Annotated in this window: 40 protein-coding genes (1 of these 40 only partly in view); 26 read left to right on the top strand and 14 right to left on the bottom strand. The window is 69.1% G+C overall.

What is annotated here, in order from left to right:
- Both VFK57_02125 and VFK57_02120 read left to right on the top strand, forming a co-directional pair.
- Positions 1-1,857: hypothetical protein (locus tag VFK57_02125; GenBank protein HET7694479.1), on the top strand; the 1,857-nt coding region annotated here is incomplete at its 5' end.
- A 76-nt stretch (positions 1,858-1,933) separates the two neighbouring features.
- On the top strand, positions 1,934-4,960 hold the full coding sequence (locus VFK57_02120; GenBank protein HET7694478.1) for a hypothetical protein: 3,027 nt from the start codon (positions 1,934-1,936) through the stop codon (positions 4,958-4,960).
- Positions 4,961-5,100: 140 nt separating this feature from the next.
- On the opposite strand, the gene VFK57_02115 is transcribed toward VFK57_02120, so the two are convergent.
- On the bottom strand, positions 5,101-5,475 hold the full coding sequence (locus VFK57_02115; GenBank protein ID HET7694477.1) for a cytochrome c: 375 nt from the start codon (positions 5,473-5,475) through the stop codon (positions 5,101-5,103).
- Positions 5,476-5,509: 34 nt separating this feature from the next.
- Positions 5,510-5,848: a cytochrome c gene (locus VFK57_02110; GenBank protein ID HET7694476.1), complete on the bottom strand. Its 339-nt coding sequence runs from the start codon at positions 5,846-5,848 to the stop codon at positions 5,510-5,512.
- A 262-nt stretch (positions 5,849-6,110) separates the two neighbouring features.
- Between VFK57_02110 and VFK57_02105 the strand changes: the two genes are divergently transcribed.
- Genes VFK57_02105 through VFK57_02090 form a run of 4 tightly spaced genes read left to right on the top strand, consistent with a single transcriptional unit; the run spans position 6,111 to position 10,401 of the window.
- Positions 6,111-6,650, top strand: coding sequence for a cytochrome c3 family protein (locus VFK57_02105; GenBank protein ID HET7694475.1), 540 nt, complete (start codon positions 6,111-6,113; stop codon positions 6,648-6,650).
- Positions 6,651-6,668: 18 nt separating this feature from the next.
- Positions 6,669-7,433, top strand: a complete 765-nt coding sequence (locus tag VFK57_02100) for a 4Fe-4S dicluster domain-containing protein (protein HET7694474.1) — start codon at positions 6,669-6,671, stop codon at positions 7,431-7,433.
- A 9-nt stretch (positions 7,434-7,442) separates the two neighbouring features.
- Complete coding sequence (gene nrfD, locus VFK57_02095; protein HET7694473.1) at positions 7,443-8,618, top strand: NrfD/PsrC family molybdoenzyme membrane anchor subunit; 1,176 nt, start codon at positions 7,443-7,445, stop codon at positions 8,616-8,618.
- 49 nt (positions 8,619-8,667) lie between these two features.
- Positions 8,668-10,401: a hypothetical protein gene (locus VFK57_02090; protein HET7694472.1), complete on the top strand. Its 1,734-nt coding sequence runs from the start codon at positions 8,668-8,670 to the stop codon at positions 10,399-10,401.
- Here VFK57_02090 and VFK57_02085 read toward each other — a convergent pair.
- Entirely contained in the window at positions 10,393-11,361 is a 969-nt protein-coding gene (locus VFK57_02085; protein HET7694471.1) for a hypothetical protein, read from the bottom strand. The two genes, VFK57_02090 and VFK57_02085, sit on opposite strands and share 9 nt — an antisense overlap.
- 163 nt (positions 11,362-11,524) lie before the next feature.
- Between VFK57_02085 and VFK57_02080 the strand changes: the two genes are divergently transcribed.
- A complete protein-coding gene (locus VFK57_02080) occupies positions 11,525-11,905 on the top strand; it encodes an RNA-binding protein (protein ID HET7694470.1) in 381 nt (126 codons plus the stop codon).
- Between the two features lie 94 nt (positions 11,906-11,999).
- Positions 12,000-14,411, top strand: coding sequence for an ABC transporter permease (locus tag VFK57_02075; protein ID HET7694469.1), 2,412 nt, complete (start codon positions 12,000-12,002; stop codon positions 14,409-14,411).
- A 65-nt stretch (positions 14,412-14,476) separates the two neighbouring features.
- Here VFK57_02075 and VFK57_02070 read toward each other — a convergent pair whose 3' ends face one another.
- From VFK57_02070 to hydA, 3 genes are all read right to left on the bottom strand, one after another.
- Positions 14,477-15,670, bottom strand: coding sequence for a hypothetical protein (locus VFK57_02070; protein HET7694468.1), 1,194 nt, complete (start codon positions 15,668-15,670; stop codon positions 14,477-14,479).
- A 261-nt stretch (positions 15,671-15,931) separates the two neighbouring features.
- Entirely contained in the window at positions 15,932-17,422 is a 1,491-nt protein-coding gene (locus VFK57_02065; GenBank protein ID HET7694467.1) for an NCS1 family nucleobase:cation symporter-1, read from the bottom strand.
- Between the two features lie 223 nt (positions 17,423-17,645).
- Positions 17,646-19,052, bottom strand: a complete 1,407-nt coding sequence (gene hydA, locus VFK57_02060; GenBank protein HET7694466.1) for a dihydropyrimidinase — start codon at positions 19,050-19,052, stop codon at positions 17,646-17,648.
- Between the two features lie 124 nt (positions 19,053-19,176).
- On the opposite strand from hydA, the gene pheA reads away from it, so the two are divergent.
- The 4 genes from pheA to ilvC are packed head-to-tail and all read left to right on the top strand — an operon-like array spanning position 19,177 to position 23,390.
- A complete protein-coding gene (gene pheA / locus VFK57_02055) occupies positions 19,177-20,037 on the top strand; it encodes a prephenate dehydratase (GenBank protein HET7694465.1) in 861 nt (286 codons plus the stop codon).
- Between the two features lie 4 nt (positions 20,038-20,041).
- Positions 20,042-21,748, top strand: a complete 1,707-nt coding sequence (ilvB, locus tag VFK57_02050) for a biosynthetic-type acetolactate synthase large subunit (GenBank protein HET7694464.1) — start codon at positions 20,042-20,044, stop codon at positions 21,746-21,748.
- Positions 21,749-21,784: 36 nt separating this feature from the next.
- Entirely contained in the window at positions 21,785-22,354 is a 570-nt protein-coding gene (gene ilvN / locus VFK57_02045) for an acetolactate synthase small subunit (protein HET7694463.1), read from the top strand.
- Between the two features lie 13 nt (positions 22,355-22,367).
- The gene (ilvC, locus tag VFK57_02040; protein ID HET7694462.1) at positions 22,368-23,390 is read left to right on the top strand and encodes a ketol-acid reductoisomerase; all 1,023 of its coding nucleotides are present in this window, start codon (positions 22,368-22,370) and stop codon (positions 23,388-23,390) included.
- A 131-nt stretch (positions 23,391-23,521) separates the two neighbouring features.
- On the opposite strand, the gene VFK57_02035 is transcribed toward ilvC, so the two are convergent.
- Positions 23,522-24,391, bottom strand: coding sequence for a nitrilase-related carbon-nitrogen hydrolase (locus VFK57_02035; protein HET7694461.1), 870 nt, complete (start codon positions 24,389-24,391; stop codon positions 23,522-23,524).
- A gap of 64 nt (positions 24,392-24,455) precedes the next feature.
- On the opposite strand from VFK57_02035, the gene VFK57_02030 reads away from it, so the two are divergent.
- Positions 24,456-25,583: a hypothetical protein gene (locus VFK57_02030; protein ID HET7694460.1), complete on the top strand. Its 1,128-nt coding sequence runs from the start codon at positions 24,456-24,458 to the stop codon at positions 25,581-25,583.
- Here VFK57_02030 and VFK57_02025 read toward each other — a convergent pair.
- Positions 25,556-26,374: a glutamate--tRNA ligase family protein gene (locus tag VFK57_02025; GenBank protein ID HET7694459.1), complete on the bottom strand. Its 819-nt coding sequence runs from the start codon at positions 26,372-26,374 to the stop codon at positions 25,556-25,558. The two genes, VFK57_02030 and VFK57_02025, sit on opposite strands and share 28 nt — an antisense overlap.
- Before the next feature lie 21 nt (positions 26,375-26,395).
- Positions 26,396-29,968: a kelch repeat-containing protein gene (locus VFK57_02020; protein ID HET7694458.1), complete on the bottom strand. Its 3,573-nt coding sequence runs from the start codon at positions 29,966-29,968 to the stop codon at positions 26,396-26,398.
- A gap of 481 nt (positions 29,969-30,449) precedes the next feature.
- Between VFK57_02020 and VFK57_02015 the strand changes: the two genes are divergently transcribed.
- A complete protein-coding gene (locus VFK57_02015; protein ID HET7694457.1) occupies positions 30,450-31,370 on the top strand; it encodes a hypothetical protein in 921 nt (306 codons plus the stop codon).
- 18 nt (positions 31,371-31,388) lie between these two features.
- On the opposite strand, the gene VFK57_02010 is transcribed toward VFK57_02015, so the two are convergent.
- A complete protein-coding gene (locus tag VFK57_02010; GenBank protein HET7694456.1) occupies positions 31,389-31,865 on the bottom strand; it encodes a hypothetical protein in 477 nt (158 codons plus the stop codon).
- A 35-nt stretch (positions 31,866-31,900) separates the two neighbouring features.
- On the opposite strand from VFK57_02010, the gene VFK57_02005 reads away from it, so the two are divergent.
- From VFK57_02005 to VFK57_01985, 5 genes are all read left to right on the top strand, one after another.
- Positions 31,901-32,815 (top strand): dihydrodipicolinate synthase family protein, encoded by a 915-nt coding sequence (locus tag VFK57_02005; protein ID HET7694455.1) that lies wholly within the window; start codon positions 31,901-31,903, stop codon positions 32,813-32,815.
- Entirely contained in the window at positions 32,800-33,594 is a 795-nt protein-coding gene (locus VFK57_02000) for an SDR family oxidoreductase (protein HET7694454.1), read from the top strand. Before VFK57_02005 ends, VFK57_02000 begins: the two co-directional genes overlap by 16 nt.
- A 103-nt stretch (positions 33,595-33,697) precedes the next feature.
- Positions 33,698-34,624, top strand: coding sequence for a proline dehydrogenase family protein (locus tag VFK57_01995; GenBank protein ID HET7694453.1), 927 nt, complete (start codon positions 33,698-33,700; stop codon positions 34,622-34,624).
- The gene (locus tag VFK57_01990; protein ID HET7694452.1) at positions 34,625-35,575 is read left to right on the top strand and encodes a polysaccharide deacetylase family protein; all 951 of its coding nucleotides are present in this window, start codon (positions 34,625-34,627) and stop codon (positions 35,573-35,575) included. It abuts the gene before it with no gap.
- A gap of 1 nt (position 35,576) precedes the next feature.
- Positions 35,577-37,022 carry an amidohydrolase family protein gene (locus VFK57_01985; GenBank protein ID HET7694451.1) on the top strand — a complete coding sequence of 482 codons (1,446 nt, stop codon included), beginning with the start codon at positions 35,577-35,579 and terminating at the stop codon, positions 37,020-37,022.
- Positions 37,023-37,121: 99 nt separating this feature from the next.
- Here VFK57_01985 and VFK57_01980 read toward each other — a convergent pair whose 3' ends face one another.
- The 4 genes from VFK57_01980 to VFK57_01965 form a co-directional block, all read right to left on the bottom strand.
- Positions 37,122-38,621 carry a hypothetical protein gene (locus VFK57_01980; GenBank protein HET7694450.1) on the bottom strand — a complete coding sequence of 500 codons (1,500 nt, stop codon included), beginning with the start codon at positions 38,619-38,621 and terminating at the stop codon, positions 37,122-37,124.
- Positions 38,622-38,793: 172 nt separating this feature from the next.
- Positions 38,794-39,930, bottom strand: a complete 1,137-nt coding sequence (locus tag VFK57_01975) for a c-type cytochrome (GenBank protein ID HET7694449.1) — start codon at positions 39,928-39,930, stop codon at positions 38,794-38,796.
- A gap of 22 nt (positions 39,931-39,952) precedes the next feature.
- Complete coding sequence (locus tag VFK57_01970; protein HET7694448.1) at positions 39,953-41,422, bottom strand: alpha-amylase family glycosyl hydrolase; 1,470 nt, start codon at positions 41,420-41,422, stop codon at positions 39,953-39,955.
- 26 nt (positions 41,423-41,448) lie between these two features.
- Positions 41,449-42,759, bottom strand: a complete 1,311-nt coding sequence (locus VFK57_01965) for a multiheme c-type cytochrome (GenBank protein ID HET7694447.1) — start codon at positions 42,757-42,759, stop codon at positions 41,449-41,451.
- 49 nt (positions 42,760-42,808) lie between these two features.
- Here VFK57_01965 and VFK57_01960 point away from each other — a divergent pair, with 49 nt between their 5' ends.
- From VFK57_01960 to VFK57_01930, 7 genes are all read left to right on the top strand, one after another.
- Positions 42,809-44,515: an NAD(P)H-dependent oxidoreductase subunit E gene (locus VFK57_01960; GenBank protein ID HET7694446.1), complete on the top strand. Its 1,707-nt coding sequence runs from the start codon at positions 42,809-42,811 to the stop codon at positions 44,513-44,515.
- Positions 44,512-46,641 (top strand): cyclic nucleotide-binding domain-containing protein, encoded by a 2,130-nt coding sequence (locus VFK57_01955; protein HET7694445.1) that lies wholly within the window; start codon positions 44,512-44,514, stop codon positions 46,639-46,641. The genes VFK57_01960 and VFK57_01955 overlap by 4 nt, the downstream gene beginning before the upstream one ends.
- Positions 46,642-46,651: 10 nt before the next feature.
- Positions 46,652-47,578 carry a hypothetical protein gene (locus tag VFK57_01950; GenBank protein HET7694444.1) on the top strand — a complete coding sequence of 309 codons (927 nt, stop codon included), beginning with the start codon at positions 46,652-46,654 and terminating at the stop codon, positions 47,576-47,578.
- A gap of 9 nt (positions 47,579-47,587) precedes the next feature.
- Complete coding sequence (locus tag VFK57_01945; protein ID HET7694443.1) at positions 47,588-48,892, top strand: hypothetical protein; 1,305 nt, start codon at positions 47,588-47,590, stop codon at positions 48,890-48,892.
- Positions 48,893-48,899: 7 nt separating this feature from the next.
- Positions 48,900-49,979: a glucose 1-dehydrogenase gene (locus VFK57_01940; protein ID HET7694442.1), complete on the top strand. Its 1,080-nt coding sequence runs from the start codon at positions 48,900-48,902 to the stop codon at positions 49,977-49,979.
- Between the two features lie 259 nt (positions 49,980-50,238).
- A complete protein-coding gene (locus VFK57_01935) occupies positions 50,239-51,963 on the top strand; it encodes a S8 family peptidase (protein HET7694441.1) in 1,725 nt (574 codons plus the stop codon).
- A gap of 6 nt (positions 51,964-51,969) precedes the next feature.
- Positions 51,970-53,741, top strand: the 5' portion of a protein-coding gene (locus VFK57_01930) for an HD domain-containing phosphohydrolase (protein HET7694440.1). The gene runs 211 nt beyond the window's last position; 1,772 of the gene's 1,983 nt are visible here — the first part of the coding sequence; the start codon lies at positions 51,970-51,972; its stop codon lies off the right edge, out of view.

The following is a 53,741-nucleotide window of genomic DNA, read 5'->3' as shown; positions in this document are numbered from 1 at the left end:
GTGAAGGATCCCCGACAGCGGCTGCGCGACATTGGCGACGCGCGCATCGCGCTCGAACGGGTCGGGAGCGGCGCTGCCGATGAAAGCGCGCCCGCCGCATCGCCGGCGCAGGCGCGACGATCGCGCGGCGCACGGGCCACGGTGCTGGCGGCCGGCGGGCTCGCGATTGCGGCGCTCGCCGCCGCCGCGACGTGGGTGCTGTCGCGCCCGGCGCCGCCGCGGCCGCTCCCCGTCGGCCGCTTCGTCACGCCGCTGCCGAACGAGGCGATGCCGCTCCGCACCAATGGCGCCGGCATCGCATTCTCGCCGGACGGAAGGACGATCGTCTACGCGGCGCAACCGGCGCTGCTCACGGCCCCGGTGCTGTTCAAGCGCCGGCTCGATTCGCTCGACGTCGAGAAGATTCCCAACACGGAAGGGGCTTACGCGCCGTTCTTCTCGCCCGACGGCGAATGGATCGGCTATTTCACCGACACCGGCGTCATGAAGCTCGCCGTCGAGGGCGGGTCGCAGTCGAGGGTCTGCGGTCGCGGCCGCTTCTCCCGCGCGACATGGGCGCCGGACGGCACGATCGTCCTCGGCACGAGCATCGCGAACGCACCTGGCGCGCTCGCCAGGGTGTCGGCCTCCGGAGGCGAACCGATCGACCTCACGAAGCTTCAGGGCACGGAAACGCTCCATCAGCTGCCGCACATGCTGCCCGATGGACGTCACGTCGCGTTCGTGATCCGGACGCCGGGCCGCTCCGAGCTTGCCGTCGCGTCGCTGGACGACGGCACGCACACGCCACTCGCAGTCGAGGGCAGCGGTCCCATTTTCGTCGCACCGAATCGTCTGATCTTCGCGCGCGGTGAGACCATTTTCGCCGTCGAGTTCGATCCGGCGACCAACCGGGTGCGGGGTTCGCCGGTGCAGGTGCTGGAAGACGGCGGCGTATTCTCGACCACCGGACAGGTGCACCTGCCCCTCGTCGGCGTCGACGCGGCCGGCTCAATCGCCTACATCAACAGAGGAGGGTCGGCGACGCAGCTTCGGTGGATGACGCCCGGCGCCTCGCCGCTGCCGTTGCCGGACGCCGACTACCGCGCGCTGACCCTCTCACCTGACGGCCGCCGCGCGGTCGTCACGGTCGGAACGTCGCCGCCGGATGCGTGGACGATCGATCTCGAGCGCAGCACACGCCTGCGCCTGACGTTTTCCGGCGCGAGCTCGCCGATCTGGTCACGCGACGGCGCGCGGATCGCGTTCTGGAACCCGGCGGAGGGGCTCATGACCGTCGCCTCCGACGGCAGCGGCAAGCCGGCGCGGTTCGGATTGCGTCCTGACAACCTCGTAATGCTGCCCTCCGCCTGGTCCCTCGACGGCACCGCCATCATCGTCGTCGCCGAGGATCGGGGCTCCCAGCGAGGACTCAGGAACCGGGATCTTCTGCTCGTGCGCGACGGCGCCAGGCCGGAGCCGCTCCTGGCCACGCCTGCCGACGAGCGGGCGGCATCCGTGTCGCCGGACGGGCGCTGGTTCGCGTATGCGTCGAGCGTGTCCGGCCGCGAGGAAGTGTACGTGCGCTCGTTCGAGGGCGGCGGGACCATTCCCGTGTCGTCCGAGGGCGGCACGCTCCCGCGCTGGCCACGCGAGGACGCCATCTACTTCCTCAGCGCGAAGGGCATCATGCGCGCACCTGTCATGTTGAACCCGCTGCGCATCGGCGCGCCGACGCTCGCTACGGCGGTGCCGTCGAACCTGGGCGGCGCCGACGCGGCGGCTGACGGCCGCGTACTGATCATCCAGCAGAAGGACGAAGCGGCGTCGCGCAATCTGCTTTACGTCGTCCTCAACTGGGGAGCGTCTTTGAGGTAGCTTCGCCCGTCCTTGGGAGTTCTCGCGGTTGTGAACCCCGTTATAATCGCGCGCATCTCTGGCGAGGAGGGGATGGATGAACAGGCTACGCACGCTGGCAGTGGTCCTGCCGGCTTACGCAGTCATCGTGTCGTGGAGCCTGCTGGCGCAGGGCCAGCCAGGTAACCCGCAGGCGCCGCAGGCGCCCGCGACGTATTCCAGCGACCCGCTGATCCAGGCGCTCAAGTGGCGCAACATCGGCAACGCCAACCTGATCGGACGCATTTCCGCGATCGACGCGCTCGAGAACGACTTCGCGCACGTCGTCGTCGGCAGCGCGTCCGGCGGGGTGTTCAAGTCGACGAATGCCGGCGTCACCTGGACGCCGATCTTCGACAACTACGGCTCGGCGTCGATCGGCGACGTCAAGATCTTCCAGAAGGATCCCAACATCATCTGGGTCGGCACCGGCGAGGAGTGCGGGCGCAATTCCGCCGCCTGGGGCGACGGCGTCTACAAGTCGACGGACGGCGGTAAGACGTTCACGCACGCCGGGCTCGAGGACAGCTTCAACATCGGATCGATCACGCTCCATCCGACGGATCCCAACGTCGCCTACGTCGCGGCCGTCGGCAGCATCTACGGCCAGGTCGGACAGCGCGGGTTCTTCAAGACGGTCGACGGCGGCAAGACGTGGACGAAGCTGACCAACAACCTGCCGACGGACGCGTGGACCGGCGCAATCGAAGCGCGCATGGACCCGTCGAATCCGAACGTGCTGTACGTCGGGTTCTGGGAGCGCAAGCGCACGGCGTGGAGCCTGAACAGCGGCGGCATCCACGGCGGGATCTTCAAGACGACCGATGGCGGCAAGAGCTTCAAGAAGCTGACGAAAGGGCTGCCGACCGGCCGCACCGGGAAGATCGGCCTGGCGATCGCGCGCAGCAATCCGAAGGTCGTGATGGCGCACATCGAGGCGGAGTTCCAGCCCGAGCCGAACACGCCCGACTTCGCCGACATGACCAAGATCGGCGCCGGCATCTACCGCTCCGAAGACGGCGGCGAGACGTGGACGTTCATGAACCGCTACAACCGGCGGCCGTTCTACTACAACCACGTCGCCGTCAGCCCGTTCAACGACAAGGAAACCTACCACTACAACATCAGCTTCGATCGCTCGACCGACGGGGGCAGGACGCTCGTCGCGACGGGCCGCGGCGGCGGTGGCGGCGGTGGTGGTGGCGGCGGGAACCAGCCGTCGACCGCGCCGGCGGGCAGCGGCATGCACTGCTGGCATGCGATCTGGCTCGATCCCCACAACAAGAAGCGCTTCTGGATCGGCAGCGACGGCGGACTTGCGTTGACGCACGACGACGGCGAGACGTACCTGCGGTTCGAGAACCTGAACGTCACGCAGTACTACGACGTCGCCGCCGACATGAACGATCCGTACTGGGTCTGCGGCGGCCTGCAGGACGCCGGATCCTCGTGCGGTCCGTCGGCGACGCGCGCGACCGCGATCTACACCAGCGACTGGGTGAACACCAGCGGAGGCGACGGCTATCACGCCGCGATGGATCCGGACGACCACCGAACGGTCTATACCGAATCGCAGCCGGGCACGAGCGGCGGCAATCTCGTGCGTTTCGATCGCGCCACCGGCCGCAGCCAGTCGATCCGTCCGCGCAAGGGGGTGAACATCGTCAACTACGACGCCTACATCACGCCGGAGATCGAGAAGCGGCAGAAGGATCTCAACTGGGGCGAGGCGCCGCCCCCTCCGCCTCCCGGCCAGCGCGGCGCCGGCGGCGGACGCGGCGGCGGCGGCGGGCTCGGCGGCGGTGGAGGACGCGGCGCGACGATGGGCGCGTTCCGCTGGAACTGGAGCACGCCGTTCATCCTGTCGGAGTTCAACCCGAAGACGCTCTACCTCGGCGCCAACCACCTGTTCAAGAGCGCGGACCGCGGCGACAACTGGCGCATCGCCAGTCCGGACCTGACCAGGAACGATCCGGAGCGGACGCTGCGCAAGTCGGGCGGCCTGACGCCTGACGAGGATCCGGGCGGCGGCGCGGAGTTCTACGGCACGATCGTCACCGTCATGGAATCGCCGCTCAGCCAGGGGGAGATCTGGGTCGGCACCGACGACGGCAACGTGCAGGTGACGCGGAACGACGGCGCGACGTGGGAGGAGGTGGGCAAGAACATGCCCGGCCTGCCGTCGCACGATCTCTACATCAGCCGCGTCGAGCCGTCGCACCATGCGCGCGGCACGGCGTACGTCTCGGTCGACGGCCACGAGGCGGCGGTCTTCAAGCCGTTCATCTTCAAGACCACCGATTACGGCAAGACCTGGACGAACATCAGCGGCAGCCTGCCCGAGATGGGGCCGGTCTACGTGGTCCGCGAGGATCCGAAGAATGCGAACCTGCTGTTCGCCGGAACCGAGTTCGCGGTGTTCTACTCGGTCGACGGCGGCAGGAAGTGGGGCCGGTTGAACAACAACATGCCGACCGTCGCGGTCCACGATCTCGAGATCCATCCGCGTGACAACGATCTGATCGCCGCCACGCACGGGCGCGGCATCTGGATCCTCGACGACATCACGCCGCTGCAGCAGTTGTCCGAGAAGGTGGCGATCGCGGAGGCGCATCTCTTCGAGAACCGCACCGCGACCCAGTGGCTGCGCCTGCAGCCGCAGGGCACGGGCGGGACGCTCAGCTTCCGCGGCGAGAACCCGACCCGCAACGCTGTGATCAACTACTACCTGGGAACTGCGGCGGCGGGCCAGGTGCGGTTCGAGATCAGTGACGTGACGGGGGAGAACAAGCGCACGCTCACCGTCCCGGCGCGCGCCGGGATCAATCGCCTCGAGTGGCCGATGACGTTCGATCCGTCGCCCGAGGCGGTCGCGGCATTCCAGGCGCAGCAGCAGGCGGCGCAGCAGGCCGGCCGCCAGGGCGGCGGCGGTGGCGGCGGCGGCCGCGGACGCGGCGCCTTCGGTCCGCAGGGGGATCCGGCGGGTCCGGGCGTGTACCGCGTGTCGATGACGGTGAACGGGAAGACCTACAACACCCGCCTCACCGTCCGCGAGGATCCGCTGCTGACGAGCGCCAGCCGCTGACTCGGGGGTCAGGTCTGCGATCCGCCCGCCGGTGCCAGGTCTGCAAATCGCCCTAAGGGGTCAGGTCTGCAGGGTGCCGAGTTCGGCTGGTTTGCAGACCTGACCCCCGGGCGGCGGATCGGCGCGAAGACTGGCGCGGGCTACTTCTTCCTGGTCAGCGTCTGCAGGTACGCCACCAGCAAATCGATCTCTCCCGGCTCGATGCCCTTGGTCTTGAGGGCGTTCGACATGGCATCGGTACCCTTGGGCGGCTTCTTCAGGGTGGCCTCCATCTCGGCCGGACTGGTCAGCCACTTCTTGATCTCCGCGGCGGTGAGCTCCGCGCCCACACTGTCAAGCTCGCCGTTCGCCTTCTTGGTGCCGCGCCCGGCAATCGTGTGGCACTTGTCACACTTGTAGGTCACGTACAGCTTCCTGCCGGCGGCCGCCGCTTTCGGATCCGGCGACTGACCCGCCAGCGCGGTCCCCCCGGCCAACACCACGGCGACGGCGATTGCTCCGAGTGTTCGCGTCATTCCGGTTCTCCCTCCTCGTTCGCCATTGCTTCCGCTACTTCAGCGTCATCAAGTACGCGACCAGCGCCGACACTTCAGCCTCGGTCAATGTCATGTTCTTTCTCGACGACATCCTGACCTTCGGCTTCTTCTCCAGCTTCGCCTCCATCTCGCGCGGCGCCGTCAGCCACTTCCGCAGATCGTCCGCGCTGACCTTCGACGCCACGCCGTCAAGCTTGCCGTTCTTGTAGCCCTTGCCGGCCACCATGTGGCACCTTGCGCATTTCTTGCTCGAGTACACCGCCTTGCCCGCCTCGACGAGGCTGGCGTTCTGCGCGGACACCGGAAGCGCCATCAGCCCCACGAGTCCGAGCAGCGGCGCGAGATTCCGCATCATGACGGCGTTCTCCTTCCGGCGGCGTCAGGCAGACTCCGTGCCAGCGCCGGCCGGCCGCCGCGCCGAGGGTGCGCGTGATTCGGCGACCGCTGGCGGAGCGGAATTCTTCGCACGACTGCGGGATATTTCCGGTTCCCGGTGGGGGGGCCGGCGCGCCTGGCCGCGTGCGCGGCCGTCCGCACCGCCTGAGAGACGCTGGTTTGCCTCTTGCACGGCGGTGCGCAAACCGGAGACGTCCACCGACAGAGGAGTGACGCCCATGCGCGGTCGCTTTCGGCACGCGGGTCACGTCAAGCGCGTAGCCACCGTCTTCCTGGTGGGAATCGTGGCCTTCCTGATCGCGCGGCGGGAGCTCATTCCAGCGGACTTCGGCACCCTCGGGTTCTATCGGGCCGGGGCGATCGACGAGGCGAGGGCCCGTCCGATCGCCTACGCCGGCAACGCCTCCTGCGTCGACTGCCACCGCGGGAAGTACGAGAACGAATTCGCCGACCCCGCGGCGCCGCCGGCCGATCCGGTGAGTGACAACAGGCATTCCGTCCTGCGGTGCGAATCCTGCCACGGACCGCTGGCCCTCCACGCGATCAACCAGAAGAAGAGAGACGCGGGAGAAGACGCACCCGATACCCCGGTGCCCCTGGTCACCGCCGACAAGCTCTGTCTCGGCTGCCATCTCGAAATCACGGCGCGGCCCGCGTTCCAGCCCCAGGTGCGGGTGGGCGATCACGGGGACACCGACAAGTGCGCCAGCTGCCATCGGCCGCACCGGCCGCGGACCGACGAGGACGACGAAGGATAAGGCACGTCAGGAGGGTTCGTGGACCAGAACCGCCGCGCATTCTTGAAGCAGTCGACGCGGTACGTCCTGCTGACCGGCGCCGCCACGGTGGCCTGGGAGTACATCGTGGCCGGAGCCCCGGAGCAGGCGCCGAACTACCGGATCGCCGATCACTGGTGGGGCATGACCATCGACGTCGACGCGTGCATCGGCTCGGGAAACTGCGTGCGCGCGTGCAAGGAGGAGAACAACGTTCCGCTCGAAGACGGGTATTTCCGGACCTGGGTCGAGCGGTACCGCGTCGACCCCGCCGATCCCGAGCACCCGCTCGTCGACTCACCCAACGGCGGCTACGACGGATTTCCGCAGATCGACAACCCCGGGGGGCGATTCAAGACCTTCTTCGTCCCCAAGATGTGCAACCACTGCGCGGACTCGCCCTGCACGCAGGTCTGCCCGGTGGGTGCGACGTTCGACAGCCCCGACGGCGTGGTGCTCGTCGACAAGGAACGCTGCGTCGGATGCCGCTACTGCGTCCAGGCGTGTCCGTACGGCTGCCGGTTCATCGATCCGCGGACGCACACCGCCGACAAGTGCACGCTCTGCTATCACCGCATCACGCAGGGGCTGACGACCGCGTGCGCCGAAGTCTGTCCGACCGGGGCCCGGAAACTCGTCGACTTCAAGGACCCGAAGGATCCGGTGCACGAGTTCCTCCGCACGCACAGGATTCACGTGCTCAAGCCGGAACTGGCGACGGGTGCCAAGGTCTACTACAACGGCCTTGACGGCGCCGTCCGCTGAGGGGGAGACATGCCAGGCGTCGAAGGCTTCATCTATCCGAACGAGATCGAGCTCCAGTGGAGCGTGCTCATCGTCATCTACCCGTTCCTGACGGGACTCGTCGCCGGCGCCTTCATCCTGGCCTCGCTCGAGCGGGTGTTCAACGTGGCCGCCGTCCGTCCGACGTACCGCCTCGCCCTGCTGACCGCTCTGGCGTTCCTGATCGTCGCCCCGCTGCCGCTGCAGATGCACCTCGGACATCCCGAGCGGTCGTTCGAGATGATGATCACGCCCCACACCGATTCGGCGATGGCGATGTTCGGCTTCGTCTACCTCTGGTACCTGATGGGCGTGCTCGTGCTCGAGATCTGGTTCGACTATCGCCTCTACCTCGTACAGACGTGGAAGGCCAGCACCGGCGTCAGGCGGTGGTTCTACGGCGCGCTGACCCTGTGGTCGGACGACGTCAGCCCCGAGGCCCTCCGTCTGGACGACCGCCTCGGGCGAATCATCACCATCGTCGGCATCCCGTCGGCGTTCCTCCTGCACGGGTACGTCGGGTTCATCTTCGGGTCGGTCAAGGCCAACCCCTGGTGGTCCACGCCGCTCATGCCGGTGGTCTTCCTGTTCTCGGCGATCGTCTCCGGCATCGCCATCGTGATGCTGCTCTACATGGCGCTCTCGTGGCGCCGCGGCACGCGCATCGACATGGTGTGCCTCGACACGATCGCGCGCTACCTGTTCTATGCGTTCGTCATCGACTTCTCGCTCGAGACGCTCGACCTGATCCACCGGATCTACGAGGCCGGCGACTCCTTCGGCGCGCTCGACTTCATGGTGAAGACGCGGCTGTTCGTCTCGCACATCGTGGTGCAGATCTGCCTCGGCACGATCGCCCCGATCCTCATGCTGGCGGCCGTCCAGCTCGTACGGTTCAACGACGTGGCGCGGCGGCGCATCTACGCCGTCGCCGGCACGCTGACCCTGATCGGCATCTTCGCCATGCGGTGGAACGTCGTCATCGGCGGCCAGCTGTTCTCGAAGAGCCTGCTGGGATACACGACCTACAAGATGGGATTCGCGACGCGCGAGGGGCTCCTGCCCGCGATCGTCATCATGCTGCTGCCGTTCGCGATTCTGGCCGTGCTGCTGAAGGTGCTCCCCCCGTGGTCCGACAAGGAGCAGCTGTCCGGCCACGAGGCTTGAGGAAAGCCGCGGCTTCTCGTTGCCGGCCGGGCCGTTGTGAGGAGGCGCCATGTCAGTTCGGCTCTCCGAGATCGAACCGCTCGAGGTGAAGTGGGAGCTGGTCGATGGCCGCCTCACGGCGATCGAGCGGCGCCTCGATCGTCTCGAGGCCCGAGAGCCCGTCGCAGCCGGACGCGCCGCCGGCGCGCCGGACCAGGCCGTCCCGCGGGTCGCCGCCCATCCGCCCGGTGGGATGCCCGACGTCGGCTCTCTCGTCGCCCTGCTCGGCCGCACGCTTCTCGTGCTCGCAGGCGCGTTCCTGCTGCGTGCCCTGACCGAGTCGGGCCCGCTCGACGCAGGCCTCGGCGTCCTCCTCGGCCTGGCGTTTGCGGCGTCGTGGATCGCCATGGCCGACCGCGCGGGCGGCCATGCGCGCAGTGCGAGTGCCACGTTCCACGGCCTGGCGTTCGTCCTGATCGCGTTCCCGCTGCTCTTCGAGGCGACGACCCGTTACCACTTCCTCGGCGCCGCGCCCGCCGCGGTCGCCCTGAGTGCCTGCACCGCTCTGGCGCTGGCGGTCAGCTGGCGGCGGCGCCTGCACGGCCTCGCGTGGGTCGCGACGATGGGCGGAATGGCGACGGCCACGGCGCTTGTGGTGAGCACCGCGCAACTCGGCCCGTTCGCGCTGTTCCTGGTGCTCCTTGGGGTGGCGACGTTGTGGCTCGGGTACGTGCTCGACTGGACGCTGCTTCGCTGGCCGGCCGCGCTGCTGGCGGATCTGGCAATCCTCATCCTGTCGCTTCGCGCCGTCGCCGGCGCGGCCGACACGCCGGCCATCGGGTTCGGCGCTCAGATCCTGTTGCTCGTCGCATACCTCGGCAGCTTTGCCGCGCGCACGCTCGTGCTCAACCGCGACGTCATCCCGTTCGAAGTGGCGCAGTCGATCGGGGTGGCGGGCGCCGGGCTGGGCGGCGCGGTCTACCTGACGCGCATGGTCGGCAGCGGCGGGCTTCCGCTCGGCGCGGCGATCCTCCTTCTCGCCGCGAGCTGCTACGCCGCGGCGGCGGTCTTCGTCGAACGCCGGGAGAGCCGCCGCCGGAACTACCTGTTCTACACGTCCGCAGGGCTGGTGCTCGCCGTGGTGGGCGGCGCGATCGAGGTGTCCCCGGCCAGTGTCGGGCCGGTTTACGCCGTGTTCGGGGTGATTGCCGCGTGGGCCGGACGGCTGTCCAGACGCGTCACCTACCGCGCTCACGCGGCGGTCTACCTGACGGCTGCCGTCGTCACGACCGGCCTGCTCCCGCACGTGCTCTACGGTCTGGGGCTGCCATTCGTGCCGGAGGGCAGACCTTCCGTCGCGATGCTCGCCGTCCTCGTCCTCTGCGGTGCCGCCATGTGGGGGCTGGGCCTCGAGGCAGCCGCGAACGCGCATTCCGACGAGCGTCGCCTGCCGCGCCTGCTCGTGCTCGTGCTGTTGCTGGGCGGTGTGCTTGGCGTGACGGTCGGCTGGATCCTGCCTCCGTCGAGCCCCGGCGCGCCATCGCCGGGCCTCGTCGCGACGGTTCGGACGGCGCTGCTCGTCGCGGCGATCCTGACGCTGGCGTTGGCCGACCGCTTCTGGTCCGTCGTCGAGGGGGCGTGGCTGGTGTACCCGCTCCTCCTGCTGACCGGCCTGAAGTTCCTGCTCGAGGACTTCCGCGCGGGACAGCCGGCCACGCTGTTCGTTGGATTCGCGTTGTACGGGCTCGCCCTCATCGCCGGTCCGCGGCTGCGCCGCCGGCAGGGCAGCCGCTGGCTATCGTAGGTGACGCAGCGCCGTGCCGTCCGCATTGACCGTGCAGACGATCGCCGCGCTCCCGTTCATTCCGTCCGGCATGTGGACGAAGGCGATCCGTGATCCATCCGGAGACCAGCGCGGATCGATCGCGTCGCCGCGATCCATCGAGACCAGTGTCTTCTGATCGGATCCATCCGCGTTCATCGTGAAGATCTCGGTCTTCCCGTTCCGCCAGCTCATGAAGGCCAGGCGCTTGCCGTCCGGCGCCCACGACGGATACATCCCGTTGGCCGGATCGGTCGTCAGCCGGCGGAGCTCGCCGCCGGATGCCGGCCGCTCGACATGGCTCGGGAGACGCATGGTGTGGACGTCGCGGCCGACGTGAAACGCCAGCGTCGTTCCGTCCGGCGAGAAGACCGGGAACCATGCCGATCCGGTGCGCGTGACGCGCGTCGCGGCCGCGGATGGATCCGCCGCCGCGCGATAGAGGTCGAACCCGCCGTCTTCGCGATCCGACATGAACACGATCGACGTGCCGTCCGGCGTCCAGACCGCGGACACGTCGCGCGCGCCGTGCCGGGTGAGCGGGCGGACGTTGCTGCCGTCGGCATCCATGGCGAACACGTCGAAGTTGCCGTCGCGATCGGAATCGAACGAAATCGTCCGCCCGTCCGGGGACCACGCCGGATAGCCCTCGTCGGCGCGCGAGCGTGTGAGCCGGCGGACGCCGGTGCCGTCCGCGTTCATGAGGTAGATCTCGGCGTTGCCGTCGCGCTCGGAGTAGAACGCGATTCGCCTGCCGTCGGGCGACCAGGCCGGGGACCCGTCCTTCCAGTTCACCTGGGTGCGGACGAGCAGCCGGGACGCCGCCAGCGCGAGCGCGACGATCGCCAGCGCCGCCGCTGCGTACTTGCCCCATCCGCCGGCGCGCGATCCTGCCGTCTTTTCCCCCTGCCGCTCCTGTCGGGCCCTCCGCGCGCGTCCCATCGGAGGAGATTATGGCCGACTGTGCTAGGCTGGGCGCGTCAGGTTGGACGACAGCCCGCCTCCTTGTATAGAGCTCCGAGCCCCGCCCAGCAGGTTTCCCGCACAACGACCGGACGCTGACGATCCGGTCCATGGTCCCCTCACGGGGCAGGAGTAATCAGTCATGGGTCGGAGACTCTACGTCGGCAACCTTCCCTTCACGGCAGGCGAGGCGGAGCTGCAGGAGCTGTTCGCCGGCGCCGGCGCAGTCGAGTCGGTGAAGGTGATGCGCGACATGGCGACCGGCCGCGCCCGCGGCTTCGCCTTCGTCGAGATGGCGACCGACGAAGACGCGCAGCGCGCGATCGACACGCTGCACAACAAGGACTTCGGCGGACGCAATCTCACGGTCAACGAGGCGCGCCCGCGCGCCGAGCGCAGTGAAGGCGGCGGCGGCTACCGCGGCGGCGGCGGCTACGGCGGCGGCGGCGGCTACGGCGGCGGTGGCGGCTACGGCGGCGGTGGCGGCGGCGGGCGCGGCGGCCGTCGCGAGCCGCGCTGGTAGCCGGGAACCCGGCGACGGGTGACCGGGTCCTGCAACGGGATCACCGGTCACCGCGTCTGTCAACCCTGCGGGACGGGGGCGCATCTAAGCCCTCATGGATTTCCGCTACGCGCTGCGCTCGCTCGGCAAGCAGCCGCAGTTCACGTTCGTCGCCGTCCTGACGCTCGCGCTCGGCATCGGCGCGAACGCGGCGATCTTCAGTCTGGTCTATCGGGCGCTGCTGCGTCCGCTGCCGTACCGCGACGCCGGCCGGCTGGTGTTCATCTGGAACTCCGGCAAGGACGGCGGGCGCACCAACGTCGCGATCCCCGACTATCTCGATCGCCGCGCCGACGCGCCGGCCATCGAGGACGCGACGTTGTTCACGCCGCGCAATGCCACCCTCTCCGCGGCCGGGCGCCCCGAACAGCTCGTTGCGCTGGCGGTCACACCATCGTTCTTCTCGACGCTGGGACGCGGTCCGGCGCTCGGGCGCGCCTTCACCGCGGACGAAGCCGTTCCTGGCGCGAACCGTCGCGTGATCCTCACCGACGCGGCGTGGCGCGGACGGTTCGGCGGCGATCCCGGCATCATCGGCCGCTCCATACAGCTCGACGGCGAGCCGCATGAGATCGTCGGCGTGCTGCCGGCCGACCTCGATCTGCCGCTGCGCGACGTCGCGCTGCTGACGCCGTTCGCCTTCACGCCCGGGCAGATGTCCGACCAGGCCCGCGGCAACGAGTTCAGCTTCATGATCGCGCGGCTGCGCCCGGGGGCGACGATCGATCAGCTGAACGCGCAGATGCGGGCCATCGTCTCGCGGCTGATCGACCGCCTGCCGGCGCGCGCCGCATACATGCGCAACTCGGGGTTCACGGGCGTGGCCGTGCCGCTGCGCGAACAGCTCGTCGGCGAGGCGCGGACGCCGCTGCTGCTGCTGCAGGGCGGCGTGCTGCTGGTGCTGCTCATCGCCTGCGCCAACGTCGCCAGCCTGCTGCTGATGCGCGCGACCGGCCGCGGCAGCGAACTCGCCATCCGCAGCTCGCTCGGCGCGAGCCCGTGGCGGATCGTGCGGCAACTGCTGGTCGAAGGCACCGTGCTGTCCGCGCTCGGCGGCGCCGCCGGACTCGCCGTCGCCGTCTTCGCGGTGCGCGGGCTCGCGGCGATGGTCGCCGACCAGATCCCCTCCGCCTCGGGTGCGGCCGTCGATCCGGCGGCGCTCGCGTTCACCGCGGCCGTCGCCCTGTTGACCGGCGTCGTGTTCGGCGTGGTGCCGTCGCTGACGGTGCTCCGCGGCGCAACGGCAACGGCGTTGAAAGAGCATGCGGGCCGCGCCTCGCCCGGACGGCGAACCCGAACGGCACGGGCGGCGCTGATCGTCGCCGAGATCGCCGTCGCCGTGACGCTGGTCGCCGGCGCCGGGCTGCTGATGAAGAGCTTCGCGCGCGTCACCCGGGTGGATCCCGGCTTCGCGAGCGAGCGCGTATTGTCGGCGCAGCTTGCACTGCCGCGCGCGCGGTACCGCGACGCGGCGGCGATGCGCGCCTTCTGGTCCCGGCTGCTCGGCGAACTCCGCGGCATTCCCGGCGTCCGCGCGGCGGCGCTCACCGGCGCCGTCCCGTTCTCGGGACAGGACGGCTCGGGCACCTATCGCATCGTCGATCGTCCGATCGCGCCGACCGATCCGCCGCCGCACGCGTTCCTCAACACCGTCGGCGGCGACTTCTTCCGCGCGCTGGAGATCCCGCTGCGCGCCGGACGCGTGTTCAACGACGGCGACACGGCGTCCGCCTCGCGCGTGGTCGTGATCGACGAGCTGCTCGCGCGCCGCCACTTCGCCGGCGCCGATCCGATCGGTCGGCAGCTCAACTTCGACAGCCCGCGCAACTACACGATTGTCGGGGTCGTCGGCACGATCAACCAGGGAGATCTGGCGCGGCCGGTGCCCGAGGAGCGCATCTACTTCAACGTCGGCCAGGTGGCGCAATCGGTCATGGGCATCGTGGTCAAGACGTCGGTCGATCCCGCGTCGATCGCGCCGCAGCTGCGCGCGGCGGTTCAGACGGTCGATCCCGAGCAGGCCATCTCGCAGGTGCGGCCGCTGGACGAATGGCGCCGGCGGTCACTGCAGCCGCGGCGCACGCCGACCGTGCTGCTGGCGCTGTTTGGAGCGGCCGCGCTGGTGCTTTCGGCGATCGGCATCTACGGGGTGCTGTCGTCGGCGGTCGCGGAGCGCAGGCGCGAGCTCGCCATCCGGCAGGCGCTCGGCGCGGGTCCTGGATCGATTCTCACGCTGGTGCTCGGCGAGGGGCTGCGGACCACGGTGGCCGGCATCGCTCTCGGAATCGGCGGAGCCGCGCTGCTGACTCGCTACCTGCAATCGCTGCTGTTCGGCGTGACGCCGCGCGACGCGACGGTGTTCGCCGCCTCCGCCGGCGTGCTTGCGGCGGTCGCGCTGCTGGCGTGCTACGTTCCGGCGCGCCGCGCCACCCGGGTCGATCCGATCGCGGCGCTGCGCGACGTCTGACGTCGAGGCCCGCTCCTCGCTCGTCGATCCTCGCTCCTCGCTCCTCGCGCCTCGCTCCTCGCGCTTCACGGCCTGATTTTGATCTCGGCCGCGAACAGCATCGTTCGATCGTTATCCCGCGACGCCCACTTGCGCAGCGTATCGACGTTCTTGTCGACCCGTCCGTCGAACGCCACGCGTCCGTTGACGTTGACGACGACGTTCTGGGTGAAGTCGAACTGTTCCGGCGACAGCAGCAGGGTGAACTCCTTCACCCCGCGCGTCGACGCGTGGATCGTGTTCTTCGATCGCACGAGATCGACGCGGCCCGACCTGGCGTTTGTGAAGACGCGTTGCCCGCCGGCGACGTTGGGGTCGTCGAGCCTGGCGTCGGACGCCGAGCTGCCCAGCGCGTCGATCACGAGCCAGTGCGCGCGGTTGAGGGTCCGCGTGTCCGACACTTCCCACGTGAGCCGATCCGGCAGCGGCACGCGCGGCCGCGACGCGGCGAAGCGCTCGAAGTCGTCCTTCAGCGTCGGCCACCAGCTGGTGTCGTGGCCGGCGTCGCGCTGCGGGCGGTATTCGATCGGGACGCCGAGCTCGCGCATGTACGCGATCGACGGCTCGACCAGTTCGATCGGGTACAACGGGTCCTTGCCGCCGTTGACGACGTAGAGTGGCTTGTTTCGCAGGTTGTTGAGAAACAGACTGGTGCGGATCTCGAGCTGGGGATTCCGCAGCACGAGCACGTAGCCGTTCAGCGGAACGAACGCGGCATACGGCGTCGTGTCCCGCATGGCGACGTAGAACACGCCGGTGCCGCCGTCGGAGACGCCCGAGATCACGACCCGGTTCTCATCCACGTTGTAATCGCGCTTGACGTCCTCGAGGATCCCGCGCAACGCGGCGACCTGCGTGTCGCTCCACCACGGCGCCTCGCTCCAGCCCGCGGGCATGATGTAGATCTGCTCGGCTCCCGCGAGGCGGACGGTGCCGTCGCCGCGGAGCGACGGATCGTCGCGCATCACCCCGCCGTGCAGCTGGAACCGGACCGGATACTTCTTCGCGGGATCGTAGGACGGGGGGACGACGAGCCAGTATGCGTGGGCGCCGTGCTTGCGCTTCAGCGCTCCCGTCTTCACGTCGCGGGTGTAGGTGCGTCCCTGCGTCAGTCGGGCGTACTCGGCGTCGAACGTCGTGGGCGCCTGCGCGGCCGCGGCGGCGCCGTGCACCGCCAGCGCCGCCGCCAGTGCGGGGGCCAGGTCTACGAAACGGCGCATCGCGGTGCCATAGCGCAGATTCTGCCACGCAGCCTGTCAGCCCGGACGGCGGTTTACGCACGTGGGATCGCCGAGGCTGCCCGTCTGCTCACGTGCGGCCGCCGGTTTACAGACCTGGCACCCGGGAGCTGGCGCTCCATAGACCTGGCACCGGGGCCTGCCGCTCTACAGACCTGGCACCGGGACACTGTCGGTTCACAGACCTGGCACCGGGGGCTGCCGCTCTACAGACCTGGCACCGGGAGACGGGGAACTGCCGCTCTACAGACCTGGCACCCGGGACTGCCCGTTTGCAGACCTGGTCCCTTGCCGCACCAGCGCCAGGTAGACGACAGCCGCCACGGCGAAACCGATGAACCAGGCGTAGTCGTACACGGGACGCAGGGCCGGGATCACTACGCCCGACCAGGCCGCGGCGCAGCCGGCGGCCGTCGCCACCGCCCCGGGCACGTGCCATCCCGCGGTGTAGCGATACGCGCCGTCGGCCAGATACAAGTCCTCCAGCCGCAGCTCCGTCTTGCGCACGATCCAGTAGTCGGCGATGAGCACTCCCGCAATCGAGCCGAGCCCGCCCGAATAGCCGAGCAGCCAGGTGTAGATGTAGCCCGACGGATCGGCGAGGAGCCGCCACGGCTGGATCGCGATGCCGAGCACGCCGGTGATCAGCCCGCCGGTCTTGAACGAGATCGCCCGCGGAAACGCGTTGGCGAAGTCGTTCGCCGGCGACACCACGTTGGCGGCGATGTTCACCGCCAGCGTCGCGACCACGGCCGTGAACATCGAGATCGCAATCACGAACGGATCGCGGAAGCGTCCCACCAGCTTGATCGGATCCCAGATCAGTTCGCCGTAGATCACCGCCGTCGCGCTGGTGATCATCACTCCCATCGCCGCGAACACGAACATCGTCGTCGGCAGCGCCACCACCTGTCCGACGACCTGCTCGCGCTGGCTGCGCCCGAACCGCGTGAAGTCCGGCATGTTGAGCGACAGCGTCGCCCAGAAGCCGATCATCGCGGTGAGCGAGGGGACGAACACCTTGAAGAACTCGCCGGCGCTGGCGAACCGGCCCGGGTCGGCGAGCAGCGGCCCCAGCCCGTTGGCGCGCCAGATCGCCCACGCCAGCAGGCCGGCGGTCATGATCAGGACGAACGGCGCCGCCCAGTTCTCGACGCGGCGCAGCAGGTTCATGCCGCGATAGATGACGAAGATGTTCAGCCCCCAGAAGAGCAGAAAGGACAGCCACTCGGTCGCGGTGTGCCCGCCGAACCCGCCGCCGAGCAGCGTGGGCCATCCGGGGACGACGGTGGCGAAGAACGTGTTCAACGCTTCACCGCCGATCCACGCCTGAATGCCGAACCAGCCGCAGGCGACGAACGCGCGCATCAACGCCGGCAGGTTCGATCCGATCGTCCCGTAGGCGGCACGCGCGAAGACGGGGAAGGGAATGCCGTACTTCGTGCCCGGGTGCGAGTTCAGCAGGATCGGAATGAGGACGATGGTGTTGCCGAGCCCGACGGTGACGAGCGCCTGCCACCAGTTCATGCCCGACGCGATGAGCCCCGAGGCGAGCATGTAGGTCGGGATGCAGTGGGCCATCGAGATCCACAGCGCCGCGTAGTTGTAGGTGGTCCAGGTGCGCTCCCGGATCGGCACCGGCGCGAGATCGTCGTTGTACAGAGGACTGGCTTCGACGCGTGCGCGATCCGCCAGCTCGACGCGGCCGTCAGTGAGGGTGATTTGGGACGGCATCACTGACCTCTTAATCGAAGGAGTCGAAGGAAGACGAAGGTCGGCGAAGGAACTCGAAGGAGACCGGCTCTCTGGTCGAAGGCGGCGAAGGTCGAAGGGCGAAGAAGCGAACGACGAAGGATCGCAGCGCCCCTTCGACCTTCGCTTCCTTCGAACAGGAGAAGAGCCTCCTTCGACGCTCCTTCGCCTGCCTTCGCATCCTTCGACCCTTCGATTACAGACCTCAGAGGCCCGCCGGCGCGAGGCTCGGGCCTCGCTTGACGAACCGGCCCGCCCCCTTCGCGCCGACGAACCTGTCCCCCTCGACGATCACCTTGCCCTGCGAGATGACGACGCTCGGCGCGCCCTCCACCACGGTCCCTTCGTAGGGGTTGTAGTCGACGCGCATGTGCAGCGTCTTGACGCCGAGCCGCTGCGTCTTCTTCGGGTCGAAGATCACGATGTCGGCGTCGCTGCCGACGGCAATCGTCCCCTTGCGCGGAAACAGCCCGAACATCTTCGCCGGCGTCGTCGAGCACAGCTCGACGAACCGGTTCAGCCCGATGCGCCCCTGGCGCACGCCGCCGTTGTGCACCAGCGTGAGCCGGGTCTCGATCCCCGGCGCCCCGTTGGGGATCCTGCTGAAGTCGTCGACGCCGAGCTCCTTCTGGCCGGCCATGCAGAACGGGCAGTGGTCGGTGGAGATGACCTGCAGATCGTTCTGCCTCAGCCCCTTCCAGAGCACGTCCTGGTGCCACTTCTCGCGCAGCGGCGGCGACATGACGTATTTCGCGCCGTCGAAGCCGGGCTCCTCGTAGTTGTCGTACGAGAGAAAGAGGTACTGCGGACACGTCTCCGCATAGGCGGGCAGCCCCATGTCGCGCGCCTCGCGGACCTTCTGCAGCGCGTCGGCGGACGAGAGGTGGACGATGTAGATCGGCACCCCGGCCATTTCGGCGAGCGCGATCGCGCGGCCGGTCGCCTCCGCCTCGGCGCGCGGCGGCCGCGTCAGCGCGTGGTACTTCGGCGCCTTCTGTCCCTTGCGCAGCGCCTCCTGGACGAGGAGATCGATCACGCCGCCGTTCTCCGCGTGCATGCAGATGACGCCGCCGTTGTCGCCGGTGCGGCGCAGGGCGCGGAAGATCGTGGCGTCGTCGACCATGAAGACGCCGGGATAGGCCATGAACAGCTTGAAGCTGGTGATTCCCTCGTCGCGGACCATCGCGTCCATGTCGGCGAGGCCCGCGTCGGGCAGCTCGGTGACGATCATGTGGAACGAGTAGTCGATCACCGCCTTGCCGGCGGCCTTGCGCATCCACTCGTCGAGCGCATGACGCATGGTCTGCCCGCGATACTGAATCGCGAAGTCGACCAGGCTGGTCGTCCCGCCGAACGCGGCGGCGATGGTGCCGGTCTCGAAATCGTCGGCCGACGTGGTGCCGCCGAACGGCATGTCCAGGTGCGTGTGCACGTCGATGCCGCCGGGCAGCACGTACTGCCCGGCGGCGTCGATGACGCGGTCCGCCGGGAAGCGATGCGACGGCAGGTCGCGGCCGATCGCGGCGATGCGCCCGTGATCGTCGCAGAGGACATCGGCGGCATAATCGTCGGACGCGGTGACGATCCGGCCGTTGGTGATGAGCAGGCTCATTGGGTCACGCCCCCCCGGAAGGCGGAATACTCGCACGAAAGCCGCTTGATAATGTTCGCTTATCATGCTGTAAAAACTATTAGATTGACGCATAGATCGGAGGTCCAGCACAATGCCGGGAACCATGCGGATTGCCTTCCAGGGAGAGCCGGGGGCCTACAGCGAGGCCGCCTTGCTGGCGTTCGAGCCGGACGCCATTTCCGTGCCCTGCAAGAGCTTCGAGGAGGTCTTCCAGGCGGTGGCGGAGGGGCGTGCCGGGCGCGGCATCCTGCCGATGGAGAACTCCATCGGCGGCAGCATCCACCGCAACTACGACCTGCTGGTCGAGCACGAGCTGCCGATCGTCGGCGAGGTCGAGCTGAAGGTGGAGCACTGCCTGCTGGTCCTGCCCGGCGTGCGCATGGAGGACATCCAGGTGGTGCACTCGCACCCCCAGGCGCTGGCGCAGTGCGAGCGTTTCCTCAAGGGGCTGCCGAACGTCGAGATCGCGGCGGTCTACGACACCGCCGGCGGCGCCAAGCTGATTCGCGAGGGGGGGATGCACCATGCCGCGGCGATCGCCTCGCGCCGCGCCGCCGAAGTCTTCCAGCTCGAGATCCTGAAGGAAGGGCTGCAGGATTTCGACACCAACATCACGCGCTTCTTCGTCATCGCGCGCCAGGCGATGACCGAGGGGGCGGACAAGACGACGATTGCGTTCGCGCTGCCCAACGCGCCCGGGGCGCTGTTCCGCGCGCTGAGCGTGTTCGCGCTGCGCAACATCGATCTGACCAAGCTCGAGTCGCGCCCGCTGCGCGGCCGGCCGTGGGAGTACATGTTCTACGCCGACCTGGCGGTTTCGCGCGACGACCTGCAGTGCGCGCGGGCGCTGGTGAACCTCGCCGAGTTCGCGCGCTGGGTGCGCACGCTCGGCACCTACCGCGCATCCTCGGCGCCCTCGACGGTGCCCTCGCCCACGCGCGACGCGGTGACGGGAGCGCTGTGACGACATGAAGAAAACGGGTGCGCAGATTCTCTGGGAATGCCTCGTCCGCGAGGGGGTGACCGATATCTTCGGTTATCCCGGCGGCGCCATCCTGCCCGCCTACGACGCGATGCTGGATTATCCGATCCGCCACGTCCTCACGCGGCACGAGCAGGGGGCGACGCACATGGCGGACGGCTACGCGCGCGCCACCGGCAAGGTCGGCGTCGCCATCGCCACCTCGGGTCCCGGCGCGACCAACATGGTCACCGGCCTGGCGACGGCGATGATGGACTCGTCGCCGATCGTCTGCATCACCGGGCAGGTGGGCAGCCGTCTGATCGGCTCCGACGCCTTCCAGGAGACCGACATCACCGGCGTCACGCTGCCGGTCACCAAGCACAACTACCTCGTGACCCGCGCCTCGGACGTGGCGCCGGCGGTGCGCGAAGCGTTCTATCTCGCGCGCAACGGCCGTCCCGGCCCGGTGCTGATCGACGTCACCAAGGACGCGCAGCAGTCGACGGCGACCTTCGACTGGGAGGCCGCGGCGCCGCGGCCGCACGGCCGCCCGGCGCTGCCGCCGCAGGAGCGCGAGTACCGCGAGGCGCTGGCGCTGATCAACGCCGCCGAGCGGCCGGTGATTCTCGCCGGCCACGGCCTCATCCTGGGCAACGCGATGACCCAGGTCCGCGCCCTGGCCGAGCGCGGCCAGATTCCGGTCGCGATGACGCTGCTCGGCATCGGATCGTTCCCGGCGTCGCACGAGCTGAACCTCGGGATGATGGGGATGCACGGCGAGGCGTGGGTGAACACGGCGATCCAGCAGGCGGATCTGCTGATCGCGCTCGGCATGCGCTTCGACGACCGCGTCACCGGCACCCTCGCCAGCTACGCGCCGAACGCGAGGAAGATCCACGTCGAGATCGATCCCGCCGAGATCAACAAGAACGTCCGCGTCGACGTCGGCATCGTCGGCGACGTGCGCGCGGTGCTCGACCGCATGCTGCCGGAGGTGGCCGCCGGCAACCGTCAGCCGTGGCTGCGCGCGATCAGCGATCTGAAGGGCGGCGTCGCCGTCCTCGACATCAAGAACCTGCCCGACAGCGGGCATCTCTATGCCGCCCACGTCATCCACGATCTCTGGCGGGCGACCAACGGGAAGGCGCTGGTCGTCACCGACGTCGGCCAGCACCAGATGTGGGAAGCGCAGTACTACCACCATGACGTGCCGCGGTCGCTGATTACCTCGGGCGGCCTGGGGACGATGGGGTTTGCGCTGCCGGCGGCGATCGGCGCCAAGATCGCCCGCCCCAAGGCGGAGGTCTGGGTGGTGGTCGGCGACGGCGGCTTCCAGATGACGATGGCGGAGCTGGCGACGATCGTTCAGGAAGATCTGGACATCAACATCGCCGTCATCAACAACGGCTACCTCGGCATGGTGCGGCAGTGGCAGGAGTTCTTCTACGAGCGCCGCTATGCGGCGACGCCGCTGCTCAGCCCGGACTTCGTCAAGATCGCCGAGGCCTACGGCATCCGCGGCCAGCGCGTGCGGCAGCGCGCGGAGGTCGTTCCCGCGGTGCAGGCGGCGCGCTCGTCGGCGCAGACGGTGCTGATCGACTTCGCGGTCGAACAGGAAGACACGGTGTATCCGATGGTGCCGGCGGGCGCGGCGCTCGATCAGATGATCCGGCGTCCCAGTCCGATCGTCGAAACCGCGGCTGACGCCTAGACCGGGCCTTCGCGACCGCTACTGGCGAGACACGCTATGCAAACTACTTTCATCGTCCACGTGGAAGATCAGCCGGGCGTGCTGACGCGGGTGACCTCGTTGATCCGCCGCCGCGGCTTCAACATCGAGTCGCTGACCGTCGGGCGGACCGAGCGGCCCGGCGTGTCGCGCATGACCATCGTCATGGACGTCGACGACATCATGGTGGCGCGCATCGAAGCGCATCTCTACAAGCTGGTGAACGTCATCACCGTCGAGAACGTGACGCCGGTGCCGGCGGTCTACCGCGATCTCGCGATGATCAAGGTCGCCGCCACCGAGGCGTCGCGCGGGCCGATCATGCAGCTGGTCCAGGTGTTCCGCGCGCGGGTGGTCGATGTCTCGCCCGACTCGCTGGTCATCGAGACCACGGGTCCCGAGGCGAAGATCGACAGCCTGGTCGAGATGCTCAAGCCGTACGGCGTGCTCGAGATGGCGCGGACCGGCCGCGTGGCGATGTCGCGCGGCGCCGCGACGGCGGGGGCGGCCGCAGCCGCGGCGTACGCGGCGCGGACCACGATCGAGGACGACATTCCGCTCGACAGCGGCATTTCCTGCTCAGTCTGACAAGGGGACGTTGATGGCGAAGATGTTCTACGACAAGGATGCGGAGATCGCGCTGATCGCGAACAAGCGCGTGGCGATTATCGGCTACGGATCGCAGGGGCACGCGCATGCGCTGAACCTGCGCGACAGCGGCGTCGAGGTCCGCGTCGGGCTGCCGGCGGCGAGCGCGTCGCGGGCCAAGGCGGAGAAGGACGGGCTGACGGTGCTGGAGCCCGCGGAGGCGGCGCGCTGGGCGGACGTCATCATGATCCTGACGCCGGATCATTCGCAGGCCGCGCTCTACCGCAGCGCCATCGAGCCGCACCTCACGCCCGGCAAGATGCTGATGTTCGCGCACGGCTTCAACATCCGCTTCGGCGCGATCGCGCCGCCGGCGGGCGTCGACGTCGCCATGATCGCGCCGAAGTCGCCCGGGCATCGCGTCCGCGAGCTGTACAAGGAGGGCGGCGGCACGCCGGCGCTGGTCGCCGTGCATCAGGACGCCACCGGGCAGGCGCGCGCGCTGGCCCTGTCGTACGGCAAGGCGCTCGGCGTCACCCGCGCCGGCGTCGTCGAGACGACGTTCGCGGAAGAGACCGAGACGGACCTGTTCGGCGAGCAGGCGGTGCTGTGCGGCGGCGTCAGCGCGCTGGTGAAGGCGGGATTCGAGACGCTGGTCGAGGCCGGGTATCAGCCCGAGGTCGCGTACTTCGAGTGCCTGCACGAGCTGAAGCTGATCGTCGATCTGATGTATCGCGGCGGCCTCAGCTACATGCGCTACTCGATCAGCGACACGGCGGAGCACGGCGACTACACCGCCGGGCCGCGCATCGTCACCGACGAGACGCGGCGGGCGATGAAGGCGCTGCTGACCGAGATTCAGAACGGCACGTACGCCAAGGCGTGGATCGCCGAGAACCAGGCGGGACGCCCGACGTTCGACGCGCAGCGCGCCAGCGAGCAGACGCACCAGATCGAGCGCGTCGGCGCGAACCTGCGGCGGATGATGCCGTTCGTCGATCCGGTGGAGATCGCGCCGCTGGTGACCACGCCCTGAGTGCGTCGGCCCGTCTCAGCGAGGCACTGCTTACAACGCGGTGATCACCACGAACAATCAGGTGTTCTTCGTGGTCTTCGTGGTCTTGGTGCCGGAGCGTCTGCCGTCGGCTCGTCTCGGCGAGCCACCGCTTACAGCGCGGTGATCGCGCTGTAGGTCTCCGGCCGCCGATCCCGGTAGAACTGCCAGGTGTCGCGGACTTCCCTGATCACGTCGAGGTCGAGATCGGCGACGACCAGCTCGTCGCGATCGCGGCTGGCTTCGGCGATGAACCGGCCGCGCGGATCGCAGAAGTAGCTCTGGCCGTAGAACTCGCCGATGTTCCACGGCGCTTCCGTCCCCACCCGATTGATCGCGCCCACGAAGTAGCCGTTCGCCACCGCGTGCGCCGGCTGTTCCAGCTTCCAGAGATACTCCGACAGTCCGGCGACGGTCGCCGACGGGTTGAACACGATCTCCGCGCCGTTCAAACCGAGGATGCGCGCTCCTTCCGGGAAATGGCGGTCGTAGCAGATGTAGACGCCGATCTTCCCGGCCGCGGTCTGGAACACCGGATAGCCGGTGTTGCCCGGACGGAAGTAGTACTTCTCCCAGAAGCCGGGCGCGACCTGCGGAATGTGGTGCTTGCGGTACTTGCCCAGATAGCGGCCGTCCGCGTCGATCACCGCGGCGGTGTTGTAGTAGACGCCGGTGTTCTCGACCTCGTAGATCGGGAGCACGATCACCATGCCGAGCCGCTTCGCGATGTCCTGAAACTGCTTCGTCGTCGGTCCGTCGGGGATCGGCTCGGTCAGCTCGTACCACCGCGTCTTCTGCTCGGCGCAGAAATAGGGCCCGTAGAACAGCTCCTGCAGGCAGAGCACCTGCACGCCCCGCGCGCCGGCCTGCTCGACCAGCGGCAGGTGTTTCTCGATCATCCGCCGCTTCACGTCGTCAGTGGACCCTTCGAGCGAGACGTCCGCCCTGACCTGAATCAGCCCGCCCTTGATGATTCTTGGCATGGGCGGAAGGTAGCACAGTCGGGGATCGGGGGATCGGGGGTATCATCCGCCTCAGGAGAACGCCATGAGCACGATGCTGGCGACGCGGTTCACCGGAATCGATTTCGAGAATCCGTTCCTGCTCGCGTCGGCCCCGCCGACCGAGTCGGACGCGAACATCATGCGGGCGTTCGAGGCCGGCTGGGGCGGGGTCGTCGTCAAGACGATCGGCATGCACCCGGTGGTCAACGTCAAGGGACCGAAGACGAAGTTCCTGCGGTCCGCGATCGACAGCTACCGGATGTCGATGGACAAGCGGCCCAACACGGCGCTGCACTCGTCGTGGAACTGGGAACTGATCTCCGACAAGCCGCTCGACTGGTGGCTGCCGCGCCTGAAGAAGATCAAGGACGCCTTTCCCCACAAGGTCCTGGTCGCGTCGATCATGGCGGGGTCCGCCGACGAGAACGAGCTGAACCACTGGCGCGAGCTGGCCGCGGCGTGCCAGGAGCAGGGCGTCGACGCCTTCGAGCTGAACCTCTCGTGTCCGCACATGGACCGCGTCGACATGGGATCGAACATCGGCAAGAACGTGCAGCTGATCGACACCGTCGTCCGCGCGGTGAAGGAAGTCGCGCGGCGGCCGGTGTGGGTGAAGCTCACGCCGACCACCACCAACATCGCCAAGGAAGCGGAGGCGGCGTTCAACGCCGGCGCGGACGCGATCTCGTCGTCCAACACGTTCACTTCGCTGCCGCCGATCGATCTCGACTCGCTCGAATTCGAGGTCAACGTCGACGGCAAGGTGTCCTACGGCGGACTCGGCGGACCGGCGATCCTGCCGCTCTCGATGGCGAAGATGGCGCAGATGACGACGGCGTTTCCGTCGCGCAGCTTCTCGGGGATCGGCGGGATCTCGGACTTCTCGCAGGCGCTCAATTACTTCCTGCTCGGCTGCGGCACGGCGCAGGTGTGTACGGCGGCGATGCTCGATCACGCGATCGGGCCGAACGTGATCAAAGGATTGATCGCCGGGATGCAGGCGTTTCTCGAGAAGAACGCCGGCAGGGGGTGGCGCTCGCTCGACGACTTCCGCGGCCTCCGCCGCGATCGCATCGTCGCGCACCACGAGATACGGCGGCCCGACGAGAAGGAATACTTCGGCGGGAAAGACGCGCCCGAGGGCTACGCCGCGCCGTCCCTCAACGCCTGAATCGCCGCGCTCTTCACGTCCGCCGGCGTCCACCCCCGCGCGCGCAGCTCGCGGACGCCGGTGTCGCCGTCGGACTTGCTCAGCTTCTGCGCCGGCGATTTCATCAGCAGCGGATGGTGCATGAACGCCGCCGGCTGCGTCCGCCCCAGCAGCCGCGCCAGGCGGATCTGCCGTCCCGTCGACGCGAGCAGATCGATCCCGCGGATCACCAGATCGATTTCCTGATCGAAGTCATCCACGCTGACCGCGAACTGGTAGGTCCAGTTGCCCAGCCGATCGCGAATCAGCACGTCGCCGCACTGCCCGGACGGATCCTGCGCCTGCGGACCGGCCAGCAGGTCGTCGAACCGTTCGACCCCCGGATCCATTCGCACGCGCCAGCCGACCCCGTCGGCGATCGCCAGGCGGCGGCCGCGGCAATGGCCGTCGTAGACCAGCTCCGCCGCGCCGGAGTCGATGGGCGCTGGCCGATCAGCGCCGGCCGCTCGCGCCTCGATGTCCTTTCGCGTGCAGTCGCACGCGTAGACGAGGCCCTGCGCGATCAGCGCGTCGACGCCCCGCCGATACACGGCATCACGATCGCTCTGGCGGACGACGGGGAAGTCCGGCACGTAGCCGAGCCACGCCAGATCTTCGAGGATGCCGGCCTCGTATTCGGGCCGGCATCGCTCGCGATCGTGATCCTCGATGCGCAGAATGACTCGATGATGGCTACCCCACACGTACTCGGCGTTGAGGACGTGCCCGAGATGCAGCCATCCCGTCGGCGCGGGTGCGAACCGTGTCAGCAAGCGCTCTCGATCTTAGTCCTCCTAGAAGAGCCGCGGCACGAACGCCAGCGTGGCGCCGTAGGACGCGTTCCCGGACCGATCGGCGCAGCCGACCACGATCAGGTAGAGGCGGCCGGGTCCTGTGGCATTGCGCTCGGCCCGCAGCCGGACCGTCAGTGACCCTGGCGTGAACTCCCAGTCCGGACTGGTGGTCCCGACCGGCTCGCTGCTGAACACGGCGACGATGCCGCACGTGGGCGCCGGGTCGACGAGATCCGTCGCGGTCACACTTACGGTCACCGGGACCATCTGTCCGAACGGCAGCAGCAGCAGCCACGGACTCGCGGTGACGCTCGTGATCGCCGGCGGCGTCGTGTCGGGCGCCTCCACCGTCATGGCCCCGCACGTGTTCGTCGTCTCACACGAGATGCCGGCCGCTTCGGCGATGATCGTCGCCTGACCCGCGGCGGTTGCGTTCGCGAACCCGAATGGAGAGATCGTCGCGACGCCTGCTGCCGGCGACACGCGCCACGCCACGACCGGCTGTGCGCTGCTGCCGCTGTTGCCCTGACTCAGCGAGAACAGTTGCGGTGACTGCACGCTGAACGCCTCGAGCACCCCCGAGGGATCCTGAGCAACCGGGAAGCCGGTCTGGCCGCCGGCCACGTAGATGACGTCGCCGACGAGCGAGGCGGCCGCGCGTGTCCGCGCCGTGGTCATGGGCGACAGCGCCGCCCAGCCATCAGGCTGCAAACCTGCCACGGGGCGGTACATCTCGGCGAGCTTCAGCGCCCCGTTGTTCGATCCGCCGAACACGAACAACGCGTTCATCGCCACCACGCCGCTTGCGCCGGCCGTCGGCGCCAGCAGGTTCGGGCCCTGCGTCCACGTGTTCGACGCGACGTCGTAGAGATCGACCCGGTTGACCGCGGCGCCGCCTGCCGGCGCGCCGCCGGCGACAACGATCAGGGTCCCGCCGTTGAGCGCCCCCGCCGCCGTTCCCTCGCGGGCGAGCGGCAGCGGCGCGAGCGTCGTCCAGCCGGTTGCCGGATCGAACCGCTCGACGGTATCGACAACGCCGCCCGCGCCCGTGCCGCCGATCGCGTAGAGGCGGCCGTTCGCCGCCACGAGCGAGAAGTTCGACCGCGGCGTCGGCAGCGCGGGCCAGCCGGTGGTCCACACGCCCGTCTGCGGGTCGAACGATTCCACCGCGCCGCTCGCCGCGCCGCCAGCGGTTCCGCCGACGACGAACAACTGGCCGTTCAGCGCGGCCACGCCGGCGCCGTCGCGCGGCGTTGGCAGCACCGCCTCCGGCGTCCACGTGTCCGTCGCCGGGTGATACGCGTTCAGCGCGTCCGTTGCGGCGCCGCCGATCGTGCCGCCGACCACATACACGACATCCGCGCCGTTGACGGCCAGCGTCGCGGCACCCGAACCGAATCGCGGCGCCGGCAGCGGCGCCTTCGGCGACCATCCGGTAATCGAGACCTGCACGGGACTGCCGCCGAAATCCGTCATCGCTCCTTCGAACCGCGTTCCCGTCCACGTTGCGTTGAGCGACACCGACGCGGGCACCGCCGGGTTCGTGCAGGCGATCGTCAACGCCACGCTCGTGTCAGTCGCCGTGCCGGTCGCGCGGACCAGAAGATTGTTGGTCTGTCCCCACAGCTGGTCGACCGCGCCGCTGGCGTCGGGGGTGAACCCCTGGCTCGAGAGGCCGCCGTTCACCGTGCCGCAGGGATCCACGCCGAGGCCCGGCAGGAACCGTACTTGCCAGCGGTGATTCCCAGGTCCGCTGAATGGAGGTCCGCTCGACGGTCCTTGCAGGATCTTCGACGTGCCGTCGGTGAACGCCCCCGTCGCCGTGAACTGCCGGCCCTGTCCCGGCGCGACCGTCGTGGATCCCGGCGTGACGGCGATCGACTGCAGGCCGGCATTCACCGTCACGTTCAGGTTCCGCGTCGCCGTGTTGCCCGACGCGTCACGTACCGTGATCAGCACCGAGGTCATGCCATGCGGGAACAGCGATCCGGAGGCGTGCGACGTCGTCACCGCCGGATTCGGATCGGCGGCATCGGCGATGAACGGGAGCTGATACGTGACGTTCGCGCCCGCCGCGGACGTCGCCGTGGCGAACACGTTTGCCACCGGTCCGATGATCGGCTGCCGGGTGTCGGTGATGTTCACAGGGAACGTCAGCGTCGCCAGCGAGCTGTTGGGACCTTGCGCCGTGCACGTCACCTCCGTCGTGCCGAGCGGGAAGATCGATCCGGAGGACGGGGCACAGCCCGGAATCAGCGGTCCGTCGGAATCGAACGCGCTCACGGTGAACGTCGCGATCCCTCCGCCGAAGCCCGTGGCTTCGGCGGTGACGCCGTTCGGGCCGTTGATGAATGCGTTCGATGGAGTGATGACGATGCCGGCCGGCACTGTGAGCGAGGCGTCATCGTAGCCGGGATCGCTGCTCGTGAACGTCACCGTGACGTCGTAGCTGCCGACGCCGACCGGAGCGTTCACCCCGCCCGGTGAGTAGGCAATCGTCGTGGTGCCGTTGACGAACGCTCCGTTGATGCCGCTGACCGACGCGAACACGGTTCGCGGCGATCCGCTGTAGACGAACGTGCCGGTGCCGGACAACTGGATGGTCGGCGCCGGCAGGTTGTAGCGATGGTGCGTGGCGGTCTGCACGTTGTCGGCGTCCGCACCGCCGATCACGTGAAGCGCGCCGTCGATCACCATCACCGCCGCCGGCAGGTAATGTGCCGCCGGCATCGGCTCGAGCTGAACCCAGCTGTTGGTGGACGGATCGTACGCCTCGACGATGTCGAGCTCCTGGACGTTGTTGCTGCCGCCTGCGGCATACAGGATCCCGTTCAGCACCGCCAGCCCGGCCCCGTAACGCGCCGTTGGCATCGGCGCCAGCGTCTGCCATCCGTTGGTCGCGGGATCGTAGACTTCGACCGTGTTCACGGGCCCGGTCGTGAGCCCGCCGACGACGTACAGCTTGCCGCCGAGGACCGCGGCTGCCGCGTGCGCGCGCGCCGTCCCGATCGACGCTCCCGTGGACCACTGGCCCGTGCCGGGATCGAAGATCCGCAGCGACGTCACCGGGGTGGTGTTGTCAGGATTCATCCCGGTGGCGACATACAGCTTGTCCGCGATGACGCCGCCGGCTGTCGCCGCGGCCGCCTCGGGCAGCGCCGGCCCTTCGGACCACGCGTTGGTGGCCGGGTCGTACATCTGCAGGTTGGCGATGTTGCCGGATTGTCTCTGACCGCCGGCGACATAGATCTTCCCGTTGATCGTTCCCGCGGTCGCCGCGTAGACGCCAATCGGGATCGGCGCGCCGGTCGTCCAGGCATCCGTCTGCGGGTCGTAGATCTCGAGCTGGGTGAAGCGCAGGGGCGCCACGCTCAGTGGATCGACGCAGCAGCCGCTGGCCACGTACAGCTTTCCGTCCAGGACGGCGTGCGGACTTCCGACCCGGGCCGTCGGCATCGGCGCCCGCGTTTGCCAGGTTCCGCCGCCCAGACCCTGGGTGCGCGGCGTCAGAAGCACGAGCGCGCTGACGATCAGCGCGGCACACGTCGATACACGATGCGTCGCAGGTCGCATGGGGAGCTCCTCTCTGAGTTTGGAGGAGCCGAGCATCGTCCACGCGGCGCACGCACCTCAATCGGCATTTGCGCGCATTAGTGCTCTTTGTGTAGAAAGGACCCAAATGCAGCCTTCCCCCGAGGGTAACCGCCGGCTGGACTCGTGGAAGGCGATCGCGGACTACCTGGGTCGCGACGTCGGGACTGTCCGCAGATGGGAAAAAGCGCAGGCACTTCCGGTGCGCCGCGTTCCCGGCGGGCGGGGACGATCTGTTTTCGCCTTCACGGATGAAATCGACGCCTGGCTGCGTGACTCGGAATCGCGAGGCGCCGCCGCGCCGCCGCCGGCGCGATTGTCGCTGCTATCCATGCCGGCGTCGCGGTGGATGTGGCCGGGAGCAGCCCTTCTCCTGATAGTCATCTCTGCGGCAGCCTTCTTCGCTCTTGGCGGCCTGCCAGGCGCCGGCCCAGTCACGATTCAGATTACAGAACTGGGTGTCGTGGCGCAGGACATGTCGGGCGCCGAGCGATGGCGGTATGCGTTTCCGTCCGAATACCGCACGCTGCCCGGCTCGATCGGCCGTCAGTGGGTGGCGCACCCGGGATCGAATCCCGCGGCATACGTCGTCACCTCGCACCGCCTGATGCGCGACAATCGCGTTCTCGGCGGCGAACTGATGGCGTTCGATACGCGCGGCACGGTGCTGCGGCGCTTCTCGTTCGACGACGAGTACCGGCTGCGGGGGACCGCGTTCGGTGCGCCGTGGGCCATGACGACCGTCGCGGCCGAGCCGGGTGGCCGCGTCGCGGTGGCGGCGCATCATTACCTGTGGGAGCCGACCATCGTCACGGTGTTCGACCGCGAGTTCAACCGGACCGGCACGTTCGTGCATGCCGGCTGGATCGAAGCGCTCGCGTGGCTCGGGCGCGATCGCCTGTTGATCGGCGGCTTTCAGCAGGCGCGGAACGGCGGCATGATCGGACTGCTGAATCCGGCAGCGATGCACGGGCAGGGACCGGAGGAGCCGGGCTCGCAGTTCTTCTGCGAAGACTGCGGGCCGGATCGGCCGCTCAAGCTGGTCGTCATGCCCCGGTCGGAATTGAACGTGGTCACCGGATCGCGCTTCAACCGGGCGCTGATCGAGGTGCTGCCGGATCGCCTGATCGCGCGCACCGTCGAGATCCCTGAAGAGTCGCCGTCGCAGGGGGCGCCGGATGCGATCTACGAGTTCACCTACGACCTCGAGTTGCTGGGCGCGACCTACGGCGCGCAGTACTGGGACAAGCACCGCGCGCTGGAGGCTGCCGGAAAGCTACGGCACACCCAGGAGCATTGCCCCGAGCGCTTCGGTCCGCGGCAGATTCACGTCTGGGATCGCGCCTCGGGATGGCACACCAGAGCGCTCCATCCGATTCAGTGAGGCGGGCGATGGTGAGCCTTACTTCTTGACCACCTCGGTTCCGCTGACAGGGATCCCGCAGACCGTCCCCGTGTAGTTGACGGTGACGTTGCCGTCGGCGCCGAGGGTGGCGCGGCTGTTGGTGAACGTGAACGGGCAGTTCACGCCGCCCTGCGAGACGAGCCCCGCCGCACTCCAGTTGATCGCGTCGCCCGACAGCGTTCCCGCGCCGGATCCGCTGACCGCGATGTTCCCGGCGCAGGTGGCCGTGAACGTCACGTTCGCGCTCGTCGCGTTCGTCGGCGTCACCGTGTACTTCACGTTGCCGCATCCGGTCGCGGGGTTGGACGCGTTCACCGATGACCACGTGCCGGCGAACGCGTCCAGCGAGCCCGCCGGGCTCGGGCCCGTGGGACTGCTCGTCTCGTCCTTGTCCTTGCCGTTGAGGAAGGGCAGATTGCACCCGGCGGCGGCGAGGGTCGCGAGAAGGCAGGCTGCGGCGAATCTGGATTTCATACCCGCTGTTATCGTGACGTATGATTCGGTACTTTATGGCTTTCGAAGGCGTCTATTCCATTATCCCCACGGCATTTACCGACTCAGGCGATCTCGATCCGGCGAGCCAGCGCGCGGTGGTCGACCTCTTCATCGACAAGGGAGCGAACGGACTGACGGCGCTCGGCGTCACCGGGGAAGTGGCGAGGCTCGAGGAGCGCGAGCGGGCGGAGATTCTTCAGGTCGTGGTCGAGCAGGCCGCGGGGCGCGTGCCGATCATCGCCGGCACGTCCGCTGAAGGCACCCGGACCTGCATCAGCTACTCGCGCCAGGCGAAGGGGCTCGGCGCGGCGGCGGTGATGGTGAGTCCGCCGCGCATGCCGAAGCTCAATTCCGCCGCGGTCGTGAATCACTACAAGGCGCTGGCGGATGCGGTGGACCTGCCGATCATCGTCCAGGACTACCCGCCGATCACCGGCTTCGCGATGGAGCCCTCGCTGCTCGCGCGCATCGCGAAGGAGGTGCCGGCGGCGCGGACGATCAAGCTCGAGGATCCGCCGACGCCGTTCAAGACCGCCCGCATTCTCGAGGCCGCCGGCGACACGACGGTGCAGATCTTCGGCGGTCTCGGCGGCGTGTTCCTGCTCGAGGAGCTGATCTCCGGCGCGACGGGGGCGATGACCGGCTTTGCGTTCCCGGAAATCCTCGCGCGGATCATGAAACACTGGAATGCCGGCGAGAAGGACGCGGCGGCGGACGTGTTCTATCGCGCCGTGCCGCTGATGCGGTTCGAGTTCCAGGAAGGCATCGGCATGGCGATCCGCAAGGACGTGCTGCGTCGCCGCGGCGCGCTGAAGAGCGCCGCCACGCGCGCGCCGGCGGGAGCGCTCGACGCGCCGACGAAACTGGCGCTCGACCGTGTGCTCGCGTGGGTGACCTCGCAGAAAGGCATGGAATGGATCTCGGTCTGAAGGGGAAGGTTGCCATGGTCGGGGGCGCCAGCCGCGGCCTCGGCTACGCGGTGGCGGAAGCGCTGGCGCGCGAAGGGGCGTCGGTGTCGATCTCCTCGACGACCCCCGCCACGCTGGACGCCGCGGCGAAGCGGATCGCCGGCGCCGTGCCGGGGGCCCAGGTCCTCGCGACGCCGGTGGATGTCCGTCACGCCGATCAGATCGCGGCGTGGGGCAGGCAGACGATCGAGCGCTTCGGCGGCGTCGACCTGCTGTTCACCAACGCCGGCGGCCCCCCGGCGGGTCCCGCCGTCTCGTTCGACGATGCGGCGTGGCAGAACGCGATCGACCTGCTGCTGTTCAGCACCATCCGGATGGTGCGCGCCGCGGTGCCGTCGATGAAGGGGCGCGGCGGCGGCGCGATCCTGATGTCGACCTCGTCGTCGGTGAAGGAGCCGATCGCGAATCTCGGCCTGTCCACCGTGCTGCGCGCGTCGGTCTCGGCGCTCGCCAAGACGCTGGCGCTGGAGCTGGCGGCCGACCGGATCCGCGTCAACCAGATCATCCCCGGGCGCATCGACACCGATCGGGTCAAGCAGCTCGATGAGATCGCGGCGAAGAAGCAGGGGATTGCGGTGGGCGAGGCGAAGGCGAAGGCGGAAGGGACGATTCCGCTCGGCCGCTACGGGCAGATCGACGAATACGGCCGCGTGGCGGCGTTCCTGCTGTCGGACGCCGCGGCTTACATGACCGGCGCGACCGTCCAGGTGGACGGCGGCCTGATCCGGAGCGTGCTGTGAGAAAAAGGGGACAGTCCCCATTTTTCGCGCCTGTTTTCGCGGCTGTGGGAAAAAGGGGACTGTCCCCTTTTTTCGGGGCAGAAGGGGACAATCAGTGTCAGTGATGCGGAAGGTGCTGCTCGCCATGTCGACCTCGGCGTTCCTGCGGGAGCAGGCGACCAGGCGGGCGTTCGTTCGACGGTCCGTCTCCGCGTTCATGCCGGGCGAGCAGGTGGAAGACGCGCTCGGCGCCGCCGCGGTCCTGAAGCCGCAGCGGATCCACACCATCCTCACGCGGCTCGGCGAAGGCGTCACCACACTCGACGAGGCGGAACGGGTCACACAGCACTATCTCGACGTGCTCGACAAGGTTCAGGCCGCCGGACTGGACGCGCAGATCTCGGTGAAGCCGACGCAGCTCGGACTCGATCTCGACCCCGAACAGTGCCAGCGGAATCTCGACCGCATCTGCGAGAAGGCGGCTCGGCTCGACAACGTCCCGGTCTGGATCGACATGGAGAACTCGCCGTACGTCGATCCCACGCTGAAGCTGTTCCGCACCAGCAAGGCGCGCTACCCGGGCGTCGGCATCGCGATCCAGGCGTATCTCTATCGCTCGGCGAAAGACATCGAGAGCCTCATCCCGCTCGGTCCGGCCGTCCGGATCGTCAAGGGCGCGTACCTCGAGCCGCCCGAGATCGCGTATCCGAAGAAGTCGGACGTCGACGAGAACTTCTACACGCTCTGCTGCCGGCTGATGGCCGCGGACGCGCAGCAGTCGGGCACGCTGCTGCACATCGCCACGCACGACGCGGCGCTCGCGGATCGGCTGCTGGCGTTCATCGACAAGAACAACGTCCCGCCCTCCGCCTACGAGTTTGCGATGCTGTATGGCATCCAGCGCGGCCAGCAGCAGCGGCTGGCGCAGAGCGGACGGCGGATCCGCGTCCTCATCAGCTACGGCGAGTACTGGTATCCGTGGTACATGCGCCGGCTCGCGGAGCGGCCCGCGAACGTCACGTTCGTCCTGAAGAACCTGTTCGGAGGTTAGATGACGCGGCTGCTCGCGGGTCTCGCGGCGCTGCTGATCCTGGCCGCCACCACGGCGGCGCAGGGCCAGTCCGGCAGCGCATCCGGCGCACGTACGATGGCCCTCACCTTCGACGATCTGCCGAAGTCGACGGGCATGGACGATCTGGAGTCGGCTCGCCGCACGACCGGCTCGATCCTCCGGGTGCTGAAGGCGCACCAGGCGCCGGCGGTCGCGTTCGTCAACGAAGGCAAGCTCTACGCCGGGCCGACGATGGTGCCGGAGCGGGCGGCGCTGCTGCGGATGTGGGTGGAAGGCGGCGTGCCGCTCGGCAACCACACCTACAGCCATTTCGATCTGAACGACGTCCCGCTCGACAGATTCCAGGACGACATCGTCCGCGGCGAGCGCACGTCCACGCGCCTCATGCGCGGCTCGGCGGAGCCGCGCTGGTTCCGCCACCCGTACACGCACACGGGACCGACCAGGGAGATCAAGGCGTCGCTGGAGAAGTTCCTGACCGGCCGCGGCTATCGCATCGCGCCCTTCACGATCGAGAACAGCGACTGGGTGTTCTCGGCCGCTTACACCAGGGCGTTACGCACCCCCGACCAGGCGCTCGCGGCGAAGATTCGCGACGCCTACCTGGCCTACACCGACACCATGCTCGACTGGTGCGAGACGCTGTCGGCCGAGACGTTCAATCGTCAGATTGCGCAGATCCTCCTGATTCACTCCAACGATCTGCACGCCGACGCGCTCGACGCGCTGCTGACGCGGATCGAGAAGCGGGGGTACCGCTGGATGACGCTGGCGGATGCGATGAAGGATGCGGCCTATGCGACGCCGGACGACTTCGTCGGCACCTCCGGACCCTCGTGGCTGCACCGCTGGCGGGTGAGCCTCAACCAGCCGTCGCGGCTGCGCGACGAACCCGATCCGCCGCAGTGGGTCGTGGACCTCACGAAATAGCATGCGTCCCACGCGCCGCCTCGCCGCCGCCTGCGCGGTCATCACGCTGACCGGCGTCCTGGCGGCGTCGCAGCCGCCGGCCTTCGATCTCGTCATCCGCGGCGGACGCGTCGTGGATCCCGAGACCGGCCTCGACGCCGTCCGCAACGTCGGCATCGCCGCCGGACGGATCGCCGCGGTCTCGACCGGGCCGCTGGCCGCGCCGCTGACCCTCGACGCGAGCGGACTGGTGGTGTCGCCGGGTTTCATCGACCTGCACGTCCACGTCAACGACGCGGCGACCTACCGTCTCGCCGCGCAGCAGGGGGTGACCACGGCGCTCGACCTGGAGATTGGCGCCCCGGACGTCGCCGCCTTCTATGCCGCCCGCCGCGGCGGCGCCGCGATCAATTACGGCACGTCCGCCAGCCATCCGTGGTCGCGCGTGCGCGCGTTCGGCGCCGAGCCTCCGGCCGGACCGATCGTTCCGGCGAGCGGCCGCGAGACGGAAACCGTCGCCGGCGAGGCCGAACGGCGCGCGCTGCGCACGCGGCTCGAGCAGGAACTGGCCGCCGGTGCGCTCGGCATCGGCATGGGGCTCGTCTATACGCCGGGCACCACGCGCGCGGAAGCAATCGAGACGTTCCGCGTGGCCGCGGAGCACCGCGTGCCGGTGTTCGTCCACGTCCGCAGCTCGGGCCGGATCGAGCCGGGCTCGAGCATCGAGTCGGTCGGCGAGGTGATCGCCGCCGCCGCGGTGACCGGCGCGCCGCTGCACATCGTCCACATCAACAGCAGCTGCCTGGCGGACGTGCCGGAATGCCTGCGCATGATCGCCGGCGCGCGCGCGCGCGGACTCGACGTCACCGTCGAGGGCTATCCGTACGGCGCGGGCATGACCGATCTCAAGTCCGCCGTCTTCAACCCGGGCTGGCAGCAGCGGCTCGGGATCACCGAGCGCGAGCTGTCGATTCCGGAAACCGGCGAGGCGCTCACGGCGGAGACGTTCGCGAAGTACCGCGCCCGGCCGGAGCCGCGCCTCGTGCTCATCCAGTCGAATCCCGACAGCATCGTCGATGCGGTGATCGCCGATCCGCTGACGATGATCGCGAGCGATGCGGTGATGCAGAACGGGAAGGGGCACCCGCGCGCCGCCGGCGCGTTCGCCCGCGTCCTCGCGCGCTACGTCCGCGAGCGGCGGACGCTGACGCTGAGCGATGCGATCCGCAAGATGTCGCTGATGCCGGCGCAGCGGCTCGGCGCCTCGCGCAAGGGACGGCTGCAGGCCGGCGCGGACGCCGACATTGCGGTGTTCGATCTCGACACGGTGGCGGATCGCGCGACCTACGCGTCGCCGGCGGTGCCCGCGGCCGGCGTCCGCCATGTGCTCGTGAACGGCGTGGCGGTGGTCAAGGACGGCGCGTTCGTGGAGGGCGCCGCGCCCGGACGGGCGCTCCGCCGCCCCTGACGCCCCGGATCGCACGGACAACACGGATTCGGAACCGAACCTCACCGTGTCCGCGACATCCCGCGAATCAGCAATCCGTGAAATCCGTGAAATCCGCGGCTACCGGACGGTCGCGGAGGCGGTGGCCAGCGGCGCCGCGCTCTGCGACGACATGGCGTCGAAATACCGCACGAACCGGGACGGCTCGTCCGCCGGGTAGCCGCGGAGATTGTCGGCCCAGCGGAATCCGATCGGCTGGAACAGCAGCGCCGCCTCGACGGTGAACGGGGCGGACGCGCCCGCCAGGTCCACCGCATAGCGGACGCGATCGCCGCCGCTCGTGAAGTCGGCGTCGTCGCGCGCGTCGCCGTGGACGGCGATGTCGGCATGCGCCGTGTGCTTGTCGAAGCCCTTCGGCAACAGCCGGTTGTCTTTCGCGTAGCGCAGCGCCGAGATCAGGCTCGTCGTGATTGCGCCGGCGCCGTCCGCCAGAATCGACTCGTAGATCTGCACCTGATCGCCGCGCCGGATCTCGCGATAGTGCGGCTCGAAGGCGGCCGGCTGCTCGTCGTTCGCGTTCCCCTCGATCGCGCCGGACGGCCGCAGCGCGCCGGACGAGAACACCGTCCGCCCGGAGCCGTCGCGGACGATCAAGCGGATCCACGCACGGCGCGAAGGGTATGCGGTCGGCAGCTTGTGCCCCGACAGGTTCGCGATCGACACGTCCACCGTCAGCTGCCGGCCGTCGCTCGCGGCGCGATCGATCGTCAGCCGCGCGGTGGATTCCTCGAGATGCGCCAGCGTCGACGCAGATGCCTGCTCCAGTTCCGCCGGCAGCGCCTCCACGCCGAGCGCGTCGCGGAAGCGATTCAGCATCGCGAGCACGAAGAAGTTCCCGCCGACGAACGAATGTTTCCTGGCGCCGGCGCGCGGCTGGCCGAGCACGGACGCGATCGGCGCCTCGCCGGCGATCGCCGGCATGTGGCACGTCTGGCAGCTCGCCGACTCGACGTAGATCGAATGCTGCCATTCCTGGAACGGCACCTGTTCGGGAAAGCGGCCGACGGCCTGACCGGCGCGGTCGCGCGCCGTGGTGTAGAGCGTATGGCAGGTCGCGCACAGCTCGGACTGGCGGACGTGCGCTCCCTCGGTCTGGCGGAATCCCGTCGCCGAGTGCATCACCTTCTGAAGCGCCGGGTCCGGCGTGAACGGCCCGAACAGCGGACGCGCCTCGGCCGGCGTCTTGGTGTCGATGGTGAAACCGCCGCTGAAGCTGCCGGGCGAGCCGAAATTGCCCGGCGTGATCTGGTGGCACAGCGTGCACGACACGCCGTCCTGCGCGAGGCGAGACAGGGCATCAGGCTGGGCGGCGCCGGGACGCGCTGCCTGTGGCAGGTGCGCGAAGACGGAAGCCGGCGTGCCCGCCGCGCGCGCCGCGGTGTGCGACATCGGCATGTGGCAGGTCGAGCATTCATCCTCGATCTCGTGCGCCGCCCGCGGATGATCGATCGTTTCGCGCCGCACGGACGCCTGCCAGTACGGATCCCTCGATGAGTTCGCCATCATCGTCGCCCGCCACGCGACGCCGATCGAGAGATCTTCGCCGGACGCCGACGTCATTCCGTTGTGGCACGCCATGCACTCGTGTGAGGCGACGAACAGCCCCGAACCCGCCGAAGGCGCTTGTGCTCGTCGAGCGTCAGGTGTGCGCGCCGCCGGAAGGGACAGGCAAACCGCCCACAGCAGGGAAGCGAGGAACAGCAAGCGGCGCGGAGGCGTGACGGTCACCCTCTCACCAGCCCGTGAAGAAGCCGCCGTCGAACCAGTCCCACAGCAAGTAGGCATGGAACGTCCGTCCGCGCCCTTCACGATTGGCCACGGGCACCTGGAGGCCGGCGCTGACCAGCACGTGATGGCGGCGGCTCAGCGAGACCTGCACTTGCGGAACGACGTCCCACTCGATCGGCGCGCCGGCGACGAGCGGCCTCGCCGCGGCGAGTTCGAGCATCGGCGACCATTCGCGGTGAAAGCGTCCCTCGAAGAACGTCTGCCCGGCGGCGAGGCGGACGAAGGCTTCGCGGGACGCCCTGGCGGTATCGCCGGGCAACTCGACCCCCGCCTGCGCCTGAAGGAAGCCGCCGCCGATCGCCTGACCCGCGGACACGAACGGCTCGAACACGACGGTGCCATTGCCGGCACCGGTGGAACGGCGGCCCGTGGGCAGCACCAGCTCCCCGCCCAGGCTGACGATCGATCCGCGCTCCGCGTCATGAAAAACGACATGCTTGAACGCGGCGGCGAAATCGCCGAGCCCGCGCGTCCACGGTCCCTCGCTGCCGGACTGCTGCAGCGCGACCGGGACGGCGACTTCCCACTGCGATCGCGCGCCGATCCTGCGCTCGTAGATGGCGCTGGTGGTAACTGACGCGCCGCCGCGGCGGCTCGCGCGCACCACGAACAGCGCCTCGTTCTCGGGATACGCCTTCTCCGTGACCAGCGCGCGCGGCAGGTTGAGATCGCCGGGCGGCCAGCGACGATCGCCGCACAGGCCGCGAATGTGGCCGACGACGCGAAGGATCTCGTCGTCTGTGAGGGCGCCGCCGAACGCCGGCATCCGCCGGGCGAACGCCCGCACCGGTCCGCCGGCGTGCACGATGGCGAACCAGTCGGCCTCCGCTTCCGGCGAGGCGAAGGCGCAGTCGGCGAAGTCGGGGAGCGGAGTGTCGAAGCCGACGCGCGCCTGCGGCGCTCCGCGGCCGTCGGGCCCGTGACACGCCGCGCATGCGGCGCGATAGATCTGCTCACCCGAACGCTGGGCGGATGCATGGGACGGCGGCGCGGCCAGGTTCGTGCCGGGCGTCTGCGCCTTCAGACCGATCGTCGCGCCGAGGAGGACTGCCGCTGTGAGGGTGAGACCGAGACCCTTCATCCGCGCACGAGCATAACCCCGTTCAGTCCCCTTCCAGCAACAGCAGATGCGCGTCGCCCGCGTTCAGACCGACGTACAGGCCATTCTCGAGATCGGCGCGCGTCCGGTGGTAACGCGCGGCCGTCAGCGCGTCGACCAGATCGAACGCGTCGCCCGGCGGCAGATGCCCGATGTCGAGGAAGCCGTGCGACTCGCGGCCCGACAGGTTCACCGCGATCACCGCAAGCTGGCGGTCGAGGCGCCACGCCGACGCGATCAAGTTGCCGTGGGTGCCATCGCCGGCGTTGCGAACGTCCAGCAGCGACCACGATCCGTCGTGAAAGAGCGGGTCGCGCAATGCCTGGAGCACTCGCGCGTAGAGCTCGCGAATCTCCGGACGATCCGGCTCCGGCGCCCAGCGCCCGAGCTGAACGGGCGCGCGGACGGCGGCGCCGGCGAACTGCCCGTCGAAGAAGAAGCGCAGCCCGGGCAGCGTGAACGTCAGGACCACCGCGGCGCGCACCCGTCCGTCGAGCGCGTCGGCGCTGCGCGCCTCGTCGTGGTTCTCGAGGAAGCGCGCCAGCCGGGCGCTGTAGGCAGGGTCAGCCTGCAGGTGGCCGCGCACACGGCCGGCATCGCCGTGGCGCAGCCGATCGAGCAGCCGCTTGTCGTACGTGAAATGAAAACCCTGCTGCTGCAGCTGGTACTCGCGGTCCCAATAGACTTCGGCGAGGTAGATCATGGGCACGCGGGCGGTCGCGTCCGGCCAGAACTCGCGCTCGGGCTGACGCCAGAGGAGATCGACACGCTCCGACCAGGTCCGTGCGAACACGTCGTTCAGCGCCAGCATCGCCATGTCGCAGCGCACGCCGTCGCAATGCCGCGCGATCGCTGCGAGCTCGCCAACCAGGGCTTCGCGCGTCTCCGGGTTGAACAGGTTGAGCTGCGCGACGTCGCGCCACGGCGGAAGAAACGGGTCGCGGCCGCAGGCGATGAAGCGGAGCGTCCGTCCGTCGGGGCTTTCGATCGGCCGGAACAGCTCGGGAGCGGCGCGGTAGTCGTCGAGCGTCCCCTGAACGAACCGTTCCGGGTGCGCTCCGATCCACGCGTGATCGAACCCGAGATGATTCGGGATGAAGTCCAGGAGCAGCCGCATGCCGCGCGCGGCGAGCGCCGCGCGCGCCGCGTCGACGCCGGCCCATCCCCCCATCCGCGCCTCGGGCTGGTAGGCCTGAATCGAATACGGCGATCCCGGTACGTCGTCCATCGACCACCCCGGCAGCGCGCGATCGTATTCGCCGAGCAGGGCGAGATCCGTCCGCGCGAGCGTGCGCCCGACGGCGCTGCGCTGCCAGACGCCCATGAGGTAGACGACGTCCATGCCGGTTGCGGCGATCGCGTCCCATTCCGCGCCGGGCACATCGATGAGGGTCACGCGCCGGCCGGAGCGGCTCGAGAGGCGCTCGAGCCAGGGCCACGCGCTGATCTCGTAGAGATGTGGATGTGTTCGCATGCTCCCGGAGAGCGAGCGATCCGCGGCTAGCGGATCGCGGCTTCGGCTTTCCGCATCGCGGCGATGAAGCGGGACGGCTCGAACGCCGACGGCGCCTCGAACTGCTTGAACAGCTCGGTGAACACCGGCGTCAGCGGCGCCGGGTCCTGACTGCGCGCGCGGGCCAGCGCCGTCGCCAGCACCTCGGCCGCCATGGCGGCCTGCTCGGCGGCGCGCTCGCCGCGGGCGGCGATCGACGGCGCGTCGGCGAAGATGCCGCGCAGCATGGCGGACGCCGTTTCGGCGGTGGCCGGCGAGGTCATCGCGCGGGTGATCGCGCGATCGACGATGGCCCGCGCGCTGCCCGCAAGCGAGACGACGGCGTCCGGCTTCACCGCCAGCCGCGTGGCCTCGATCTGCAGCTGTCCCATGATGGCGTCGAGTTCGCCGGCCGACGGCGCGTCCCATGCCGCCACGACGCGGCGCGCCGTGACGTAGCGGGCGAGCTGCAGGGGCGGCAGCCCGGGCCGCGCGCGGTTCTCGTAGCCCTGCGCCTGCCGCCAGCTGTCTTCCGGCCGCGTCAGGCTGTGATGGCACGCGAAGCAATCGAGCTCCGCGTACTCCGGCCACACCGGCCCCTTCACGCGCCGCCCGAGTCGATCCAGGCTGGCGCGCAGGTGCGCCAGCTGCCCCACGGCGAACGTGCGGACCGGACGGTAGGGGTCGGCGTCGGACGTGTCCTTCCAGTGCCGGGGCATCGCCGCGCTGAACGCTTCCAGCTCGAAGACGAGATCGGGATGCCCGGCCGCGATCATCTCGTGATCGACGAATTTCTCCGCGGTGCCGAGATGGCAGGTGAGGCAGCGATCGGTGCGCTTGACGACGTCCTTGGTGTCGTACATCCCGCGTTTCACCGATTCCTCGTGGGTCGCGTCGCGCGTCACGTGATAGCCGAGCCAGCCGCTCGCCGGGCCGTGGCACGCCTCGCAGCTCACGCCTTCGGTGGCGAACGTGCGGGCGCGCGCCGCCGGCGGAACGTCGAGGGCATGGCAGGCGAGACACTTCTGCGCCTGCTGCGGCGCCGCGATGCCGAGGATCCTGCCCATCCGCTGCGACACCGCGTTGCCCAGCACCTCGGTCGCGCGGGCGTGGCGATCGCGTCCGATCCAGGTGCTGTACTCCGTCTGGAGGATCCGGCCGCCGCCCGGGCGGATGGCGCCGTGGCAGGCGACGGCGCTGCACGATCCGGGGCCGACGTAGTTGCCGGTCTCCGGTGACTGCTGCGCCGACAGCGGGATGGCGGCCGCGAGCGCGAGAGCACCGGCGGCGACTGAGAGGATCGGAGCTGCGCGTCGCACGTCGCGCCCGTTTATATCAGATCCGCTGTCTGATATATTCCGTGAGCCTGTGCAGGGCCGCGCTCCGACATCCCCCATCTTCGACGAGCTGCGCGGCATCCAGCGCGCCCACGGCTACTTGCCCGAACGCGAGCTGCGCGCGCTGGCCGACCGCATGTCGCTGCCGCTGTTCCGGCTGCAGGCGGTGGCGAGCTTCTACCCCCACTTCTTCCTGAAGCCTCCCGCGCGCGCCGAAGTGCGCGTCTGCGGCGACATGGCCTGCCACCGCCGCGGCGGCAACGCGCTGCGCGAGCGCCTCGCCGCGCGGTACCACGGCCAGGACGTCAACATCCGGCACGTGTCGTGTCTCGGCCGCTGCGACACCGCCCCGGCGATGGCGGTGAACGACCAGATCTTCGAGCGGGTCGGCGACAGTGACGCCGCGGCGCTGATCGACTTCGCCGCCGCCGGCGCGTCGCCGGAGCAGCTGGCCGCGCGCCGGCCGCATCCGGTGCCGCGGCCGATCGCCAGCGATCCGTATGCCGACGAGGCCGCGCGCTACGGCGTGCTGCGATCGTTCGTGCAGTCGAAGGACTGGACCGGCCTGATCGCGACCCTGAAGGCGAGCGGCCTGCGCGGCCTCGGCGGCGCGGGCTTTCCCACCGGCATGAAATGGGAGCTGGTGCGCAGCCAGCCGGGCCCCGAGAAGTTCATCGTCTGCAACGCCGACGAGAGCGAGCCGGGCACGATCAAAGACCGGCACATCATGACCAGCGCGCCGCACCTGCTGATCGAAGGCATCGTGCTCGGCGGACTGGTGGCCGGCGCGCGGCACGGCATCATCTACATCCGCCACGAGTATCCCGATCAGGAGCACATCCTCCAGCGGGAGATCGACCGCTGCTACGCGGCCGGCATCCTCGGATCCCGCGTGCTGGGATCCGATCTCGCGTTCGACCTGGAGATCTTCGTCAGCCCCGGCCTCTACATCTGCGGCGAGGAGAGCGCGCTGCTCGAGGCGATCGAAGGCAAGCGCGCGGAGCCGCGCAACAAGCCGCCGTTCCCCGGGCAGCTCGGAGGCGGCCTGTGGGCGAAGCCGACGGTGATCAACAACGTCGAGACCTTCACCTTCGTGCCGATCATCCTCGCGCGCGGCGTGGACTGGATGAAGTCGGCGGGCAGGAACGGCTCCGCCGGCATGAAGTTCGTCGGCGTCAGCGGCGACGTGGTCAATCCCGGCGTCTTCGAGGTGCCGATGGGCACCACCTATCGCGAGCTGATCGAAGGGCTCGCCGGCGGCGCCGCCCCGGGACGCACGATCAAGGCGTACGCCCCGTCGGGCCCCGCCGGCGGCTACCTGCCGGCGTCGATGCTCGATCTGCCGCTCGACTGGAACGCGATGACCCAGGCCGGCGCCACGGTCGGCTCCGGGGCGATCGTCGTCTGCGACGACCGCGCGTGCATGCTCGACATGGCGCTCAACTCGGTGCGGTTCTTCCGCAACGAATCGTGCGGCAAGTGCGTGCCGTGCCGCACCGGCTCGACCAAGCTCGCCGAGATGCTGGCCGGGTGGGCGGGCGGACACCGCGGGGCGGACGATCTCGCGCTCTACCAGGAGCTGTGCCACGCGATGAAGATGACGTCGATCTGCGGCCTCGGCCAGGTGGTGCACGTGCCGATCGCGTCGGTGATGAAGCACTTTGCCGACGAGGTCGAGCAGCACGCGACGCGGCAGGTCTGCCGGGCCGGCGTGTGCTTTCCGGGAGCGCGGACGTGAGCACGGTCGCGCTCACGATCGACGGCCGCGAGATCGCCGTCCCGAAGGGGACGACGATCTTCGACGCGGCGCGGCTGAACGGCATCGCCATTCCGACGCTGTGCCATCAGCAGAACCAGACGCCGGTCGGCGTCTGCCGCGTCTGCGTCGTCGACGTCGGCGCCCGGGTCTACGCCGCCTCGTGCATCCGCGAATGCGAGCCCGGCATGAAGGTGCAGACCGCGTCCGCCCCCGTCGTCCAGGCGCGCACCACGCTGATCGAAATGCTCATGGCCGACCATCCCACGCCGTGCGCACGGCAGGAGCGGAGCGGCGACTGCGAGCTGGAGACGATGGCGGCGGCGGCGGGCGTGTCGCAGCCGCGCTTCGCGCGCCGGCTGTCGCCGCGCGGCCGGGACGATTCGTCGCTGAGCATCGCCGTCGACCATGAAGCGTGCATCCTGTGCGACCGCTGCGTCCGCGGCTGCGACGACATCAAGAAGAACATGGTCATCGGCCGCAGCGGTCGCGGCTATACGGCGCACATCGGCTTCGATCTGGACCTGCCGATGGGCAGCTCCACGTGCGTCTCGTGCGGCGAGTGCATGGTGTCGTGCCCGACCGGCGCGCTCACCAACAAGCGCGTGGTCGACGCGCAGCTGGAAGGGGATCGGCTCGACCCCGAATGGATCCTGCAGCTGCCGGTCTTCAAGGGGGTGTCGGGCACGTTCCTCGAGCTGAATCAGGGCGCGGTGGTGAAGCGCTCGATTCCCGCGGGCGAGACGATCTGCCGCGAAGGGGAGTTCGGGTCCACGGCCTTCTACATTCTCGAGGGCACCGTCGAGGTCTCGATCAACACGCCGATCGGCCACGTCCAGCAGCAGGACGCCGGCGGCCTGTCGCGCTGGTTCCGCCGGATCCGGAGCACGCTGGCCGATCGCCAGGCGCACACGCGCACCGAAGAGAGCGGGCGCCGCTACATTCCGATCGACGCGCCGGTCGATCTTCCGTACGAGAAGCCCATCGCGGAGCTGGCGGCGGGAGATCTGTTCGGCGAGATGACCTGCATGAGCTTCCATCCGCGCTCGGCGACGGTGCGGGCGAAGACGCCGGTCGTCGTGCTCGAGATGCTGCGGAACGTGCTGGACATCCTGCAGAAGAACAAGACGTTCCGTGCGGAGCTGGATCGCAAGTACCGGCAGCGGGCGCTCGAGACGCACATCCGCAGCGTCCCGGTGTTCGCGGCGATGCCGCCCGATTTCATCGGCTACCTGCGCGAGCGCGTCGAGTTGATGCGGTTCTCGCCCGGCGAAGTCATCGTCCGGCAGGGAGACGCCGCCGACGCGTTCTATCTCGTTCGCATGGGCTTCGTGAAGGTCAGCGAACGCCATCCCGGCGGCGACGTCGTCCTCACGTATCTCGGCCGCGGATCGTACTTCGGCGAGATGGGGCTGCTGGGGGGCGGCGTCCGCACGGCGACGTGCACCGCGCTCGATCACGTCGACGTGGTGAAGATTGCCGGCGAAGACTTCCACTTGATGCTGTCGCGGTTCCCGGCGGTGCGCGAGGCGCTGGAGAAAGTGGCGCAGGAGCGCGCCGCGATGAATCAGCGCCGCGCCGCTGCGACCGAGACCGTGCCGATCGACGACTTCCTCAACCAGGGGCTGATGGAAGCGCAGAGCCTGCTGGTGCTGGATCTGGAGAAGTGCACGCGGTGCGACCAGTGCGTGAAGGCGTGCGCCGACGCGCACGAGGGGGTTACGCGTCTGGTCCGCGAGGGGCTGCGGTTCGACAAGTATCTCGTCGCCACGTCGTGCCGATCGTGCCGGGATCCGCTGTGCATGGTCGGCTGCCCGGTGGGCTCGATCCGCCGCCGCAACTCGATGGAGATCATCATCGAGGACTGGTGCGTCGGCTGCGGCCTCTGCGTGCGCAACTGCCCGTACGGCAACCTGAACCTGCACGCGTTCGGTGCCCGCAGGAAGGCGACCGGCTGCGATCTGTGCATGGAGCACGACGAGCCGAGCTGCGTGTACGCCTGCCCGCACGATGCGGCGCACCGGGTCGAACCGCTGACCTACTTCGGCGGCATGCTCGGGATCCGGGAGCAGACGGCGAAGGGATCGACCGAGGGGACGAGCAAGTGAAGGGCGCGGCGTGCTGATCGACCGTTCGCACCGCGGCTGGGCGATGGCCAGCGCCGCGATCCTCGGCGCCGCGGTCGTCGCCTACGTGCCCTACACGCTGCGATCCGCGCCGCCGGGCGGCGGCACGATGCTCGGCCTGGTGTACGGGACGACCGCGTTCGGGTTCATGGCGTACGCCACGCTGCTGGCGCTGCGCAAGAAGTTCCCGATCTGGCGCATCGGCCGCACGCAGTCGTGGATGCGCGGGCACCTGTGGCTGGGGGCGCTGTCGCTGCCGCTGGTGCTGCTGCATTCCGGATTCCTGTTCGGCCACGGGCTGACTTCGATTCTGATGTGGCTGTTCGTCGTGGTCTGGGCGAGCGGGTTGTTCGGCGCCTGGCTGCAGCACACGATGCCGCGCCGGCTGCTGCGCGAGGTCCCGATGGAGACCATCTACGAGCAGATCGGCCGCGTGCGGGCGCAACTGCTGGACGAAGGGGATGCGGTAGTGGCCGACGCGTGCGGCAAGCTGGAGGTCGAGGTGGCGCCTCCGCGCCCGCAGCTGCTGCCGGCCGCGTCCGCCGCCGGTCCGGCGGTGGCCAGCCACCTTCTGGTCAGCGTGCTGCGGACGGGGAGCGGCGGGGCCGACGCGGGCGCGCCGCTGCGGGACTTCTACCTGACCGAGATCCGTCCGTTCCTCGAGGCGCCGTCCCGCAGGCACCCCGTCGCGGACGCCGCGGCCGCGGCGGTGATGGCGGCGAAGGTGCGGGCACTGCTGCCGCCGGCCCTGCACGCGCCGCTCGAGGATCTCGCGAACCTGTGCGAGGAGGAGCGGCAACTGCTGCGTCAGGAACGGCTGCACGGCACGCTGCACGCGTGGCTGATCGTGCACGTGCCGCTGGCGTATGCGGTGATGGTGCTGGCCGTGGTGCACCTCGTGATGGCGCTCAGGTTCTAGGTCACTGCGATGCGCATCCGAACCGCCAAGACACTCGCCGAGCGCATCGACCTGCACTACTTCAAGCGCGCGCACGGCATGCGGCGCTGGCGGTACGTGTTGTCGGCCGCGGCGCCGCTGGCGGCGGCGCTGTGGGTGGCGGCACTCATGGCCGCGGGAAGCCGCACGCCGTACAGCCCCGGCCCGGTCTCGGCCGCGCACGCGTTTGCGGAGAACCGCTGCGAGGTCTGCCACGCCGGCTCGGCCCCCGGCTCGCCGCCGGCATCCGCGTTCCGTGCCCACACCACCGACGCCGCCTGCCTCACGTGCCATGACGGACCGGCACACGCGCCGAACCAGCCGTCCCCGCCGGGGTGCGCCTCGTGCCATCAGGAGCATCGCGGCCGCGTCCAGCTGGCGAGCATCGACGACGGGTACTGCGCCGGCTGTCATGCGAACCTGAAGACGGCGCACGGAGAACCGCGGGTTGCGAGGCAGGTGGGATCGTTTCCCGCCGGTCATCCCGAGTTCGCCGCGCTCCGTCCCGGCACGCGCGATCCGGCGCGGCTTCGCTTCAACCACGCCGTGCACATGAAACCGGACCTGCGCGGGCCCAAGGGGCGCGAGCAGCTCGCGTGCGCCACCTGTCACACGCCGGAGGCCGTTGCCGCGGTCAGCGGAGCGAAGCGGCCGGCGCGGACGGGGCTGATGTCTCCGGCGACCTACGAGCGGAACTGTGCGAGCTGCCACCCGCTGTTCTTCGACGAACGGCTCGAGCGCGTGGCGCCGCACGCCGAGCCGGCCGCCGTGCGCGCGTTCGTGCGCCAGGCGCTGACCGATTACATCCGCGCCAATCCGGACGACCTCTCGAAGCCGGATTCCGCGCTGCGCCGCGTGCCGTTGAACTTCCCGCGTCCGCCGGAGCCGCCGGCGCGGACCGCGGATGAATGGGTCGCACGGCGGGCGGCGGCCGACGAACGGCTGCTCTGGAACAAGACCTGCGTCGAATGTCACTCCGCCTCCGCGTCGGCCGATCTGCCCGTCTACGAGCCGACCAACGTCACGAAGCGCTGGATGCCGCGGGCGGCATTCGATCACTCGCCGCACCTGATGGTCGCGTGCGCCAGCTGCCACGCGGCCGGGTCGAGCACCAGTACGGCCGACGTGCTGCTGCCCCCGGCCTCGCTGTGTGCGTCGTGCCATTCGGGGGCGCGGGGGACGCTCCTCTCGCCCGGCGGCGGCGCGGAGAGCCGCTGCTTCGCGTGTCACCGGTATCATGACTGGACGAAGGCGCGTCCGGTCACGCCGTCGTATCCGCTCAGCAACACCAGATGAGGCCGTCATGAAAGCGATCGTGGTCAGACCCGGGGTGAAAGACAGCATTCACATGCGCGACATGCCGGATCCGCGTCTCAAGCCGGATCAAGTTGCGGTGAAGATGCTGCGCGTCGGCCTCTGCGCGACCGACGCGGAGATCAATCACGGGGTGTACGGCGAAGCGCCTGCCGGCGAAGAATTCCTGATCCTCGGCCACGAGAACCTCGGCGTGGTCGAGGAAGTTGGGAAGAAGGTCAAGGGCTGGAAGTCCGGGGACCTCGTCGTCTCGACGGTGCGCCGCCCGTGCGGCAGGTGCCCGCAGTGCCGCGCCGGCGAGAACGACATGTGCAGCAGCGGCCAGTACACGGAACGCGGCATCATGCGCCGCCACGGCTTCATGGCGGAGTACTACGTCGAGCACCCCGCGTTCCTGAACAAGATCCCGAAGGCGATTCGCGACTTCGCGGTGCTGCTCGAGCCGATGTCGGTCGTGCAGAAGGGCATCGACCACTCGTACCTGCTGCAGCAGCGGCTGACCGGATGGAATCCGAAGTTCGGCATGGTGCTCGGCGCCGGCCCCATCGGCCTGCTCGCCGCGTCGGTGCTGCGCATCCGCGGCCTGCGCACCGTCGTCGTCGGCCGCGAGGAGCCGAACGACTACCGGGCGCAGATCGCAAAGCAGATCGGCGCGGAATATCTCTGCGCGGCGAACCGCTCGCTGCCCGACGTCCCGAAGGACGTCGGCTTCCCCGACATCGTGATCGAAGCCACCGGCGTCTCGCGCGTCGTCTTCGACGCGATGGAGATCCTCGGCCGCAACGGCGTGCTCTGCCTGCTCTCCGTCACCGGCGGCGACACCGTCAGCCCCGAACCGATCGATCGCATCAACCAGAAGATCGTGCTCGGCAACCAGGTCGTGTTCGGCAGCGTCAACGCCAGTCCGCGCCACTTCCAGCAGGGCGTCAAGGACTTCGTGATGATGAACCGGAAGTGGCCCGGCGTGATGAACCGGCTCCTCACCGATCGCATCCCGTGGGCGGACCACAAGCGGTGGTTCACCGAGCGCGGGTCGACGATCAAGTCCACGCTCGAAATCAGCTCGTAATCGGGACGCATTCAGCGGCGGTTGCAGCCCCGCGGCTGTGTGCCGAAACTGCGCCGCTGTTCCCGGACGGAACAATCGACGCGATCATGCTGTCTTCGTGTCGGTTGCCGCCACGGGTCGGTACTACCCGTGAAATCCAGTGCTCCAGAATGGAGCAGCCTGCCCGAATCGTGACCGCGTAAGTCGTTGATTCTGCAGAAACCGGGCTGGAGCGATCGTTGCTCTGCCGTGGGCCCAGGTCTCGTTACAGGACAACCACATGAAGCGACGTTCGGTGTTTGCGCTCCCCGCTGTACTCATCTGCCTGCTGCTCGCCGGATCGAATCCGGAGGGGCAGCGACGGCCGTCGATTTCCGCCGACCTTGCGGATCATCCCCGCGGTCCGCACACGCATCGCGTCATCGTCCAGGCGCCCGACGCCGGGCTCGAGCCGCTCAAGCGCGGACTCGCCGGACGGCTCCGCCGCGCGCTTCGCAGCGCGGTCGCGATCGAGGTCGACGACGTCCAGCTCGCGGCCCTGCAGAAGAATCCGAACTACGCGCATCTCTCGGGCGACCTGACGGTGACGGCCGACATGGCGGTCACCAACAAGGTCACCGGCGCCAGCTCCGTCTGGCAGGGCACGCCGGGCCTGCTCGGCCTGTTCGGCACGCCGGGCTACACGGGCGCCGGCGTCGGCGTGGCGATCGTCGATTCGGGCATTGCGACGCACACCGCGCTCGACTCGCGCATCGTCGCGCGCGTGAATCTCGTGTCCGACGAGCCCGGGGTCGTGGGGGATCCGTTCGGGCACGGCACGCACATCGCCGGCATCGTCGCCGGCAACCGGACGGCGGCGACCTACGTGACCGCGGCGTTCGCCGGCGGCAGCGCGCCGTCGGTGAGGCTGATCGACGTCCGCGTGCTCGGCGCTCGCGGGTCCGGCCGCACGAGCGATGTCATCGCGGGCATCGACTGGGTCATCGAGAACCGGCTCAAGTACAACATCCGGGTCGTCAACCTGTCGCTCGGCCATCCCGTGACGGAGCCGTCGGTGACCGACCCGCTCTGCCGGGCGGTCGCACGTGCGGTCGCCGAAGGGATCACCGTCGTGGTGTCCGCCGGGAACTATGGCTTGACGAGCAAAGGGGAGCCGGTGCTCGGCGGCATCACGTCGCCCGGCAACTCGCCGCTCGCGCTGACGGTCGGCGCGCTCGACACCAAGGGGACGGTCGATCCGTCGGACGACGACGTGGCGCCGTTCAGCTCGCGCGGGCCGGCGCGCTACGAAACGGTGGTGAAGCCGGACGTCGTCGCCCCCGGCGTGCGAATGGTCTCGCTCGAGGCGCAGAACTCGTTCCTCAGCGGCAACTACCGGCAGTGGCACATCGCCGGCAGCGGCAAGAACGCCTACATGCGGCTGAACGGATCGAGCATGTCGACGGCCGTGGTGAGCGGCGGCGTCGCGCTGCTGATCGACGCCGAGCCGTCGCTGACGCCCGGTCAGGTGAAGATGGCGATCCAGATGGGCGCGCGCTTCATGCCGAAGGCGGGATTGATCGCCGGCGGCACGGGAAGCGTGAACTTCGCGCAGTCGCTGCGGATCATGAACGACGGCCTGCTCGACTCGCTGGTCTCGACGGTGACGTCGCTGCTCGGATCGTCGTCAGGCGCGTTCTTCCGCGACAACGGCACGCTGATCGACCGCATCTACGATCGCACCGGCATCAACCTGCTGCGCATCCTCGACCTCGGCGCGCTGTTCCGCGGCGCGGACGAGGCGGAGATGGGCGTGCTGAACCTGCTCGGGTCCTCCAACCCGATCGGATCGGCCGGGGCGAACTACGTCGTCTGGGGCAACGTGGCCGAGTGGTCGAGCAGCTACTACGTGGTGTGGGGGAATACGATCCAGTCCCCCTCCGGCCAGTACGTGGTGTGGGGGAACAACGAGTTCTCGGATCCGAATTACGTGGTCTGGGGCAACAGCTTCACCGGGGGGCACTGACGCATCGTGAGCAGCAGCGCCGCGGCAACCAAGCCATCCCGGAGCCTGCCGCCGGCGGCGCAGCTGTTCGTCGGGGTGGTCGGGATCTGCGGCGTCGCGGTCGTGCTGCGCAGCGTGTTCGTGCTGTGGCACGCGACGCTGTCCGGCGCGTGGATCCTGTTCGCCGTGCTGACGGTGCTGAGCGGCACGCTCAGCATCAAGGTTCCTTCGGTCCAGACCCGGTTCGCGGTGTCCGAGGTGTTCGCCTTCACCTCGGTGCTCCTCTTCGGTCCTGAAGTCGGCGCGCTGGTCCTGGCGCTCGACGGGCTGCGCATCTCGTTCCTGTGGCGGATGAACGGCCCGCAGACGCTGTTCAACTTCGCCAACCTGGGCCTCTCGATCTGGACGTCCGCGCAGCTGTTCTTCCTGGCGAGCGGGTCGCCGCCGCTGTACGGCAGCCACGCGGCCCCGTCGGCGGGGATCATCGTCTATCTCGGATTGATGAGCGGCGCGTACTTCGCCGTCAACACGCTGCTGACGGCCACAGCGGTGGCGCTGGCGGCGCGCCGCGCCGTGTGGGGGACGTGGCGCGAACACTACTGGCCGCTCTTCCCCAGCTACCTCGCCGGCGGGTCGGTGGCGCTGCTGCTGGTGCTCGCGTTCCGCGAAGTGCAGTTCACGGCGATCGCGCTGATCCTCCCGCTGTTGCTGATCTGCTACCTGACGCTGCGCTCGTCCTTCGGACGCCTGGAAGACTCGAAGCGCCACGTCGAGGAGCTGAACCGGCTCCTGCTGTCGACGGTCGAGACGCTCGCCACCGCGATCGACGCCAAGGACGAAGTGACCCACGATCACGTCCGCCGCGTGCAGCAGGGCACGCTGGCGCTGGCGCGGGCGATGGGCGTGACCGACCCCGTGGAGCTGCAGGCGATCGAGGCGGCGGCGCTGCTGCACGACACCGGCAAGATCGCGGTCCCCGAGCACATCCTCAACAAGCCGGGCAAGCTGACCGCCGCCGAGTTCGAGAAGATGAAGCGGCACGCGCCGATCGGCGCAGAGATCCTCTCGTCGATCGAGTTTCCCTATCCGGTGGTGCCGATCGTCCGGCACCACCACGAGAACTGGGACGGCACCGGCTACCCGGATCGGCTGAAGGGTGAAGAGATTCCGCTCGGGGCGCGGCTGCTGTCGGTGGTCGACTGCTTCGACGCGCTCACCTCCGATCGTCCGTATCGCCGCCGCATGACGGACGCGCAGGCGCTGGCGATCCTCGCGGATCGGCGCGGCGTCATGTACGACCCTGCCGTCGTCGACGCCTTCATCGCCGACTACAAGCGCATCATGCCGGAATCCAGCGCCGAGCCGCACCCTGCGACGCGCGCCATCGGCGACGCACGCGCGCTCGACCGCGAAGAGCAGGCGGCAGCGCAGGCCGCGCAGGCGGAGGCGGCGCTCGGCGACGAACTGCTCGCCATCGCCAGCCTGTCACGCGCGCTCACCGGCGAGGCGAAGGTGGCGGACGTCGGCGCGCTGCTGTGGACGATTCTGCGCTCCGTGATGCCGTCGGAGACGATGGCGATCTTTCTGCCGGACGTCGAGACCGACGAAATCGCGCTGCGCTACGCGGCCGGCGCGCACGTCACGGCGCTGCGCGGCACGAGGCGCGCGACCGGATCCGGCATCGCCGGCTGGGTCGCGGTGAACGTGCGCTCGGCCGTCAATGCCGATCCGGCGCTCGATCTCGGCCACCGCGTCGCGGAGATGTCGCCGCCGCTGCGGTCGTGTCTCGCCGTGCCGCT

This window comes from Vicinamibacterales bacterium (assembly GCA_035699745.1).
Taxonomy (GTDB): Bacteria; Acidobacteriota; Vicinamibacteria; order Vicinamibacterales; family 2-12-FULL-66-21; genus JAICSD01.
Note: the sequence above shows the minus strand (reverse complement) of the source record. Positions and strands in the feature narration are given on the sequence as shown.

Excerpts from the sequence above, each read along its gene's own strand:
- VFK57_02085 (HET7694471.1), bottom strand. The coding sequence starts at position 11,361 with ATGGGACGCGCGCGGAGGGCCCGACAGGAGCGGCAGGGGGAAAAGACG.
- VFK57_01980 (HET7694450.1), bottom strand. The coding sequence starts at position 38,621 with ATGACGTCGGCGTCCGGCGAAGATCTCTCGATCGGCGTCGCGTGGCGG.
- hydA (HET7694466.1), bottom strand. The coding sequence starts at position 19,052 with ATGAGCCTGCTCATCACCAACGGCCGGATCGTCACCGCGTCCGACGAT.
- VFK57_02010 (HET7694456.1), bottom strand. The coding sequence starts at position 31,865 with ATGAAATCCAGATTCGCCGCAGCCTGCCTTCTCGCGACCCTCGCCGCC.
- VFK57_01970 (HET7694448.1), bottom strand. The coding sequence starts at position 41,422 with ATGCGAACACATCCACATCTCTACGAGATCAGCGCGTGGCCCTGGCTC.
- nrfD (HET7694473.1), top strand. The coding sequence starts at position 7,443 with ATGCCAGGCGTCGAAGGCTTCATCTATCCGAACGAGATCGAGCTCCAG.
- VFK57_01995 (HET7694453.1), top strand. The coding sequence starts at position 33,698 with ATGCGGAAGGTGCTGCTCGCCATGTCGACCTCGGCGTTCCTGCGGGAG.
- VFK57_01935 (HET7694441.1), top strand. The coding sequence starts at position 50,239 with ATGAAGCGACGTTCGGTGTTTGCGCTCCCCGCTGTACTCATCTGCCTG.
- ilvB (HET7694464.1), top strand. The coding sequence starts at position 20,042 with ATGAAGAAAACGGGTGCGCAGATTCTCTGGGAATGCCTCGTCCGCGAG.
- VFK57_01985 (HET7694451.1), top strand. The coding sequence starts at position 35,577 with ATGCGTCCCACGCGCCGCCTCGCCGCCGCCTGCGCGGTCATCACGCTG.
- pheA (HET7694465.1), top strand. The coding sequence starts at position 19,177 with ATGCGGATTGCCTTCCAGGGAGAGCCGGGGGCCTACAGCGAGGCCGCC.
- VFK57_02065 (HET7694467.1), bottom strand. The coding sequence starts at position 17,422 with ATGCCGTCCCAAATCACCCTCACTGACGGCCGCGTCGAGCTGGCGGAT.
- VFK57_02105 (HET7694475.1), top strand. The coding sequence starts at position 6,111 with ATGCGCGGTCGCTTTCGGCACGCGGGTCACGTCAAGCGCGTAGCCACC.
- VFK57_02075 (HET7694469.1), top strand. The coding sequence starts at position 12,000 with ATGGATTTCCGCTACGCGCTGCGCTCGCTCGGCAAGCAGCCGCAGTTC.
- VFK57_02000 (HET7694454.1), top strand. The coding sequence starts at position 32,800 with ATGGATCTCGGTCTGAAGGGGAAGGTTGCCATGGTCGGGGGCGCCAGC.
- VFK57_01990 (HET7694452.1), top strand. The coding sequence starts at position 34,625 with ATGACGCGGCTGCTCGCGGGTCTCGCGGCGCTGCTGATCCTGGCCGCC.
- VFK57_02030 (HET7694460.1), top strand. The coding sequence starts at position 24,456 with ATGAGCACGATGCTGGCGACGCGGTTCACCGGAATCGATTTCGAGAAT.
- VFK57_02115 (HET7694477.1), bottom strand. The coding sequence starts at position 5,475 with ATGACGCGAACACTCGGAGCAATCGCCGTCGCCGTGGTGTTGGCCGGG.
- VFK57_01940 (HET7694442.1), top strand. The coding sequence starts at position 48,900 with ATGAAAGCGATCGTGGTCAGACCCGGGGTGAAAGACAGCATTCACATG.
- ilvN (HET7694463.1), top strand. The coding sequence starts at position 21,785 with ATGCAAACTACTTTCATCGTCCACGTGGAAGATCAGCCGGGCGTGCTG.
- VFK57_02020 (HET7694458.1), bottom strand. The coding sequence starts at position 29,968 with ATGCGACCTGCGACGCATCGTGTATCGACGTGTGCCGCGCTGATCGTC.
- VFK57_02005 (HET7694455.1), top strand. The coding sequence starts at position 31,901 with ATGGCTTTCGAAGGCGTCTATTCCATTATCCCCACGGCATTTACCGAC.
- VFK57_02035 (HET7694461.1), bottom strand. The coding sequence starts at position 24,391 with ATGCCAAGAATCATCAAGGGCGGGCTGATTCAGGTCAGGGCGGACGTC.
- VFK57_02110 (HET7694476.1), bottom strand. The coding sequence starts at position 5,848 with ATGCGGAATCTCGCGCCGCTGCTCGGACTCGTGGGGCTGATGGCGCTT.
- VFK57_01945 (HET7694443.1), top strand. The coding sequence starts at position 47,588 with ATGCGCATCCGAACCGCCAAGACACTCGCCGAGCGCATCGACCTGCAC.
- VFK57_02080 (HET7694470.1), top strand. The coding sequence starts at position 11,525 with ATGGGTCGGAGACTCTACGTCGGCAACCTTCCCTTCACGGCAGGCGAG.
- ilvC (HET7694462.1), top strand. The coding sequence starts at position 22,368 with ATGGCGAAGATGTTCTACGACAAGGATGCGGAGATCGCGCTGATCGCG.
- VFK57_01975 (HET7694449.1), bottom strand. The coding sequence starts at position 39,930 with ATGAAGGGTCTCGGTCTCACCCTCACAGCGGCAGTCCTCCTCGGCGCG.
- VFK57_02070 (HET7694468.1), bottom strand. The coding sequence starts at position 15,670 with ATGCGCCGTTTCGTAGACCTGGCCCCCGCACTGGCGGCGGCGCTGGCG.
- VFK57_02120 (HET7694478.1), top strand. The coding sequence starts at position 1,934 with ATGAACAGGCTACGCACGCTGGCAGTGGTCCTGCCGGCTTACGCAGTC.
- VFK57_02090 (HET7694472.1), top strand. The coding sequence starts at position 8,668 with ATGTCAGTTCGGCTCTCCGAGATCGAACCGCTCGAGGTGAAGTGGGAG.